The organism is Paenibacillus sp. MMO-177, assembly GCF_037147795.1.
Classification (GTDB): domain Bacteria; phylum Bacillota; class Bacilli; order Paenibacillales; family Paenibacillaceae; genus Pristimantibacillus.
The window spans coordinates 230686-288356 of the sequence record NZ_JBBCUR010000001.1 but is presented as its reverse complement, the minus strand read 5'-3'; the positions used below and the strand labels follow the sequence as shown (position 1 = coordinate 288356).

At 46.0% G+C, this 57671-nt stretch carries 48 protein-coding genes and 2 pseudogenes (1 of these 50 running past the window's edge); 34 read left to right on the top strand and 16 right to left on the bottom strand.

Going from position 1 to position 57671, the window contains the following annotated elements:
• The 4 genes in view from sufD to sufB are tightly spaced (at most 33 nt apart) and all read left to right on the top strand, a layout consistent with a single transcriptional unit that may run on beyond the window.
• Positions 1–1124 carry the 3' portion of a Fe-S cluster assembly protein SufD gene (gene sufD / locus WFK81_RS01310; RefSeq protein WP_336784656.1) on the top strand. It extends 184 nt beyond the left edge of the window, so 1124 of the gene's 1308 nt are visible here — the last part of the coding sequence; its start codon lies off the left edge, out of view; its stop codon occupies positions 1122–1124.
• Positions 1121–2347: a cysteine desulfurase gene (locus WFK81_RS01305; protein ID WP_336784655.1), complete on the top strand. Its 1227-nt coding sequence runs from the start codon at positions 1121–1123 to the stop codon at positions 2345–2347. The genes sufD and WFK81_RS01305 overlap by 4 nt, the downstream gene beginning before the upstream one ends.
• Positions 2334–2759 carry a Fe-S cluster assembly sulfur transfer protein SufU gene (gene sufU / locus WFK81_RS01300; protein WP_336784654.1) on the top strand — a complete coding sequence of 142 codons (426 nt, stop codon included), beginning with the start codon at positions 2334–2336 and terminating at the stop codon, positions 2757–2759. The genes WFK81_RS01305 and sufU overlap by 14 nt, the downstream gene beginning before the upstream one ends.
• 33 nt (positions 2760–2792) lie before the next feature.
• The gene (gene sufB, locus WFK81_RS01295; protein WP_132307553.1) at positions 2793–4190 is read left to right on the top strand and encodes a Fe-S cluster assembly protein SufB; all 1398 of its coding nucleotides are present in this window, start codon (positions 2793–2795) and stop codon (positions 4188–4190) included.
• Between the two features lie 134 nt (positions 4191–4324).
• Here the strand turns inward: sufB and WFK81_RS01290 are convergent, their stop codons facing one another.
• Both WFK81_RS01290 and WFK81_RS01285 read right to left on the bottom strand, forming a co-directional pair.
• Entirely contained in the window at positions 4325–5389 is a 1065-nt protein-coding gene (locus WFK81_RS01290; RefSeq protein ID WP_336784653.1) for an HD-GYP domain-containing protein, read from the bottom strand.
• A gap of 137 nt (positions 5390–5526) precedes the next feature.
• Positions 5527–6276 carry a molybdenum cofactor biosynthesis protein gene (locus WFK81_RS01285; protein WP_336784652.1) on the bottom strand — a complete coding sequence of 250 codons (750 nt, stop codon included), beginning with the start codon at positions 6274–6276 and terminating at the stop codon, positions 5527–5529.
• Between the two features lie 99 nt (positions 6277–6375).
• Here WFK81_RS01285 and moaA point away from each other — a divergent pair, with 99 nt between their 5' ends.
• The 5 genes from moaA (at position 6376) to ytvI (ending at position 12511) form a co-directional block, all read left to right on the top strand.
• Entirely contained in the window at positions 6376–7377 is a 1002-nt protein-coding gene (gene moaA / locus WFK81_RS01280; RefSeq protein ID WP_336784651.1) for a GTP 3',8-cyclase MoaA, read from the top strand.
• A 19-nt stretch (positions 7378–7396) separates the two neighbouring features.
• A complete protein-coding gene (locus tag WFK81_RS01275) occupies positions 7397–8836 on the top strand; it encodes a bifunctional metallophosphatase/5'-nucleotidase (protein WP_336784650.1) in 1440 nt (479 codons plus the stop codon).
• 120 nt (positions 8837–8956) lie between these two features.
• Positions 8957–10075, top strand: a complete 1119-nt coding sequence (locus WFK81_RS01270) for an HD-GYP domain-containing protein (RefSeq protein WP_336784649.1) — start codon at positions 8957–8959, stop codon at positions 10073–10075.
• Positions 10076–10207: 132 nt separating this feature from the next.
• Positions 10208–11344 (top strand): radical SAM/CxCxxxxC motif protein YfkAB, encoded by a 1137-nt coding sequence (gene yfkAB / locus WFK81_RS01265; RefSeq protein ID WP_336784648.1) that lies wholly within the window; start codon positions 10208–10210, stop codon positions 11342–11344.
• 135 nt (positions 11345–11479) lie between these two features.
• Positions 11480–12511, top strand: a complete 1032-nt coding sequence (ytvI, locus tag WFK81_RS01260) for a sporulation integral membrane protein YtvI (RefSeq protein ID WP_336784647.1) — start codon at positions 11480–11482, stop codon at positions 12509–12511.
• Between the two features lie 141 nt (positions 12512–12652).
• Here ytvI and WFK81_RS01255 read toward each other — a convergent pair whose 3' ends face one another.
• Complete coding sequence (locus WFK81_RS01255; protein WP_336784646.1) at positions 12653–12874, bottom strand: glycine zipper 2TM domain-containing protein; 222 nt, start codon at positions 12872–12874, stop codon at positions 12653–12655.
• Between the two features lie 124 nt (positions 12875–12998).
• On the bottom strand, positions 12999–13700 hold the full coding sequence (locus WFK81_RS01250) for an endonuclease/exonuclease/phosphatase family protein (protein WP_336784645.1): 702 nt from the start codon (positions 13698–13700) through the stop codon (positions 12999–13001).
• Positions 13701–14240: 540 nt separating this feature from the next.
• Here WFK81_RS01250 and WFK81_RS30930 point away from each other — a divergent pair.
• The 6 genes and pseudogenes from WFK81_RS30930 to WFK81_RS01220 all read left to right on the top strand — a co-directional run.
• Complete coding sequence (locus tag WFK81_RS30930; RefSeq protein ID WP_442956024.1) at positions 14241–14390, top strand: spore coat associated protein CotJA; 150 nt, start codon at positions 14241–14243, stop codon at positions 14388–14390.
• A 208-nt stretch (positions 14391–14598) separates the two neighbouring features.
• The gene (locus tag WFK81_RS01240) at positions 14599–14862 is read left to right on the top strand and encodes a spore coat protein CotJB (RefSeq protein ID WP_336774263.1); all 264 of its coding nucleotides are present in this window, start codon (positions 14599–14601) and stop codon (positions 14860–14862) included.
• A 50-nt stretch (positions 14863–14912) separates the two neighbouring features.
• Entirely contained in the window at positions 14913–15488 is a 576-nt protein-coding gene (locus WFK81_RS01235) for a manganese catalase family protein (RefSeq protein ID WP_336784644.1), read from the top strand.
• Positions 15489–15767: 279 nt separating this feature from the next.
• On the top strand, positions 15768–21521 hold the full coding sequence (locus WFK81_RS01230; protein WP_336784643.1) for a S8 family serine peptidase: 5754 nt from the start codon (positions 15768–15770) through the stop codon (positions 21519–21521).
• 85 nt (positions 21522–21606) lie between these two features.
• A complete protein-coding gene (locus tag WFK81_RS01225) occupies positions 21607–22404 on the top strand; it encodes an imm11 family protein (RefSeq protein ID WP_336784642.1) in 798 nt (265 codons plus the stop codon).
• 204 nt (positions 22405–22608) lie between these two features.
• A pseudogene (locus tag WFK81_RS01220) lies at positions 22609–23001 on the top strand (manganese catalase family protein); the annotation flags it as partial.
• A gap of 269 nt (positions 23002–23270) precedes the next feature.
• Here the strand turns inward: WFK81_RS01220 and WFK81_RS01215 are convergent.
• On the bottom strand, positions 23271–23672 hold the full coding sequence (locus WFK81_RS01215) for a cupredoxin domain-containing protein (protein WP_336784641.1): 402 nt from the start codon (positions 23670–23672) through the stop codon (positions 23271–23273).
• Positions 23673–23884: 212 nt separating this feature from the next.
• On the opposite strand from WFK81_RS01215, the gene WFK81_RS01210 reads away from it, so the two are divergent.
• The 3 genes from WFK81_RS01210 (at position 23885) to WFK81_RS01200 (ending at position 27233) form a co-directional block, all read left to right on the top strand.
• Positions 23885–24142, top strand: a complete 258-nt coding sequence (locus tag WFK81_RS01210; RefSeq protein WP_336784640.1) for a hypothetical protein — start codon at positions 23885–23887, stop codon at positions 24140–24142.
• A gap of 197 nt (positions 24143–24339) precedes the next feature.
• Entirely contained in the window at positions 24340–26043 is a 1704-nt protein-coding gene (locus WFK81_RS01205; RefSeq protein WP_336785457.1) for a pyrroloquinoline quinone-dependent dehydrogenase, read from the top strand.
• A 77-nt stretch (positions 26044–26120) separates the two neighbouring features.
• Complete coding sequence (locus WFK81_RS01200) at positions 26121–27233, top strand: carboxypeptidase-like regulatory domain-containing protein (protein WP_336784639.1); 1113 nt, start codon at positions 26121–26123, stop codon at positions 27231–27233.
• A gap of 8 nt (positions 27234–27241) precedes the next feature.
• Here WFK81_RS01200 and WFK81_RS01195 read toward each other — a convergent pair whose 3' ends face one another.
• The 7 genes from WFK81_RS01195 to WFK81_RS01170 form a co-directional block, all read right to left on the bottom strand.
• Entirely contained in the window at positions 27242–28180 is a 939-nt protein-coding gene (locus tag WFK81_RS01195) for a dipeptidase (protein ID WP_336784638.1), read from the bottom strand.
• 7 nt (positions 28181–28187) lie between these two features.
• Complete coding sequence (gene pqqE / locus WFK81_RS01190) at positions 28188–29270, bottom strand: pyrroloquinoline quinone biosynthesis protein PqqE (protein ID WP_336784637.1); 1083 nt, start codon at positions 29268–29270, stop codon at positions 28188–28190.
• Complete coding sequence (gene pqqD / locus WFK81_RS01185; protein ID WP_336784636.1) at positions 29261–29539, bottom strand: pyrroloquinoline quinone biosynthesis peptide chaperone PqqD; 279 nt, start codon at positions 29537–29539, stop codon at positions 29261–29263. Before pqqD ends, pqqE begins: the two co-directional genes overlap by 10 nt.
• Positions 29536–30246 (bottom strand): pyrroloquinoline-quinone synthase PqqC, encoded by a 711-nt coding sequence (gene pqqC, locus WFK81_RS01180; RefSeq protein ID WP_336784635.1) that lies wholly within the window; start codon positions 30244–30246, stop codon positions 29536–29538. Before pqqC ends, pqqD begins: the two co-directional genes overlap by 4 nt.
• A 2-nt stretch (positions 30247–30248) precedes the next feature.
• On the bottom strand, positions 30249–31172 hold the full coding sequence (gene pqqB, locus WFK81_RS01175; RefSeq protein WP_336784634.1) for a pyrroloquinoline quinone biosynthesis protein PqqB: 924 nt from the start codon (positions 31170–31172) through the stop codon (positions 30249–30251).
• Positions 31173–31223: 51 nt separating this feature from the next.
• Complete coding sequence (gene pqqA / locus WFK81_RS30925) at positions 31224–31295, bottom strand: pyrroloquinoline quinone precursor peptide PqqA (protein ID WP_442956023.1); 72 nt, start codon at positions 31293–31295, stop codon at positions 31224–31226.
• A 169-nt stretch (positions 31296–31464) separates the two neighbouring features.
• A complete protein-coding gene (locus tag WFK81_RS01170; RefSeq protein ID WP_336784633.1) occupies positions 31465–31905 on the bottom strand; it encodes a WGxxGxxG family protein in 441 nt (146 codons plus the stop codon).
• A 143-nt stretch (positions 31906–32048) separates the two neighbouring features.
• Between WFK81_RS01170 and WFK81_RS01165 the strand changes: the two genes are divergently transcribed.
• The 5 genes and pseudogenes from WFK81_RS01165 (at position 32049) to WFK81_RS01145 (ending at position 36675) form a co-directional block, all read left to right on the top strand.
• Complete coding sequence (locus tag WFK81_RS01165; protein ID WP_336784632.1) at positions 32049–32621, top strand: manganese efflux pump MntP; 573 nt, start codon at positions 32049–32051, stop codon at positions 32619–32621.
• Between the two features lie 78 nt (positions 32622–32699).
• Positions 32700–33104, top strand: a pseudogene (locus tag WFK81_RS01160) (manganese catalase family protein); the annotation flags it as partial.
• A 99-nt stretch (positions 33105–33203) separates the two neighbouring features.
• Complete coding sequence (locus tag WFK81_RS01155; RefSeq protein ID WP_336784631.1) at positions 33204–34121, top strand: ABC transporter permease; 918 nt, start codon at positions 33204–33206, stop codon at positions 34119–34121.
• A gap of 12 nt (positions 34122–34133) precedes the next feature.
• Positions 34134–35048, top strand: coding sequence for a carbohydrate ABC transporter permease (locus WFK81_RS01150; protein ID WP_336784630.1), 915 nt, complete (start codon positions 34134–34136; stop codon positions 35046–35048).
• Positions 35049–35121: 73 nt separating this feature from the next.
• Positions 35122–36675: an ABC transporter substrate-binding protein gene (locus WFK81_RS01145; RefSeq protein ID WP_336784629.1), complete on the top strand. Its 1554-nt coding sequence runs from the start codon at positions 35122–35124 to the stop codon at positions 36673–36675.
• A gap of 54 nt (positions 36676–36729) precedes the next feature.
• On the opposite strand, the gene WFK81_RS01140 is transcribed toward WFK81_RS01145, so the two are convergent.
• Positions 36730–38340 (bottom strand): helix-turn-helix domain-containing protein, encoded by a 1611-nt coding sequence (locus WFK81_RS01140; RefSeq protein WP_336784628.1) that lies wholly within the window; start codon positions 38338–38340, stop codon positions 36730–36732.
• A gap of 97 nt (positions 38341–38437) precedes the next feature.
• Positions 38438–40213: a sensor histidine kinase gene (locus WFK81_RS01135; protein ID WP_336784627.1), complete on the bottom strand. Its 1776-nt coding sequence runs from the start codon at positions 40211–40213 to the stop codon at positions 38438–38440.
• A gap of 277 nt (positions 40214–40490) precedes the next feature.
• Between WFK81_RS01135 and WFK81_RS01130 the strand changes: the two genes are divergently transcribed.
• The 7 genes from WFK81_RS01130 to WFK81_RS01100 all read left to right on the top strand — a co-directional run bounded on the left by WFK81_RS01130 (position 40491) and on the right by WFK81_RS01100 (position 52788).
• Positions 40491–45401 (top strand): sugar-binding protein, encoded by a 4911-nt coding sequence (locus WFK81_RS01130; RefSeq protein ID WP_336784626.1) that lies wholly within the window; start codon positions 40491–40493, stop codon positions 45399–45401.
• A gap of 234 nt (positions 45402–45635) precedes the next feature.
• On the top strand, positions 45636–47390 hold the full coding sequence (locus tag WFK81_RS01125) for a right-handed parallel beta-helix repeat-containing protein (protein ID WP_336784625.1): 1755 nt from the start codon (positions 45636–45638) through the stop codon (positions 47388–47390).
• A 150-nt stretch (positions 47391–47540) separates the two neighbouring features.
• Positions 47541–48578 carry a Gfo/Idh/MocA family protein gene (locus WFK81_RS01120; RefSeq protein ID WP_336784624.1) on the top strand — a complete coding sequence of 346 codons (1038 nt, stop codon included), beginning with the start codon at positions 47541–47543 and terminating at the stop codon, positions 48576–48578.
• A 281-nt stretch (positions 48579–48859) separates the two neighbouring features.
• Positions 48860–49927 carry a glycosyl hydrolase family 28 protein gene (locus WFK81_RS01115; protein ID WP_336784623.1) on the top strand — a complete coding sequence of 356 codons (1068 nt, stop codon included), beginning with the start codon at positions 48860–48862 and terminating at the stop codon, positions 49925–49927.
• Between the two features lie 13 nt (positions 49928–49940).
• Entirely contained in the window at positions 49941–50960 is a 1020-nt protein-coding gene (locus WFK81_RS01110; protein WP_336784622.1) for a zinc-dependent alcohol dehydrogenase, read from the top strand.
• The gene (locus WFK81_RS01105) at positions 50957–51985 is read left to right on the top strand and encodes a GDSL-type esterase/lipase family protein (protein ID WP_336784621.1); all 1029 of its coding nucleotides are present in this window, start codon (positions 50957–50959) and stop codon (positions 51983–51985) included. The genes WFK81_RS01110 and WFK81_RS01105 overlap by 4 nt, the downstream gene beginning before the upstream one ends.
• Before the next feature lie 17 nt (positions 51986–52002).
• Positions 52003–52788, top strand: coding sequence for a ChbG/HpnK family deacetylase (locus WFK81_RS01100; protein WP_336784620.1), 786 nt, complete (start codon positions 52003–52005; stop codon positions 52786–52788).
• A 68-nt stretch (positions 52789–52856) separates the two neighbouring features.
• Here WFK81_RS01100 and WFK81_RS01095 read toward each other — a convergent pair whose 3' ends face one another.
• Positions 52857–53423: a TetR/AcrR family transcriptional regulator gene (locus tag WFK81_RS01095; RefSeq protein WP_336784619.1), complete on the bottom strand. Its 567-nt coding sequence runs from the start codon at positions 53421–53423 to the stop codon at positions 52857–52859.
• A 99-nt stretch (positions 53424–53522) separates the two neighbouring features.
• Between WFK81_RS01095 and WFK81_RS01090 the strand changes: the two genes are divergently transcribed.
• A complete protein-coding gene (locus tag WFK81_RS01090) occupies positions 53523–54446 on the top strand; it encodes an ABC transporter ATP-binding protein (protein ID WP_336784618.1) in 924 nt (307 codons plus the stop codon).
• A 16-nt stretch (positions 54447–54462) separates the two neighbouring features.
• Positions 54463–55245 (top strand): ABC-2 transporter permease, encoded by a 783-nt coding sequence (locus WFK81_RS01085; RefSeq protein ID WP_336784617.1) that lies wholly within the window; start codon positions 54463–54465, stop codon positions 55243–55245.
• 174 nt (positions 55246–55419) lie between these two features.
• Here the strand turns inward: WFK81_RS01085 and WFK81_RS01080 are convergent, their stop codons facing one another.
• Positions 55420–55899 (bottom strand): NmrA family NAD(P)-binding protein, encoded by a 480-nt coding sequence (locus tag WFK81_RS01080; protein WP_336785456.1) that lies wholly within the window; start codon positions 55897–55899, stop codon positions 55420–55422.
• A gap of 483 nt (positions 55900–56382) precedes the next feature.
• On the opposite strand from WFK81_RS01080, the gene WFK81_RS01075 reads away from it, so the two are divergent.
• Both WFK81_RS01075 and WFK81_RS01070 read left to right on the top strand, forming a co-directional pair.
• Positions 56383–56859, top strand: a complete 477-nt coding sequence (locus WFK81_RS01075; protein ID WP_336784616.1) for a DUF2231 domain-containing protein — start codon at positions 56383–56385, stop codon at positions 56857–56859.
• 52 nt (positions 56860–56911) lie between these two features.
• Positions 56912–57616, top strand: a complete 705-nt coding sequence (locus tag WFK81_RS01070) for a VIT1/CCC1 transporter family protein (protein ID WP_336784615.1) — start codon at positions 56912–56914, stop codon at positions 57614–57616.
• The last annotated feature ends 55 nt before the right edge of the window (positions 57617–57671 follow it).

Below are 57671 nucleotides of genomic sequence, written 5' to 3'. Positions count from 1 at the left end.
ATGAGCAGGGGAAAGCGGTAGGTTCGGTTGCCGAGCTGCCGGAAGTAGTCCGCGAGCTGGTCGCTGAAGGTACGGAGAATATCGTCGTTCAGCACAACTCGAGCGCGGTTCTGAAGCAATTGTCCGCAGAGCTTGCCGCTAAAGGCGTTATCTTCACAGATCTCGAGACGGCATGCAAAGAGCATGCGGATCTCGTTAAACCATATTTGTTCCAAGCGGTATCCGCTGGCGAGAACAAGCTGACCGCCATGCACGCAGCACTATGGAACGGCGGCGTATTCGTATACGTGCCTAAGAATGTCGAAGTTGAGCTTCCGCTCCAAGCGGTGCTGTTCAACAACAAAGCGGACGCTGCATTTGCTCCGCACATTCTTATCGTTGCGGAAAGTAACAGCTCGGTTACTTACGTGGATTATGTCGTATCCGAACCAGGTTCGATTGATTCGCCATTCGTTCATCATTCGGTTGTTGAGGTATTCGTGAAGCCAGGCGCGCATGTTCGTTTCGGTTCCATTCACCATATGGCCGAGAATGGCGTTGATATGACGCTCCGCCGCTCCGTTATCGAGAATGACGGGCAAATGGAGTGGGTTGTCGGCGACTTGAACGACGGCTACACGGTATCCGATACGGTATCCTTGCTGAAAGGCAATGGCTCGAACTCCGATGCGAAAGTCATCAGCATCGGCGGCAACGAGATGAAGATGAGCCTTACGACGCAAGCGACGCACTTCGGCCGCAGCTCGGAGTCCAACATGGTAACCCGCGCGGTTATGAGAGACAACGCTACGGCTATCATCAACGGCATCACGAAGATTGAGAAGGGCGCTACGAAAGCTAACGGCGTGCAAACGGAAAAAGTTCTTATGCTCAGCCCGAAAGCGCGCGGTGACGCCAATCCGATCCTTCTGATCGATGAGGACGATGTTAAAGCGGGCCACGCGGCAAGCGTAGGCCAGGTTAACCCGGAGCAGGTCTATTACCTGATGTCCCGCGGAATCAGCAAGCAAGACGCTGAACGTTTGATTATTTACGGATTCTTGGCGCCTGTCGTATCGGAGATTCCGATTGATGCGGTACGCGAGCAGCTTCAGCGTTTGCTCGAAAGGAAGCTTGAAGGATGAATATAGAAGCGGTAAGGGAGCAATTCCCGATACTGCATCAGCAGGTAAACGGGCATCCGCTCGTTTACCTCGACAGCGCGGCGTCTTCCCAGAAGCCGCGTTCCGTCATTGATGCGGTTAGTCGTTATTACGAACTGGATCACTCCAATGTGCACCGCGGCGTCCATACGCTTGGTTCCCGGGCGACGGATGCTTATGAAGGCGCACGGGAGAAGGTAGCCAAGTTTCTCAATGCGAAGTCGGCGGAAGAAATCGTGTTCACGCGCGGTACAACGACTGCGCTTAACCTAGTCGCATCGAGCTATGCCCGCACCGTTTGCAAGGAAGGCGACGAGATCGTCATTACGCCGATGGAGCATCATGCCAACCTTATTCCGTGGCAGCAGGCAGCGAAAGCGACGGGAGCTACGCTCAAGTATATTCCTCTTCAGCCGGACGGCACGATTTCGTTGGCGGACGTGGAACAGGCGGTTACGCCAAATACTAAAGTCGTTGCGATGACTCACGTATCGAACGTGCTTGGCGTTGTTAATCCTATCAAGGAAGTTACGGCTATCGCGCACAAGAACGGTGCGGTAATGGTCGTTGACGGAGCGCAAAGCACGCCGCATATGAAGGTTGACGTACAGGATTTAGATTGCGATTTCTACGCTTTCTCTGGTCATAAAATGTGCGGGCCTACCGGTATCGGCGCGTTGTACGGCAAGAAGGAGCTCTTGTCGAACATGGAGCCGATCGAATACGGCGGCGAGATGATCGACTTTGTTGATTTGTATGAATCAACTTGGAAGGAATCCCCGTATCGCTTCGAAGGCGGTACGCCGATTATTGCGGGAGCCGTAGGACTTGGCGCCGCGATTGACTTCCTGGAGCAGATCGGACTTGACGAGATCGATAAGCATGAGAAGAAGCTGGCTGCCTACGCCTACGATAAACTGTCCACGATTGAAGACGTTACGATTTACGGGCCAAAAACGAACCGCGTTGGTCTTGTCACGTTCAATCTGGGCGACATCCATCCTCATGACGTATCGACCGTGCTTGATTCTTACGGCATTGCGATTCGCGCAGGCCATCATTGCGCCCAGCCGCTGATGCGCTGGCTGAATGTATCGGCTACGGCGAGAGCAAGCTTTTATCTATACAATAACGAGGAAGAGATCGACCGCTTGGTGGACGGCCTCATCCGGACAAAGGAGTTCTTCGGTCATGCAATTGGATGATTTATATCGCCGAGTCATCATGGATCATTATAAAAATCCACGCAACCGCGGAACATTGGATACTGATGCCGTCACCATCAACTTGAACAACCCGACTTGCGGCGACCGCATCTCGCTTCAGCTTCAAGTAGAGGACGGCAAAGTAATCGATGCGAAATTCAGCGGAGAAGGCTGCTCCATCAGCTTAAGCTCCGCGTCAATGATGACGGAAGCTGTTAAAGGGAAAACTTACGATGAAGCTCTGGAGCTTGCCGAACGGTTCTCCGGATTGATGAAAGGCGAAGATGTGGAGTTCGAAGAGAACGAAGATATCGAAGCCTTGTCCGGAGTCAACAAGTTCCCTGCACGGATCAAATGCGCAACACTGGCGTGGAACGCTTTGCGCAAAGGCATCGAGCAGAAGCACGTATAGAACGAATCGAATACTTGAAGGAGTGTGAATACCATGCCAGGAACAATGCCTGAAATGGAAGATTATAAGTATGGTTTCCGTGACGAGCATAAAGCGGTCTTCCAATCCGGTAAAGGGTTGACGGAGGAAATCGTACGCACGATTTCCGAAATGAAAGGCGAGCCGCAGTGGATGCTCGAGTTCCGCCTGAAATCGCTGGAGCAATTCAACAAAATGCCGATGCCTAACTGGGGCGGCGATATGGCTGATCTTGATTTCAGCGATATTCAATACTATGTTAAGCCATCCGAGAAGCAAGGCAAGACATGGGAAGAAGTACCGCAAGAGATCAAAGAAACCTTCGATAAGCTGGGTATTCCCGAGGCGGAGCAAAAGTTCCTTGCCGGCGTATCCGCGCAGTACGAATCCGAGGTTGTCTACCACAGCATGCAAGAAGAGCTGGAGAAGCAAGGCGTTATCTTCACCGACATGGATACCGCGCTTCGCGAATATCCGGACCTTGTAAAAGAATACTTCAGCACGATCATCCCTCGTACGGACAACAAATTTGCCGCTCTGAACAGCGCAGTATGGTCCGGCGGCAGCTTTATCTATGTTCCGAAAGGCGTAAAATGCGAAGTTCCGCTGCAAGCTTACTTCCGCATCAACTCCGAGAACATGGGTCAATTCGAGCGTACGCTTATCATTGCGGACGAAGACAGCTTCGTACACTACGTAGAAGGCTGTACGGCTCCAATCTACAGCACCAACTCGCTGCATAGCGCGGTTGTAGAGATTCTTGTTAAGAAGAACGCTCGCTGCCGTTACACAACGATCCAGAACTGGGCGCCAAACATCTACAACCTCGTTACGAAACGCGCGGTTGCGGAAGAGAATGCGACTATGGAATGGGTTGACGGCAACATCGGCTCCAAGCTGACGATGAAATACCCTGCGGTTATCCTGAAGGGCCGCGGCGCAAAAGGCATGGTACTCTCTATCGCCGTTGCGGGCAAAGGCCAGCATCAGGATGCAGGCGCGAAAATGCTTCACCTGGCTCCTGACACAACTTCGACGATCGTATCGAAGTCGATCAGTAAGCATGGCGGTAAAGTAACTTACCGCGGTCTCGCATCGTTCGGGCGCAACTCCGAAGGTTCGAAATCCAACATTAAATGCGATACGCTCATTCTCGATAACGAATCGACATCCGATACGATTCCTTACAACGAGATCATGAACGACAACATTACGCTCGAGCACGAAGCAACCGTATCGAAGGTATCCGAGGATCAGCTGTTCTACCTGATGAGCCGCGGATTGTCCGAAGCGGAAGCGACGCAAATGATCGTAATGGGCTTCATTGAGCCGTTCACGAAAGAGCTCCCGATGGAATACGCGGTTGAGATGAACCGTCTCATCAAATTCGAGATGGAAGGCTCGATCGGTTAATAAATGTTTTGGATACGTGTCCGAGAATCTCGGGCACGTATTTTTATTTTGGAGGAGAGGACTTGGGTGGAAATATGCAAAAAATGAAAACGCCCGTCCAACCTGGACGGGCGTTTCTACGGACAGTTATTCCATTAAAAAATAATTTCCTTGATCTCGTATTCACGGTCAACGGTAAGATCGATAAACCGTTCGCCCGTCTGAACAAGCGGTCGGAAAAATTCGGTTGGATGGGTCATGACGATAGTACCAACTTCACCGGATTCGAGGACGGCTTTTTTGCCGATAAAGTTAGGAATCATATGCTTGATAAACGTATGGGTCGTATGCGCATCCAGCTCGTTAAAGCTCATCTTGTACAATTCCTTTAATACATAGAACAAGTCGCGCTTTTTCTTGTAGACGCGTTCGGAGATCATCGCGCTGTAAATATCGACGACGGCAATAAGCTTGGACACCGGGTGAATCTCATCGCCCCGCAGGCCATGCGGATAACCGCTGCCGTCAATGCGTTCATGATGCTGAAGAGCGCTGAGCGCCATCATTTCCGAATTGTCCTCAAACGATTGTTGAATAATATCATAGCCGTAAAGCGTATGCTTCTTTACTTCTTCGAATTCCACGTCGGTCAATTTGGCGGGCTTGTTCAGGATGCCGGAAGGAATTCTGCTCTTGCCGATATCATGGAGATAGCCGGCTTTCGAAATTTCAAGCGCTTCCAATTCGGTATACCCAAGCCATGAAGCCAAGTAGTAAGATAACATGCCCACTTGCACGGAATGCTGATACGTATAATCATCAGCGGTATTTAACAGAAGCAGCATGGAGACAACATCGCGCTCCATTTGAAAATTTTTAAGAAGAGGCTGGAAGGCCGTTGCGACCTCGTCCTGTTTTACGAGCTCGCCCTCGGTTGCTTTCTGGAACAAATCCTGGAAGCCTTTGACGGCATTCTCGTAATCGGGCCTAACGTTGGGCAGCCATTTGGGATTTACGGTAGTCTCAAGCGTGCGATGAACAGGTGGCTCTGTAGTCCGTCGGTCCTCAATGTCAACATAGTCAACTTGATGCTGAAACAGCTTCGCAATATCCTTCTGCGCCAGGATGGTACCCTTGGACAGAACGTGAAGGCCGTATCCGTTAAAGGTGTCCTTTAGCAGGATATCCCCCTCTTTTAAATCTGAAATATGCAGCCTCATCGTTGCACCTCTATAGTAAATTATGTACGGTATATATGAAATAATAGTAACAATGAATGAATGTAATGGCAATAAGAGGGATGCGAAAACATGACTATTGTCCTATACATTTAGCACCACTCCAAAGTTGCCAACCATTAATTGGGCAGAGGTTCAATCGGATTCCACGGGCTTCCCTGTTGATGCCCTTTCCATTCGGAACCGTCTTCCCATATTTCCTTTTTCCAGATGGGAACGATCTGTTTCAATCTCTCGATGGCGTAACGGCTTGCTTCATAGCAGGCATCCCTGTGGGGGGAAGAAACCGCGATAACGACACTGGTCTCCGCGAGACCAACAACGCCGATCCGATGGGAAATCGCCGTTAGCGTGCCCGGCCAGCGCTCATCAAGCTCCGCTCCGATCTGTTCCATCGTACGTACGGCCATTGGCGCATAGGCTTCGTATTCCAGGCGTACCGTGCGCTGTCCATGGGTCCATTCGCGGGTCGTCCCCACAAAAGCCATCGCTGCGCCATGCGCGGGAACAATAACTTTAGCGATCACTTCATCCGAAGTGATCGGATGCTTCGTAATGACGTAGCGTCCGCACGCAGAGGAGCTTTCCGCTGGGTCTGCTTCATTCTCCTCCGGCTCTCCGCCGGAGACGGGAGGCAGGACCGCAAGCTCGTCGGATGCTTGAATAACGGTATCGTCGGAAGCATAGGTCTGATTACAAGCAACAAACGAAATGCGCACAAGCTCTGACTGCTCCGGAAAACGGCCGGCGAGCTCCTGCTTGAGTGCCGCTACCGTCATGAAAGGAGTGTCTGTCTCTATTTGAATGACCGGGCTGCCGAAACGGTCCGAAAGCCCGGCGAATAATTGGATTTTCCAAGTGAATGCCATGTCACATAACCTCTCATCGATTAAGGGTAAACTCCGTATTAGCATACCATAATCATGCGAAAAATGTTATTCTAGTAAAAGAGAAAAGGAGTGAGAGGCATGCCCCCATTGTTGGACCGTTTCGGGAGAGAACACGATTATTTGCGTATTTCGGTTACGGATAGATGCAATTTGCGTTGTTTGTACTGCATGCCTGAGGAAGGTATGGAATTCGCCGACGCCAGCCATCTGCTCAGCTATGATCATATCGTCGAGGTCGTTCAGACCGCAGCGGAGCTTGGCATTACCAAGCTTCGGATTACGGGCGGCGAACCGCTGGTCCGCCCGGGCCTGGATGGTCTGATCCGCAGGCTGAAGGCGATACCGGGCATCGAGGATATCGCATTAACGACTAATGGCATGCTTCTAGGCAAATATGCCGAGGCTTTAAAGGCTGCGGGATTAAACCGCGTGAACATCAGCCTGGATACGCTTGATCCAACGAGGTTCAAGTTTATTGCCCGCCGCGGCGAGCTGAAACGGGTGATTGAGGGGATTGAGGCAGCCGGCAGGGCTGGCCTAGCTCCAATTAAACTGAATTGCGTACTGCTCAAAGGGATAAACGAGGATGAAATCGCTTCGTTCCTGAAGCTGGCTTACGAGCAGCCGATGCATGTCCGATTTATTGAATATATGCCGATTGGCCATGCGGACGATAATTGGCGAAAGTCTTATTTGCCGCTGTCGCATGTGCTGGATACGGCAGAACGCGAAGGATATACGATTACAAGACGTTCCAACTTAAAAGGAAACGGCCCGTCCGACGATTGGCAGATGGAAGGCGGCAAAGGTTCGTTTGGCCTTATTCATCCGGTCAGCGATCATTTCTGCAAGAGCTGCAACCGGCTTCGCCTGACGGCGGACGGTTCGATGAAGCCATGCCTCTATTGGGTGGATGAGCTGAACGTGAAAGCGGCGCTTGGCGATCCGGAAGCGATGCGCGATATTTTCTATAAAGCGATGGATCTGAAGCCTGAAAATCATGAAATGGCGGCTAAGCTGGCAGATGAAGCGTTATCCCATACGCCAACCGACCGCCGGATGTCTCAAATTGGCGGGTAACGAACCGGAGGAGGCAGGCATGACATTCTCAAACCGATCAATCCTAATTTTACACAGCAACGATATTCATAGCCGTCTCGAGAATGCAGCAAGAATGATGACCTATATAGAGGAGCAGCGTGCTGCCTACGGCAACGACCGTGTTCTCTGCCTGGATATCGGCGATCATATGGACCGCATCCGGCTGGAAACTGAGGGCAGCGACGGCTTAGTAAATGTCGAGCTGCTGAATGCGGCCGGTTATGATGCGGTGACGCTTGGCAATAACGAAGGCCTTACGTATTCGAAGGATACTCTTGAGCGCGTATACCGCGAGGCCAAGTTTACGCTCCTTGGCGCAAATATGCGCGAGCTTGATACCGGAAAGCTGCCGGAATGGCTTCTGCCCAGCACGGTTATGGAGAAGAATGGCATCCGTATTGGTCTGATCGCCGCTACGGCCCGTTATACGGACTTTTACGAGCTGCTTGGCTGGGATCTGACCGATCCGCTTGAAGCCATTGCAGAAGAAGTGAAGAGGCTTAGAGAACAAGTAGACGTGATTGCGGTAATGTCGCATCTCGGAATTAACGTGGATAAGCAGATGGCGGAAAAAATACCCGGCATTGATCTGATCATGGGCGGGCATACGCATCATTTGCTTGAAGAGCCGCTTGTTATCGGCGGCACCTCGATCTGCGCCGCCGGGAAGTACGGCGACCAGATTGGACGCGTCGAGCTCGAGCTTGACGAGAGCGCGAAGCGCCCTTTTATTCGCGCAGCATGCGTGCCGATGGCCGCCTATGCGGAGCATCCCGCAGCCGCCGCGATAATCGGCGGCTACCGCGAGGCGGGCGAGCGGCGCCTCAGCCGGGTTATCGCCCGGCTGGATGCGCCGCTGCCCGCCCTCCCCGAGCGGGAATCGCCGCTCGGGAACCTGCTGGCCGCCGGCCTGCGCCGCCATGCCGATGCCGAGATTGGCATCGTGAACACGGGGCAGCTGCTAGGCGGCCTGCAGCAGGGCGACGTGACGGAGGGGCAGCTGCATGCCCTCTGTCCGTCGCCGATCAATCCGTGCCGCATGCTGCTTAGCGGCGCGAATATCCGGGCAGCGCTGGAAGAGGCGCTGCTGCCTTCCTTCACGGGCATGCCGATCAAGGGCTACGGCTTCCGCGGCGAGGTGCTTGGGACGCTTGCGATTGACGGCATGGAAGTCGAATATGATCCATCGCGTCCGGAGCTGCATCGAATCGTGTCGATTCATGTTAACGGCGAGCCGCTCTCCGATGAACGGGAATACGTGGTTGGCTGCATCGATATGTTTACGTTCCATATCGGCTATTTATCGCTGGGACTGGCGACGGAGGTGTCCTACTATCTGCCTGAATTTATCCGGGATCTTCTGGCAGAAGAGCTGCGGGAGGGGCATGGAATTAGGGCTTGTCACCAAGAAAGATGGAGAATATTGTCGAATTTTTAGTATAAAATGGTTGCCAAGCGTGAATTTATACCTTACATTAACAATACGGCTAGTTTTGACCGAATATAAGTGTATAAGTTCTTCAATTAGTTAGTTTTGTTAAGGGGAAGGATCAGGAACATGCGCTTGGTACCCATATCGCAATGCCAGCCTGGCATGAGACTTGCCAAAAAGATTTTCTCGGGAGACGGATTAGTCCTCTTGGGAGAAGACATGGAATTAACGAGTCGCCATATTTTCCGTTTGGAACAATATGGTATTCATTATGTATTTATTAAGGATCCGAGGACGGATGATATCTTAGTTCCGGAAATTATAAGCGAGAATACGATCAGTCTCGCATTAAAAGAGATCAAGACGAATTTCCGCGCGATGATGGAATTGCCGAAGCAAAAGAAAGGCGCTCCATACCCGTACATCGCACAGCCTTTTAAACAGATCATGAATATGATTATTGATGATTTGTCCAATCATAAGGACGCCATGATAATGCTGATGAACATGGGAATTGTCGACGAATATCTTTATCAGCATTCGCTGAATGTCTGCGTATACACGACGTTGCTTGGCTCTGCCTACGGTTATACGAGAGATGAATTAACGAAGCTCGGAATGGGAGCATTGCTTCATGACATCGGAAAGACGCAAATCCCGATTGACGTGCTGAAAAAGCCGGGCTCTTTGACCGATCATGAATTCCGGATGATGCGCAATCACGCCAAAATCGGATTCGAGCTCCTGAAGGATGAGCCTAATATGCCGCTAATTGTCGCGCATTGCGCTTTCCAGCATCATGAACGGGTTGACGGCAGCGGTTACCCCCGCGGGATCAAAGGGGATGAAATCCATGATTTCGCCAAGTGGATCGGCTTGGTTGATTCCTATGACGCGATGACAACAAACCGCGTATACCGTGCGCCTATGCTGCCGCATCAAGCGATTGAGCTGTTGTATGCCGGGACGGGTACATTGTACGAACAGCATATGGTTCAGCTTTTTAGAGACAAGGTGGCTATCTATCCGATCGGGATAACGGTCAAGATTCATACGGGAGAGACCGGCGTTGTTGTTGATTTCAATCATGCGTACCCGCATCGGCCCATTATTCGGCTGCTGTATAACGAAGCGGGGGAAGAGCTGTCTGCGCCTTACGAAATCGATTTATCGAAACAGCTGAGCACAATGATTATCAGCGTAAACGGCCAACAGTCGAATGTTGGACTGGCCTCGGGTATTTAATAGGAGAAAAGGAGGCTGATTGGCCTCTTTTTTCGTTTTTTATGCCTATTTTCATTTGCTTCATTCCCCTTCGAACATTACAATGGTATAAGCTATACCCAATTTAACCATGTAAGTCAGGTGCTGATATTGATGAACACGATAGATTATGCTTTGAAAAACAATACCCTCACGCCGTTATCCCCCCTTAATGATCCTTGGGACCCAATCCGATCCTTGCAGCAATATGGACGCCATACCTTGACCAGCGTCGAGATGACGGTATCCAACCTGTGCAATATGCGCTGCGAGCATTGCGCCGTAGGCGATACGCTTGTGATGTCGGAGCCGGCTAAGCTTCCGCTCGAGCTGATGATCAAGCGTCTGGATGAAGTAAAACATTTGGAGACCATAAGCATTACGGGCGGAGAGCCGTCTTTCTCGGACCGTACCGTGAAGGAATACATGGTTCCGCTGCTGCAATATGCGAGAAGCCGCGGCATCCGTTCGCAGATCAACTCGAATGTCACGCTGCCGTACAGCCGTTATGAGCAGCTCGCTCCTTATCTGGATGTTATGCATATTTCGTTTAACTACACGAATGCGGACGACTTCCACCAGATTGGCTTCGCAAAGGCCGGCCATGCGGTATCCCGCGAAGCGGCTGCCAAGCTGTACGACCGGATGATTGATAATGCCAAGCGTTTAAGTGATGCAGGTGTTCTTGTATCCGCCGAATCGATGATCAACTACCGCACCCATCATCAGATTGAAGAGATTCACCGGCTTATTGTCGAGATGGGCTGCCAGCGACATGAGGTGCATCCGATGTATCCTAGCTCGTTCGCGAAGGATCTCCCGGTCCTGTCGAAGGAAGATATGCAAAGGGCCGTCAGCAGACTGCTCGATGCAAGAGACAGGAACGTGTGGATGCTGTTCGGGACCCTGCCGTTCTACCAGTGCAGCGACAATCCGGAGGAACGGAAGCTCTTGTCGAGACTGGCTTCGGAGCCGAATGTGACGGTGCGCAACGATCCGGACGGCCGCAACCGGCTGAACGTGAATCTGTTTACCGGCGAGGTATTCGTAACGGACTTCTCCGACGTGCCGGCATTCGGCAACATTAACGATGAACAGCTCGATCAATTGTTTGACCGCTGGCTTGACCATAAGCTCGCGAGAAGCGTGAACTGCCATTGTCCGGCGGCGGCCTGCTGCGGTCCAAACCTGCTTGTTAAAGACATGTATTACCCTGAGGTGGACTTCCACCGGAAGAAAGCCATTCTTTAAGCTTCCGCGCGGAAAAGGGGACATTACTTTCGTAATTGGGCGTATGCTGATAGTGGACGAAGCTCATAAGAAAGTCATTGCCCCGCTTACATAACGGCTCGTAACTTTTCCAGAGGAAAGGAGGGTATCGTTAAAGTGTCGATAAAAACGTTAGTCATGGTTGCGTTTGGGCTATTCCTGTTGTATCTGCTGTTTACGGTTGGGGCGCCGTTCCTGCTTGCGCTGGTTGTCGCTATATTTCTGGAACCGCTGACCCAGTTTCTTATCCGCCGGCTTAAGACCAATCGTCTCATCGCCTCTACGATTTCAAGCAGCTTGTTTACCGTAATCTTAATCGGCTTGATGGCGCTGCTGGGGGTTAAGGTAGTCGCGGAGCTTATCGCCTTCGCGCAGAAAGTACCTAACTATGTTGAGGACGCAAGTACATACGTAACCGATCTGGTCGAGAATGCAAGATCGCTTTATGCGAACTTCTCTCCGGATACCGTAAGCCAAATCGAGAATTGGCTGACCGATATGAGCAAGTCGCTCACTGGCATGGTAGGCTCATTATCGTCCTCGGTTATTTCTTTTGCTTCAGGTATTCCGAGCATGTTCATTTTCTTTATCGTCTTCCTGGTTGCCGTCTACATGTTTGGCTTCAGCCTCAATACGATGAAAGATACGTTCTTAACCCTGTTCGAGGAGAAATCGAGGCCTCAAGTAAATGAAGTATTGGATAATTTGAAAAAGTCGATTTTTGGCTTCCTACGTTCGCAAATTATTCTAAGCGCTCTTACTTATGTCCTCTCGTTAATCGGTCTGATCATCCTGGATATCAAATATCCGCTTGCGATTGCCCTTCTTATCGTCATCGTGGATATTATGCCAATCCTGGGCACAGGCACGGTGCTTGTCCCGTGGGGAACTTACCTGGTGATCACCGGCGACTTGTATGCCGGAATTGGACTTTACATCCTATTCTTGTTCATGACGGTATTCCGCCGTATTGTAGAGCCTAAGATTCTGGGCGATTCGGTAGGTATAGGCTCCTTGTCCGCTTTGATCAGCTTGTACGTTGGGTTTAAGCTGGTGGGCGTAATCGGGGTATTCCTTGGACCGCTCGTTGTTATCATCTACATGGCAATCCGCAAAGCAGGCTTGTTCAAAATTAATATTAAGCTGTAAGGGATCCGGCAGATTTGCCGGATTTTTTTATTTGGATAGTACGCCAAAAGACAAAGGTAAAGGGTTATAACACAAGAAGAGGGCGAAGAATTTCTCTACGCCCTGCTTTTACCAATTTAATAGATGGTTCGTATGTGGAGATTATTCTCGGTGTGAAGCGTCGCCACTATCTTCAGCAGCATCACCAGCTTTATTGCCCAATGCAGCACCGACGATACCGCCTATAACCGTTCCTACAGGTCCTAAAGCAGAACCTGCAACAGCGCCAACAACACCACCGCCCACTGTTCCTGCTGCTTTTCCAACTCCAGCTGTATCGTTGTGGTCAGAATCGTGTCGATCGCGGTCATTGTGATTAGTCATCTATCACACCTCCTATGATTTTAGGAATGAAGCTACACTGTAACAACATTCTTACGTATCTTTCCCCAACCTGGTTGAAAAATTCTAAAATGTAAAACAGTCCGGAAAGATGGAACGCTTTAGACTATTTCGGATTATCTACTCTCCAGCGAAGCTCAGCAATGACCGGATAATGATCCGACGCGACGGAAGATTGGATCCTCGCTGAGACGTGTTCTGTCGGCATGTTTACAAAGATATGGTCAACCTCTCCGCCATTCTGGGCGGTAGGGAGCTTGTTTTGCAACACGATTTTTTGCCAATGAGAATTCAAACGTTCCATCAAAGGATCGTCCATCTCCATATTAAAGTCCCCGGCTATGATCGCAGGCTTTCTTAGTTTGGTTAAAGCATCCAAAAGAATCGGAATCTGCTTTAGCCGCTCCTTTGTATGCACCCCCAAATGGGTATTAAGTACGCTGACGATTTCCTCTCCTATTTGCAGTCTCGCCGTTAGGATGCTCCTTCGCTCTTTGGATCCGCCAATGTACTGAATATCTTTAGAAATAATCGGATAGCGGCTTAGAATGGCATTACCATATTGGACGATGAGGAGGTTCACACTGGGGGAGAAGCAGAAATACATCCCAAGCTGTTTAGCCAGCCAGTTCAATTGATCTTTAAAACCACTTCGAGGTAAAAACCGGTCAACACCCTGCAAGGCAACAACATCCGCACGCGCTTTCGTAATTTGATCTGCTATGCGGCGCAAACTGGTTTTCCCATCCATGCCTTTTCCGTGTCTTATATTATATGTCATCACTCTTAAATAGCTGTTGTCGTACATCAAGTTCACCTCTCTCTGCTTATTTTTGCAAAACAACCGGCTCACACGGCTAAAATTATGATACCTGTGGTCGAATTTGACGATATTAATATGTGCTCATGTTTGTTGAACTTTAAACATTAAATTATAAGATATCCGGCAGATTCTGCCGGATTTTTTATTATTGTAATAATGGGGAAAAGCCCTGTTGGCATACAGTGTTTAGGAGATGTCTAAATGTCAGGGAGGGATATCCGGATGACCACCGAGAGCAATAACCGCGTGGAGAGCAATGCCAATTTGGCTGCTCAAGCTGTAAACGCTCCTAATGCAGCGAATGCGGCAAACGCCGCAAACGCATCTAATGCAGCAATAAATGCTGCCAACGCTGAAAATGTTGCGGCTGCAGCCAATAATGCCCCTGTCGCAAACATGGCGGCTGTGGAGAACGTGGCAATGGGGATGGAGAATAAGGGATATAAGACCGCGAATAATACGAACCCGCTTAATCAGGTCCATGTGTATGAGCCTTTTATTGGTCCATGTGATCCATGTCCGCCGATGAAACTAAAAACCTACGTATTACCGCCAAACCTGTTTATCCCGTATCAGCCGCAAGGGCTGCCTCAGTTCCCTATTCATGAAGCGCTAAGACGGGGGACGCTCTGGCCGGCTTTGTACAGCTCCTATCAATCCAAGTTTTACTTGTAAGTTTATCCTTACGAAGTAAGAATTGCTTCACTTGCTTACGAAGTAAGAATTATCACAAATGGCCTTGAGAATGGCCAAATGTGTGACAATTCTTTGGTTTATCCTTACGAAGTAAGAATTGCTTCGCTTGCTTACGAAGTAAGAATTATCACAAATGGCCATGAGAATGGCCAAATGTGTGACAATTCTTTTTAGGAGGTTGATTTTCTTGAGCATTGTTCTGGACGAACAATACTACAGCAAGCTGGAAGAGCTTCAGGCGATAAGTTTTGCCTTGGTAGAATTAACCTTATATTTGGATACCCATCCACATGACGCGCAGGCGATCCAGCAGTTTAATCAGCTTGCGATGCAACAACATCAATGCAGGCAGGTGTTTGAAAGCCTCTACGGGCCTATGCTTCAATTCGGGAACAGCTTCTCGAATTATCCTTGGCAGTGGTCTCAAAGCCCATGGCCGTGGCAAGTGTAAAACCGGAGTATGCCTGTATTTCCACTTGAGAAAGGGGACGTGTCTAAAGGATGTGGTTATATGAGAAGAAGCTGCAATACCCCGTAAAGGTAAGCAAATGTGATCCTAGGATGGCCAGATACTTAATCGAGCAATACGGCGGGGCGGATGGCGAATTATCTGCGGCGCTGCGTTATTTAAATCAACGGTATTCGATTCCGGATAAAGTGATAGGATTATTAACGGATATAGGAACGGAAGAATTCGCCCATTTGGAAATGATTGCTACAATGGTCTATAAATTGACAAAAGATGCAACTCCTAGGCAATTGGATGAGGCGGGGCTAGGAGAGAACTTTGTCAACCATGATAATGGAATGATGTATGTGAATGCTTCGGGTGTTCCGTGGACTGCAGCTTATATCCAAGCTAAAGGAGATCCAATCGCTGATCTGTATGAGGATATTGCCGCTGAGGAGAAGGCACGTGCAACCTACCAATGGCTAATCGATATGACCGATGATGTGGATTTACAGGATGGGTTAAAGTTTCTTCGTGAGCGAGAAATCGTGCATTCATTGAGGTTCAGGGAAGCGGTTGAGATGATTAAGTCTGATTGGGGCACGAAAAAAGTATTTAAGGTGTAAGGTAGGAATTCATATCGCCGAGCAATAGTTAGACAGCAGCCGATTCATTATCGGCTGCTGTTTTTATTGAAACAAGAGGGAAATTTGATAATCTGTTAAACACAAAGTAGTTTTAGTATCTCATGCCAGTTGTATGTCAGCTAACTAAAGGTAGTTATTTTATATATTTGGCTTAATTGGATAAATTTAATAAAAATATCATTTACAGAAAATTACTAATAATTTACAATACGAGAGTTGAGGGGAAACTTCCAAAAAATATGAAGGAGTGTCATGACTTTGGGGAAAATTATGTTTCGAAGAGGGCTAGCAATATTACTAGCCCTGGTAATGTTTTTTAGTTTGGATTTATCAGCTTTTGCAGAAGAAAACAACTCTGCTAATCAGACAGAATCTTATCTAATCGGTTTGAAGAGCTCATCGAATCCAGAAAAGTTTGTAGCAAAGAAAAAATCTGTAGGTAAAAAAGTGAAAAAAGGGAAGAGATCAAATACACTGTCCATGAATTTGACGTCTGCGGAAGTTCAAGATCTTCAAAAAGACGCGGATGTTGCGTTTGTCGAATCTGATTCCATCGTAAATATTGAATCGATAGATCGTGCTGAAAAAAATCATGACTTCGCGAGGAAAGTTAAGAAGAACCAGGAAACAATTCCGTGGGGGATTCATGCGGTTGGTGCAGACTTAACCAAAAATAAAGCGAGTGGAAAAGGAGTTAAAGTAGCTGTACTTGATACGGGAATATCGCTACATTCCGATTTACAGATCGCAGGAGGGGTATCATTTGTTGATGGAATCTCCAGCTACTCCGATGATAATGGTCACGGAACTCATGTAGCAGGAACGATTGCTGCTCTACAGAATAAAGATGGTGTTGTAGGAGTTGCCGATAAAGCCGAGATCTACTCCGTTAAAGTACTTAACGAATCGGGATCCGGAAGTTACAGTCAAGTTATCCAAGGCATCGAGTGGGCAATAGAAAACAAGATGAACGTGATTTCGATGAGCTTCGGCGGTGCCCAATTCAGTCAAGCATTGAAAAATGCAATTCAAGCTGCCGATCAAGCAGGTATTATTATCGTCGCTGCTGCCGGAAACTCAGGAAAAGGTGAAGAGACAGAGTTGTATCCTGCACTCTTCTCCGAAGCGATTTCAGTAGGGGCTGTAACAAAATCGAATCAAATTGCGAGTTTTTCTAGCACCGGTAATGAAGTTGATATAGTAGCACCGGGGTCGGAAATTGTAAGTACGTTAAATGATGGTACATATGGAGTGATGTCTGGCACCTCTATGGCAGTTCCTCACGTGACAGGGGCGGTGGCTGCCTTATTATCTGCTAATAAGAAATGGAATAGTGTTCAGGTTAAAGATACGTTATTTAATACGGCTACGCCTTTAGGTGATCCACACGAGTATGGACATGGAATGATTAACTTAGCCAGGGCTTTGGGAATTATCAACAGTCCCATCCCACCTCTTGAGGATAGCGTCCCCAATGAACCAACGACTCCTCAGGAGCCTGAGCCAACTCCCACTCCTCCAAGCAACTTAGAAGGTTTCGATATTTTAAAAGCAGATGAATCCATTCTGCAGGCATTTAATATGCTAGCCTTTTTAAGTGATCAGGCCAATGCGAATAACAACTTGGATTTAGCTAAGAGAATTGAAAATAAAAAGAATGATTTCATCAAGATCAGTACAGAGCTGCATAGTATGCCTGCACAGATTCAAGATATTTCTAAAGACAGTGTAGGGAGTTATACGGCCTCGCAGCAATCGTTCTTCAATGATAAAAGCGTAGATTTTAATAAGTTAATTGATCAAATGAATTTAGCTATCTCCGAATTCAAAAAACAATTCCCTAATTTATCAGATGAGATAGGTGTTCAAGCGTACGATTTGGTTGGAAACAACCAACATATATATCCTGGTGGCTCAGCTACCGTCTCGCTGAAACTCTCGAGTTCAAAGCCCACAGTTACTATAGGTGTGTTTGATCCAAGCGGTACCAAAATCACCGGAACGGTTTTATCAAATGTATCAGCTAATGTACCGGTAAGTTATAATTGGACTTCTTCGTCCTCTGCCGTTACCGGAACTTATCAAATCAAATACTACTATGACACCACCAACCCTGCTGACTTATTCTATGTATACGTAGATCCTAGACCAGCACCTTCGGCTCCATCGGGGTTATCCACCTCAGCTACTAATAATAGCATCACCCTGTTTTGGTCCGCATCTTCAGGGGCAACTTCTTACTCTGTCAGTCTAAACGGTAGCACGCAGGGGAGTACGACCGGTACTTCTTATACATTTAATAATCTTACGAGCGGCGCTACTTATACAGTTGGGGTAGCAGCAGTTAATTCGAGTGGATCGAGTGCCTTTTCGACAACAAGTCGCGCTACTCTTCCGAATGCGCCGGGTGCACCTGCCGGTTTATCTGCAAGCCCGGACACTAATGCGATTACCTTAACTTGGAACGGAGTGAGTGGAGCTACTTCTTATCGTGTGTACTTAAACGGCTCTAACATTACATCTGTTAGTACGACGAACTATACATTCAGCGGACTCACCCAAGGAACTTCCTATACTTTAGGGGTAGCTGCAGTAAATACGAGTGGTACAAGTGCGATATCCACCATAAATGCTTCAACCACGATACCGGGTGCACCAGTGGCTCCGACAGGACTCGCTGCGACTTCTACGACCTCAAGTATTACATTAACTTGGAATGCCGTATCCGGTGCAACTTCATATTCTTTGAGACTAAACGGAACCAATGTTACGACCACAACACTTACATCATATACGTATACCGGATTAACGGCGAACACAACATATACGCTAGGTGTCGCTGCAACTAATGCTATTGGAACGAGTGCTTATTCCACTTACAGCAAGGCGACACAATCGGTAACGATTCCGGCATTAACTCTGAACACTCCTATAGATGTCGATTTACCATCAGGTATAAGTCAGGTTTATACATTTACACCGAGTGTTACAACTCTGTATCAAATATATACAGGCCCTTTTGGCGGTACTGGAGCAAATAACGATACCATTCTTGAGATTTATTCTGATGCGGGGCTCACGTCTCTACTATCATCCAACGACGATTCGAACGGAACTAATTTTTCTACGATTAAAGTAAATCTTAATGCGGGCACAACTTATTATGTAAAACTGAAAGGTTTCTCTTCGACCGCAGTTCATGCAAGAATAAATGCTATTATTGCACCACCGGATCCGATCGTAATAAACCTAAACAGCTCAGTAAACGTGGACGCCGTTGCTAATCTGTACAAGCTATACAAATTTACTCCGAGTACGTCTGGAAGCTATAAAATCGCTACAGGCTATTATGGTGGTTCTGCTTCTTCAGGTACAAACGATACACTATTGTACGCTTATTCGGATGCAGCATTATTGACTCAAATTGGTTATAACGACGACAGTAACGGAACAACTTTCTCGGAACTTAAACTTAATTTAACGGCTGGAGTTTCTTATTACATTAAAGTGGCAGGTTTTGGTGGTGGTGCCGTTCATGCCAATTTGACAGTCACGGCGAATACGTCCATCGAATTCACAGATATAATAAATAAAGTGAATTATGAAATGAACAATGTTGCCGGTCAAATTTCATACTTTAAATTTACAACTCCTTCTACAGTAGGAGCAGGTAACTATCGTTTCTATACATCCCCTTATCAAGGAACGGGTGCTAATAACGATACGATAATCGAAATCTATTCCAATCAAGCTTTAACAACACTCATTGCTAGTAACGATGACGTATCTGAGAATCCTTACGGGGGTAATTTCTCGAAAGTAGAGCTCTCTCTATCTGCAAATACAACATATTACATCAAAGTAAGACCTTATAGTAGCACCGGTACTGTCCTTGCCCGTTTCACGGTCGAAGACGACTTTGATTCAACTCCTTCACTTGCAGTTCCTGCTACATGGGAGCAAATTTATTCGCAAGATCTTTCTTCTCGATATGATACCGATTATTACAAAGTTGTTGTTACAGAACCTACATCCGTCCATTTAAACGTAACGGTAAATACAATTACTTTATTGGACAGCAGTAGCAATGTAGTTGGCATTTTTACCCCTGATAACGTAGATTCCTTTGATATCTCTGCAGGAACATACTATGCGAAGGTAGCTTATAACGAAGATTATACAAGCAACATATTATCTGCAGCAGATGAAGCAACAACACTTGGTCTAGGCTATGAATTATCGCATAAACAGGCTACCGTTAGCTACGGTTCAGCAGGCATTGCTTCACAAGCGCTTCAAAGTTTTATTGACCCTTCTAAAGCGGATCTCTCGGACTATGCAACTATTACTTGGGGTTACTCTAGTGACCATAATGGAACACTTGTCCAAGTCATAGACCAGCAAAATTATGTCATTTATGAGGAGACATTGGGCTTCCGAGCAGGCAGTTGTACTCCTTACGGTGCACCTGATTATGTCAAGGTATCTCCATGTAAACATTCATTTGTATGGAATGGGAAAGTAAACAAAAATGTTTCCAGAGCTATTCCTGTTTATAATGTTTACAATGGTGATTTGGAGTATTATTATGCTAAGAATGGCAAGTATAGCGTCAAAATCAAGCCAACCGACCAGTATTCTCAGCATGCATCAGTCCAAAAAGTTACCGTTATTAATCAAGCAACAACATTAACAGGACTCATTCCAGCACCACCGATTAAAACGCAAAAAAAATCTGGTTTGGTAAACGTGACGGCAAGCAACAAAGATAAGTGCCTTGAATGCCGCAATTACTTCTACAAATATATCTGGAGCAAAACATCATCAACCCCTCAAGAAACACAATATGTCGGTTGGTCAGGATCCATTTATGGTCTAAATGGGCTTGAACGTTTTTGGAAAGGTGCAGAACTATTTGTCTACGATCCGAATAAGTCCGTGCTCGATAATGTTCTTAATCTTTCATCTATTGCAGGCATGTTCGTACCGGTATTTGATGCGGCAAATTCAGTTGTATATCTGATGAAAGGAGATGAAGTCAACGCCAGTATTTCGGCCATATCCGCCATTCCTTTCTATGGGGATGGAATAGCAGGAGTTAAACTTATACGTCGACTTCACTACTTATCGGGTTGTATTAACTGTTTTACTGCCGGTACGAAAGTAACAACGCCAGACGGCGAAGTATCTATAGAGAACATTAAAGTCGGGGATCTTGTACTTTCCAAGGATCCAATCACAGAAGTTACAGCGTATAAATCAGTTGAACAAGTGTTCCAGAAGGATATCGATGAGTCCTGGAAAATTACTGTCGGTGGAGAAATCATCACGACAACGTCAGAGCATCCATTCTGGATAGTAGACAAAGGTTGGGTATTAGCCAAGGATCTGACCATAGGAGATCAGTTCGAAACTTATGACGGCAGCAAAATATTCGTAGAAAAGATTGAAAATATACAAGAACACAATGTTGTTTATAACTTTGCCGTTCAAGACTTCCACACCTACTATGTCACCAATCTTAAAATTCTGACTCATAATGCTGCTTGCTTAACGGCTGCAGACTATATTGCCAAAAATGTTTCCCAATACACTTCCCGATTAACGTCGGGTACATCCGGAAATATTTTGGCTAAGGAGCTGGAGGCTGCAAGTATTTCCGCACCGAGCATCCCTGGAGTCGATAAGTGGGCGGCGCATCATATTATTGCAAAAACAGTTAACAACAATCCAAACATACAGAAAGCTCAAACTATATTGTCAAACCACGGTATTGATATCAACTCCGCAGCTAATGGCGTTTGGTTACCGATGCGTAAAGGGGAGTCGGCAATTGACATTGACGGGACTTTCGTTTCTACCCATAATGGCTATCACGTAGGCGACTATTTCAAATATGTGGCAGATACGCTTGAACCTGTCAAGAACAACAAGCAGGATGTTCTACATGCAATTGAATCAATCAGACAAGATCTTCTGACTGGTAAAATTCGATTAGGTAACATTGAGTAATAAAATTTATAATTTATAACACATCCTCTCTGTGCGATAATAGTTTTATCATGCAGAGAGTCTATAATTAGTGAGGGATGAGACTATGAAAGTATGGGAGCTTGACAGTGGAAGTAAAGTTCAAATTACAACTAAAGATTTCGAGGCCGATTTCAATGTTTTTTTTGATTCGCAGTTTTTGGGAAGCCCGGTTGAGAAGTGGAAAGAAATTGAGATGCATATTTACAAAGGTAAGGGTGTAGCATGCGATTCTTTATCCTTTGTCTCGGGTAAATTGATATGGAGCAAGAAAGCTATTGATCTCCTTCAGCCGGCTATTTACGGACGCGCAGAAGTTTTGCCCTTGCAGCTCGAGGACTTCCCTGTCGCTGCGGTTAATGTCACTAATATTGTGGATGCAATTAACCACGAGCAATCAGTTGAAAAGACATTATCCAGCGGAACGTTCATTGGCTATGAATCTTATGCTTTCCACCCGGAGCGCCTGCAAGGTGAGTTTATTTTTAAAATTCCGCAGCAGCTCAGCACGAAAGTTTTCGTCACGGATGCATTTAAATCGCTCGTAGAAAGCCATCGCTTAAAAGGTTTTGTATTCCATGAAGTATTTTCATCCGAGCACATGAACACGCCACAACAACCAGCTGTATCTGAATCTACGCCTCAGTCAGGCGAGTACACTTATGAAGAAGCAATGAAGATTGTGGAAGAAGGCGAGTGGGCAGTTGTTAGCGGAGATTATAAATGGCAGAAAAACGCTAACGGAAAGATTGTATTAGGGGATAAGCTTCCGGATGGATCATATGCTTGGTCCGTGCCAGTTTATACTCCTATTCCGATGTTAGAGATGAAATGGAAGCTGTCGTCTCGATCCATCCAACAATAATATATATAAGGACATATTGCCGAGCGTTTGACCTTTCTTTGGTCGGACGCTTTTTTAATGGAAATCCTCATATCAGGCATATTTTCTCACTAAATTCATTTTTAGGTAACCATTCCAGTGTTATGGAAGCATAAGCTTGGCATGATAGTTCTGAACATAATTTTTAAAGTAAAGGGAAGTATTTATCACCTACAACTATAGTGTACGGAAGAATTCGCTCATTTGGAAATGATTTCTACAATGGTCTATAAATTAACAAAAGATGCAACTCCTAGGCAGTTGGATGAGGCGGGGCTAGGAGAGAACTTTGTCAACCATGATAATGGTATGATGTATGTGAATGCTTCGGGTGTTCCGTGGACTGCAGCTTATATCCAAGCTAAAGGAGATCCAATAGCTGATCTGTATGAGGATATTGCCGCTGAGGAGAAGGCACGTGCAACCTACCAATGGTTAATCGATATGACCGATGATGTTGATTTACAGGATGGCTTAAAGTTCCTACGTGAACGTGAGATTATCCATTCCCTGCGGTTTAGGGAAGCGGTGGAGATGATCAAGTCCGACTGGGGCACTAAGAAAGTTTTTAAGGTTTAAGGTTGGAATTAACTGAGAAATAGCTTGAAAGCAGCCGATATCGGCTGCTTTTTTGTTACGAACGGGCATGATGGTTCAATACAACACGACAGTAGCCATCAATAAGTACAACTTACCAGAGGTCTGTATTTTAGCTGTTTAGCTGTCTAGATTAGAAGGCTAAGCTTTTGACAAATACACATATACAAAGATACAGTCAAATGGCTATTTTATTCAGTAAAAGGAAAGGGCAGTTGATGAGAAATCAACTGCCCATTATTAAGAGCAAACTATTGGACAATAATCGTCCCAACCATATTGTCGTGTCCTTGTCCGCACTGGATACTACAATGAAATTCATAGGTCCCAGCTTTATCTAACTTAATTGTTGCTGTTTCGCCGTCCTTAATACTAACTCCAAGATCATCACTCTGAAACCCATGTACACCTTTTTCGTTATGTAAGGTGACTTTTAATGTATCGCCTACATTAGCTTTGATTTCGGGTTCGCTGAACGACCAGTCTACTGCATTCACAGTGATTTCCTTCGTAGCTCCTCCGCTAGTCGCCGGTGCTTGAGATGATTCAGGGGAGTTCTGATTATTGGTGTTGTTGTTCGACTTGGAGCATGCGCTAAGGGCGATTATGGTAATTAGCACAAAAATCCATAGCGTTACAGATTTTAATTTCACGAGCACGATTCCTCCTAGAAGTTATTCGTCACAATTATGTCCGTTATTTCTCAGAAATATTCTAGATCATTTTGTCGCTTAGGAACTGCAATTTACCGCATAATCGCTCTTGTCCTCTACATAAGATCCAAGTAAAGGAATTAATATGCCTGCTCTACGTTAGCTCTTGTTCAGGGTCCGCTTCATAAAGCATCTCAAGAGGAGGGTATACGATGGCTAAAATGAAATCGCAAGTAAAAGGCGTATTGATGGGGATCTCGGTGACCGGAGGCTGGCTACTGGCAGATCTTATGCTTCCAGAGCCATGGGGAGACTTTGTATTATATGCGGCGATGGCAGTAGTGAATGTTGGGATCGGCTGGAGGCTAGGGAAGTTCTATAACACACAGAATGAAAAGGAAAAGGTTGTCGAATTAGATACCAAGAACGCACCAACCTACGAATTACGATCTGAGAAGGGCAGCAGCTAATTCTCCTAACACCTCAAAAGTAGTTATTACAAAAGAAGGTCTCTCCATATTTGGAGGGACCTTCTTTCTGTTGGTTCCTTTACATAATTTACGTCAATTAGGAAATACCATATTTAAAGAAGATTGCGTGAAACTGGATATTCCTAAGAATCACGAAATCACACATTCACAACTTGGAGGTTACAACCGTGAAAAATATGAATGCCATGAGCGGAGCGGCGTTGGCATTATTGCTTGTTCTAACCGCTTGTTCCGGAAACAACAACAATAACAATAACAACACTACTCCCTCGGAATCACCTTCCGAAACCAGCGCGCACGGTAAATCCTTTGAAAATTGGGGGTCCTATGGCTATACACTTGCCAACAACCGCCATGTTCCGTTCAAGGAAATCACCGCCGACAATGTCAAGGATCTTGGCGTCATCTGGTCTGCTGACCTGAAGACGCTTGACCCAGATGTCAAAAACGGAAATCAATCGTATCCGGTCGTAATCGATGGTGTTATCTACATAACAACAGCAGGTAACCAGGTGTTCGCGTTAGATGCATTGACAGGGAATACCATTTGGCATTGGAAACCGTCAGCTGAGCAAGCAGCAGGTTTCTCGAAAGCAGGAATCATCGCAAATCGCGGTGTAGCCGTAGGCGAGGGTAAAGTATTTATGCTTGCGGTTGATAATTCTCTCGTCTCTTTGGATCAGAAGACCGGTAAGCTGGTGAAAATGACCAAGCTTTCAGATTATATTGACGGGGTTACTATCGAGAACGGGTACTATGAGACAACAGCTCCCCAATACTACAAGGGCAATATCTATATCGGCAGCAGCGGTAGCGATAACGGCATTCGAGGTTTCGTAGCTGCATTCAAGGCAAGCGATTTGACGCCGGCATGGGATTCGCCATTTTGGACTGTACCGCCGAAGGGCCAGGATTGGCTAGCGAACAGCAAGTTTCAAGGAGGAGGAGCGGTGTGGAATCCCGTTGCGATCGATGAAGAAACCGATATGATGTACTTCGCGACGGGAAATCCGGCTCCGGATTTCTATGGTGCTAACCGCCCAGGAGATAATCCGAACACCGACTCGGTCGTGGCAGTTAATGCGTTAACCGGAAAGCTTATCTGGGCCAAACAGGAAGTAAGTCATGACATGTGGGATTACGACGCTGCTGCTTCTCCGATGATTATCAACGCCACGGTAAAGGGTGCGAAGAAGAAACTGGTTGTACAAGGGGGCAAATCCGGCTTATGGTTCGCCTGGGATGCCGCTACGGGAGATCCGATTTGGAATGGTATTCCTTTTGCCAAGATCGATAAAAAAGAAGTAACGCCAGAAGGCACGATCAGTTATCCTGGTGTGCTCGGCGGGGAAAATTATGCACCTGAATCCTACGATCCAGCGACGAATTACGTCTTGATACCGGGCATTGAAGAGCCCTCACTATACAAATCAGCGAAGTCCGAAGCAGAAGCCGGGACTCCGGATTTTCCTGGTGCGGCGGCGTTCGGCACCACATATGAAGCCGTACCTAACGTTAAAGGATATGGAACGGTTACAGCTATCAACGTGGATACCGGCAAGCAAGCTTATCAAATTAAAACAACGGATCAACAGCGTGGAGGCTTAACGAGCACAGATTCGGGAATTGCATTCTTCGGCGAGCTGGACGGTAAGATCAATGCACTCGATATTAAGGCGGGTAAAGTGATTTGGACGTTCCAAACTTCCGGGGATAACGTGCAGGCTGCTCCATCTATCTTCACAGTTGATAACAAAGAATATATTGCCTTTACCACCGGCGGAACGAAGCCGAAAGTTCATGTATTTGGGCTTGGAGGCGATAAGACGCAAGGTCAGGCTGGCAAAGCCGAAACAGGCGGGGGGCATTCCGCTCAATAACCGAGATTAAACTTTGGCGGTCAAGTCAGGAAGCGTAGCTCCTTGGCTTGACCGCCTCCTCATAGGAGACTACATATATGAAAAAAGTTACCAAAGCATTTTTGTGCATGCTCATGGCCGCCGTAACGTTGAGCTTGATAGATTCACGTCCGGAAGCGTACGCGAATGCAAATGACCGTCAAGCTCGAATTGAGCTTGATCAGAATGCATTTGTCGTCAAGGCATGGAGGAGCGACGGCTCACACTTAACCGCAGTCAAGGGAAAGCTGACTTTGGGTGAGCGTCCAGTCGTGAATGCCCTCCTGCAAACCGGTACCCGAGGAAGAAACATACGTACCAGCCAGGACGGCTCTTTCGAGCTGCTATTGGACCTTAGCCTGATCGCCAACACGCTCATTCGTATTACTTCACTTCAGGGGGCAACGGTCGATGACAAGCCTATCGGGAGCAAAGAAGAGGAATCCATCTTGTCAGCGTCTACCGTGATCAATGTTTACCATCCGATTGAAGTAATGAATGTGGAACCATCGGATAATGAACCAAACAAGGTCAAAGTATACGCTCGGATCTTGAGCGAGACCGGGGACAAGATTTCATTCTTCCAGGCAGACAAGTATCGGATTTCGGGTCAAGTGGGGGATGCCGACGGCAATCCAATTAAGGATGCAGTCGTATGGATTGATCGGGAGAGAGGTGAAGGCTTTGCCAAATCTACTCCTACTAATACGCAAGGGAAATACGAGATGTATTACTGGCCAGAGGACGAGGGAACCAACCTTACCGTAATGCTCGGCACCCGGCGATATGTACTGCCTGATGGCAAGGTGTTTATCCTTCCTCGGAATACAAGTGTGGATATTAGCATTCGTCTCCCTAGGGAAGGCTCGGTGATTGATGACAAGCCACCTATGCTTGTCTGCACGACCACGAAGGGAGCGACGTATTCCGGCCTGCTTGCCGGAATTGACGTGCCCCCCGGGACTCCTTATTCCTTGACGATACCCGACCAGCAAGGACGGTTCGTTTTGACGGTGCCTAAGGATGTATGGGATAAGCATCCGTACTTTTTCGAGACTAGACTGACAAAATTCGTTGGGCAGGAGAAGATCCTAAAGGCCGGGGACGAGCTGCCAATCGATTTCGTACATCCGAACCAAACAGACCCGAGAGTGAATGCCACAGTATCCTGAGTGAATAGTTAATCGTCCGGCAAATGTTCCATATAGAATCGGTACCAGTTGCCGTATACGAAGAGCTCTACATCTTCCTCCCGATAATGTTTCAATAGTAGATTAACTAGCTGTTCGTAGTGTCCCGCGTGCTCTAATCCGACGATCCATTCCTGAATTCCGTCAAAATCGGAACCGAAGCCGATATTGTGCTTCCCGCCCAACGCGCATACGTGGTCGATGTGAAGCAGGATTTGATCTATCGAAACCGTTTGTTCTGAGCTCACGAATGGGGGAACAAATGTGATTCCCATAACGCCTCCTGTTAGTACGAGAGAGCCAATCTGATCATCCGACAGATTCCTAAGACGAGGGCTAATCGCACATGCATTAGAGTGGGAAGCGATAACGGGAGCGCGGGATGCTTCGATAAGTTCCCAAAAGCCTTTCTCCGAAAGATGAGAGACATCCATTATCAACCCTAAACGGTTGCATTCTTTAATCAACTCCATCCCCGCCGCAGTAAATCCGCCTTTTCTTGGTTCCAGCACGCCGTCCGCTGCCCAGTTGGCACGGTTCCAGGTTATGCCGACAGTCCTTACGCCGAGATGGTAAAGAATACGGAGATAAGCGAAGTTCCCATGAAGTGCATCTACTCCTTCGAGAGACAGTAGCGCTCCGACTCGATCTCCACTCAAGCAGTGTTGCAGCTCTGACTTCGTACGTATAAACTGCATTTGCGGAAGGGTTAGAATACGTTCGTGGAACAAGTCGATGCTTTCCAAGACATACTTAAATTCTCCAGACCATCGCTGGGGCAAATACACGGCAAAATTTTGAACACCGATGCCTGATGAGAGCATTCTTTCAAGTGTAACGTCCAGACCTGCCTGGCCACTGACAAAATCAAGCTCAGGATTCTCTAGCAGTTTGCTGAGAACGTCACAGTGCGCATCAAATATTTTCAACTATCGATCACCTGCCGCGGTAAGCATAGTTAGGAATGTCATATTCGCCGTTTTCGATTGATTCGACTCGATCCATAATCACTCTACGATGAGGAGACAGGATACATACAGGATCCGTTGCCTGCGCGTCGCCAGTTAACAAAAAGGCCTGGCATCGGCACCCTCCGTAATCCAGTTCACGTCGATCGCAGCTCCTGCAAGGTTCCGCCATCCAATCATAGCCTCGATAAGCGTTAAAAGAGGGCGATTCCTTCCATATCCAAGCCAATTCCCGTTCCTTCACATTCTCGAAAGTTAAGCTTTGAATCTCCGATGCGACCGTGCAGGGCAGAACCCGTCCGTTCGGAGCAACCGTTAAAGAAAGTTTAGCCCATCCGCCCATACAGGGCTTTGGGAAATCCTCGTAATAATCGGGTAAGATCCATAAAAGTTCTATTTGTTGACCATATCGTTCGTTTGCCTGAATATAAACTCTTTCAGCTTTCTTGAGCTGCTCGCTTCGCGGTAGCAATTGATGAATATTTCGCAAAGCCCAGCCGTAATATTGGGCATTTGCTAATTCAAGCCGCTGTGCACCCCATGCCACACAAAGCTCAATAATCTCTTCGATCTGATGAAGATTACTACTATGAAGGACAACGTTCATATTTAGGGTAAGACCGCTTTCTCGAATCCACTGTGCAGCCTGACGTTTCAGTTCGTAAGCCTTGAAACCGGCGATCGAATCGGCAAGCTCCTCCGTTGCAGCCTGCAGACTTAACTGGATGCTGTCGATTCCAGCCTCCGATAGCTCCCGGATTCGCTCTTTCGTCAATCCAACACCACTTGTGATGAGATTTACAAATAGACCTAAATCCCTGGCGTGGCGGATGAGCAGTTCCAAATCCGAGCGCAACAGCGGTTCACCGCCCGTGAAATGAACCTGTACGACCCCAAGCTCGCTAGCCTGATCCAATACGCTTAGCCATTCGTTAGTGGACAGCTCGCTTTCTCTCTTCTGAAGTTCAACGGGATTAGAGCAGTAGGGGCAGTGAAGGGGGCAGCGATGTGTGAGTTCCGCGGTCAAGGCATAAGGAAAGCTCACCGACATAGCTCTAACCATCCTTTCTCGTCAGCCACGGCGAAAAATTCGACTATATCATCCTGAAGACCCGATTGACCATACTTCGCTTCAAGTTCCTCGATGATTTGCTCGATTGTGCGCTGCCCATCGCAGAGCCGGAGAATCGCTCCCGCCGCCTCGTTAAGCTCGACGATCCTCTCCGGCTGCAGCAATAGCTCCATTTGACGGACTTTATCGTATTTTAGGCGACCGGGACTACGCAGCCGTGGACGATCCGACAGCGCCCATATGCTCATAGACGGTTATCTCCGTCAGGATATGCCAAGCTTAACGCGTCAAGAAGCGCCCAGAGGACATTACATTTAAAGCGCAAAGCGCTAATCGCTTGTTCTTGCTCACTGCGATCCCTGCATTCACGCAAAACGATCTTGAGTCCATGATCCGCATCACGTGGAGCTTGGTGAAGCCTTGCCTGAAAATAAGCTAGCCCCTCAGATCGAATCCAGGGATACAACTGCTCAAAAACACCAATACGCTTAGAGACGAGAGTTGGAGCGAACAGTTCTGTCAAAGAGGATGCAACCGCTATGGGCCATGGTTCCAGCCGGCAAAAGTTCACATATGCGTCGACTGCAAACCGGACAGCAGGCAGCACATGGCGCTCATTCAGCATTTCTTCTCGGGGTATACCCGCGGCTTCACCTAGACGAATCCAAGCCTCAATACCACCTTCACCGTTTTCCCGACCGTCATGGTCGATAATCCGCTGAATCCATTCGCGGCGGTCTTCTCTGGAGGGCAGCTTGGACAGGATCAGCGCATCTTTAATCGGAATATTTTTCTGATAGTAAAACCGATTGGCAATCCAAGCCCGGAGTTGAATGGGGGATAGCTTTCCTTCATGCATAGCTACATGGTAGGGGTGCTTATCATGATAGTGTTCCTCTCCAATCTGGCGCAAACGCGCCACAAATTGTTCGTCCGACAACAAATACGATTCCAACATCAAACCTCCATCTCCATTCCATCAAACCCGACTTCAATACCAAGCGCTGTTAACCTTCGTCGTTCTGGCGAAGCTTCGACCAGCATCGGATTCGTGTTATTAATGTGAATATAGATCTTGTGACGCGCGGATAAAAGTGCAAGCTGCTTAGAGCTTCCGTTAGTTCCGGCAACTGGCAGATGCCCCATATCGGATGCATCCAGTTCTGATATCCCTAATGTGCGAAGTTCGTCACCCTGCCAGAAGGTACCGTCTAGAAAAAGACAATCGGCATCTTCCAAATGGTGCTCCAGCGTTTGTGACCATGTCTCGATTCCTGGCGCGTATACGGCGACGCCTCCAGTCGCATGATCCGTTATACGATAGCCGATCACCCAAGCTTCACGTTCTTGATGTTCCGGATGGGGAGAACGTTTAGCACCGATGAATCGAGGGGGCTTGTCGCTCAAAAAAAACGGACATACGGTTAATTTTCCCCCAAAAAGTGGGAAAGATTCCTCCGGTATTGTTTCTACCCATTGATAGCTTGCGAACGGCTCAACTATTCGACGGACCGGAAAGTCCTCTTCAAGTGCGAAGAGTACAGGGCGGGGAGCATATACCTTAATAGAAGCCCCTTGTCTGAGCTGGAGCAACCCGGTCGTATGATCCAGTTCCGAATCGGTAAGAAGAACTGCTTGGATCGGGGAATCACGTAAGGAAGGGCCAGGGTGAAGGCAGGCGTGTGCTTCCAGTTGATTACAAATATCCGGGCTTGCGTTCAGCAGTACCCAATGAATACCATCTGGGCTTATAGCCAATGAATCATTTCTTCGTGCTTTTACGTATGGATCGCCGGATCTTACTCTTATGCAGTTTGGACATGCGCAATTCCATTGCGGATATCCTCCTCCTGCAGCGGAACCTAGTACTTTAATGATCATAACTATTCTCCTCTCTATAGAAGAGATGCCGGATTTCTCCGGCATAACAAGTTATTTCCGCAAAGCATAAGCCGTCACTTCAGCACAAATCTCAATAATTTTAAATTCGGGCTTAACCCACATGTTCGTACCTCCTTTCGATGGATAGCGGCAGGCAAGGCAACATGATTCATTGTATGTAAACATCGGGATGTCCAAGAATCAAAAAAATAACGATACAAATTTCCCCCTGCGGTTGCCAGAGCGAAATCTGTATCGTTATTTCACTTATTTCACTTATTTCACTACCTTATTATTTGTTGCGCTCTGGATTTCGGCTTCGAATTCCGAAAAGCCCTAACAGTCCCAGTAATCCGAGCCAACCCCAACCTGTATTTTTCCTGGTCGTAGTTACTGCGGTTGCATGATATCTGTCGCCTGATTGTGTATTTATTTGATTTGGTGAGCCGATAGCGTTCGCATTAATATACCTGAACTGGCTGCCAGTGCCTGTTCCGTAGACGCTGACATCATGATTGGACCTTGCATTCGTTCTTAAAGGATCCGAATGTCCAGGCTCGTAGCTCTTTGCGGACATTTCATCATGTGTGCCGTGCGACTCGATTCCCATTCCACTTCCCAGCCCGCCGTTTCCTCCGTTTGCAGTCCTCGAATAGGCATCAGCAGTCACAGGAGAGGCAAGTAACAGAGTGATTAGCGCCATACTTATTCCGGATAAGGTTTTATTTATCATTGTACAACACCAGCCTTTATAGGACGTTTTTTAGTAACTTTTTGTTAGATTCTCACGACGATGGCGATTTTATTCAATGCTTGTACTACAAGGTTACTGATATGTATATATTGGCTAAAAAGAAAGCAAGAAGGAGCATGATCATGGAATCGTTTTTCGCTTGGGTCATAACATTCTCGCTTGGCTTCGATGCTTTAATCATTTCCTCGTCATTGGGACTTAGAAATAAGCCAACTAACAAGATGAAAATCGCGCTTTTTTTCGCTATGGCTGAATCCCTTATGCCGATTGCCGGTATGATTATAGGAGAAGCCTTCGGACAATATTTTAAGGGCACACTATCTGCAATAGGTGCGTTAATCTTGATTGTATTGGCGATCTATTTTCTTATGTTCGACAAAGACGAGGATCAAAGTCAAAGTAAGGCATTCGACCAGCCGCTAGCCAACTGGACCTTAATAGCGGTGGCAATCGGCATCGGTCTAGATGAATTAACTGTTGGTTTTACCGCCGGATTGATACAATTACCGATTGTGCTCACTATAATAATGATTGCTATCCAATCCTTTGCATTTACCATAATTGGCGTTACTTTCGGAGCCAGACTAAAGCGCTACCTTGGTGAATGGGCAGAAAAGGCACCGGGCGTTTTACTGGGACTCGTAGGCGTTTGGATGTTAATCGATAACATTGTAGGCATGGCGCGGGATCTCTGAATTACTATTAAGAAAGTGATTATACTCTTACCTCCTTGTTTCAAACAACAAGATTTTAATTAACTACATCTATAGTGTACCGAAGAATTCGCTCATCTCGAGATGATAGCGACGATGGTCTATAAGCTGATGAAGGACGCAACGCCGAGGCAGCTGGAAGAAGCGGGGCTTGGACAGCATTATGTCAATCACGACAGCGCCTTGTATTATGCTAATGCATCCGGGGTTCCTTGGACGGCATCCTATATTACAGCAAAAGGGGATCCAATCGCAGACCTGTATGAGGATATTGCCGCCGAAGAGAAGGCACGTGCAACTTACCAATGGCTCATCGATATGACGGATGATGTGGATTTGCAGGATAGCTTGAAGTTCCTACGTGAACGTGAGATCATCCGTTCCGTAAGTAAGTTTAGCGTGATAGAGGATATAAACAATTGTATAAAGGACAATGCAAACCTTGCATTGTCCTTTTTGGCATGAGTCATCAAACTGCTATACGTAGTAACCTGAACGTTAGAGGGCATTGAGAGAGATTCTTATAATAAAGTCAAAAGATAAAGAAACAGGTGACTAGAGACTATGCTAAAAAAACTGAAACGTTATTCAAGTTATTGGCAGCTTTACGTTATGGTGCTTCCTGCCGCTATTATTCTACTAATGAATAATTATGTACCGATGTTTGGTTTGCTAATTGCTTTCAAAAATGTGAATTACACGGACGGCATATTCGGCAGTCCTTGGGCTGGGTTAGATAATTTCAAATTTTTGTTTGCAACAAATGACTCCTGGATTATCACTCGCAACACGATATTGTATAACGCCGTTTTTATTCTATTGAACATTACATTACCAGTAATTCTTGCCATCCTGCTAAATGAGTTAAGGAGTAAACTCTTGCCGAAACTTTATCAAAGCGCAATGTTCTTCCCATTCTTTCTATCTATGGTCGTTGTCAGTTATCTCGTATTCGCGTTTCTGAGTCCAAAGAATGGTTTTATGAACAGTACGGTTCTTCCTGCCTTGGGTATAGATTCAAAAGATTGGTACTCCGATTCCCAATATTGGCCGATTATCTTGCCGATCGTCAATGTATGGAAAAATATCGGTTATTATACGATATTTTTTGCCGCTGCTATGGTTGGATTTAATCAAGAATATTATGAAGCGGCCGTCATTGACGGCGCAGGCAAATGGCAGCAAGCTTTTCGAATTACGCTCCCTCAGCTGTACCCGTTAATTATTGTGCTCACGCTTCTTCAAATTGGCCGTATATTTTATGCGGATTTTGGCTTATTCTATCAAGTTCCGCTTGATGCAGGTGCTCTTTACAATACGACAAACGTCATTGATACCTATGTGTATCGTACTTTCATAAAAATGGGGGATACGGGTATGTCTTCGGCAGCCGGGCTTTATCAATCTATTATCGGTTTTGTAGTCGTATTTGCTTCCAATTATATCGTTCGGAAGACTAACAAGGAAAATGCGCTGTTCTAGGAGGAGTTATACATGCTGTTTCGTAGCAAAAGAAGTTTCAACGACATTGGTCTAACTGCCGATTTAATCATTAATCTCATTTTTATAGGCATTGCCGTGTTGTGTATCATACCGTTATTACTTGTCATATCTGTATCGTTTACGGATGAGAATACATTGATCAACGAAGGCTATCATTTCTTTCCGACACAGTGGAGCACGGCTGCCTATGATTATTTGTTTCAAGATATGAGCCAAATTTTGCGATCCTACGGTAACTCCTTTCTAGTAACAGGAGTGGGAACGCTAATAGGCCTTGTTATCATGGCACTTTATGCTTACCCCATCGCAAGAACGGATTTTCCGCATCAGAAATTCTTCTCCTTATTCATGTTTCTGACGATGCTGTTTAATGGAGGCCTCGTTCCGTGGTATATGGTATACGTGAAGTTTCTGCATCTTAAAGACAGCTATTGGGCGCTTATTTTGCCCATGCTGGTAGGGCCGTTTTTTGTCCTTATTTTAAGAACCTTCTTTAAGGGTTTGCCTATAGAATTAATTGAATCGGCCAAGATTGACGGGGCAAGCGAATTTAGAATTTTTAGATCCGTTATTCTTCCCCTATCCACGCCGGTACTTGCTACCGTTGCTTTGTTCTCAACCTTGGGGTACTGGAATGATTGGTTTATGAGTCTTGTTTTCATTACAGATGATAGCAAAGTCTCGCTTCAATACCTAATGTACAAAACGATGCTAAACATTCAGTATTTAAGCGCAAATACTCAAGCTGCTCAAGGGATTGCCTCAGGGGGCACTCATATCGAGCTGCCGAGCGAGTCTGCCCGCATGGCGATGTGTATTGTCGGTATCGGACCCATTATATTCGCTTATCCTTTTTTTCAGCGTTATTTTGTAAAAGGCCTTACGGTTGGTGCCGTTAAAGGTTAGGCATAGCTATACCCGGAAAACCGGATAGCATAGAGGAATAAAAAGTCTTACACTTAAAAGGGAGGCAAAAGCAATGAAAAAGTTATCATTCGCATTACTATCGGTTACGGTTTGCATGTCGCTGGCGCTTGGCGCTTGCGGTAACAACGAAGACAAAAAGACTGAAGAAGGAAACAAACCGACGGGAACTTCCGACACGGCGACTGCCACAAACAGCGGGGGAGACGACCAAGCAAGCCATTTGAAGCCGTATAAATTGACGCTGTTCTACCCAGGCAGCCCGCAACCGGATGAAGCAAAAGTAGAAGAGAAGATGAATGAGATCCTGACGAAAAAAATCAACGCAACCATCGATATTCAAACGATTGACTGGGGTGCTTGGAATGACAAAATGAATCTCATGTTTGCTACGGGAGAGCCGGCAGATGTTATCTTCACGGCCAGTTGGAACGGTCATGCCCAAAATGCCAAGAAAGGCGCATTTCTCGAGTTGGATGAATTATTGAACAAATATGGCAAAGACATTCTAGCCACTGAGAATCCGAAGTTTCTGGAAGGCGCGCGAATTGACGGCAAGCTTTATGCCATACCAACCAATAAAGAAATCGGAACAAGCCGCGGCGTGGTCGTACGCAAAGACATTGCAGAGAAATACAACATGGATTTCTCCAATGTAAAAACCATTTCGGATTTGGAACCATTCCTGAAAACGGTGCAAGAAAAAGAGGTAGGCATGACTCCGTTGTTTGAGTCTCAAACCGCTACCCTTCCTACTTTCTCTAGCGTGCGTGACTCTCTTGGCGATGCGACTATCCCTGGTGTCATCTCGGCAATTGGCACAAGCACCAAAATCTACAATTATTACGAGACACCTGAAGCCCTGGATGCCTATAAAGTAATGAGGTCCTTCTTTACTAAAGGGTTTATTAACAAAGACGCTGCAACCAGCAAACAAACGGCATCCGATGTGGCTAAAGCAGGAAAAGTATTTATGTGGCCAGAAGCACTCAAGCCGGGTAAAGACAAAGAACTGGAAGCTACAGTCGGTTACCCACTCCAACAGATCGAGCTGACCCCGGCCTATATTACTACGGGAGAAACGACCAATTCCATGCTGGGTATTTCTAAAACTTCCAAAGATCCTGAGCGTGCCATGATGTTTATTAATCTTCTTCATTCTGATAAAGAGCTTCTAAATTTATTAGACTTCGGCATTGAAGGCGTACATTACGAAAAAGTAAGCGACAACGTCATCAAGCTGCCTGCAGGTGTTGATCCAAGTAAACGTACGTACAATCCTGGTTCGGCATGGATGTTTGGCGACCAATTCCTAAATTATCTGTGGGATAATGAGGACCCGACAAAATGGGATAAGTTTAAGGAATTTAACAGCAACGCCATTGCATCTCCTGGACTTGGCTTTGTTTTTGACTTTGAACCGGTCAAATCAGAGGTAGCGGTACAGAATAACATCGGTCCGGAATTCCTCTCCGCACTTGAGGTTGGAGCGGTAGATCCGGAGGAAGTGCTTCCGAAATTCATTGCGAAGATGAAAGCCGGCGGTCTCGACAAGATCATTGCGGAAAAGCAAAAACAATTCGATGCATTTCTTGCAGCGAAAAAATAACACATCAAAACAAGAGCTGTACAGGTGATCCTGTACAGCTTCTTTGTGTAGTAACTACTTTTTTAAATAACCATTCCGATATTCCTGTGGAGTTTGTCCAATCACCTTTTTAAACATCTTCGCGAAATGGGAGAAGTGGGTATAGCCAACGGAGGAAGCGGCATTGCTTATCTTTATTTCAGGCTCTTGAAGAAGTTGCTTCGCCTTTTCCATTCGAACTTTGACAATAAAGTCGCTAAGCGAGATTCCTTTTTCTTTCTTAAATAGTCTTGAAAGGTAAGCAGGGTTTAAATGAACATGCTCGGCAATCTGTTCTCGCGATAATTCATTGTCAAGATGTTCATAAATATAGTCGGAGGCCGCTTCAATCACGCTGGATTGGTAATTGGGCTGTTCTTCGTTCCACTCAAAAAAACGTTCCGCTACTTGAATCGCCCATTCACGGGCATGCGGAATCGAGCGCAAGGCTGACTGTAAATTACAATCAAGGTCAAATGGAAGACTAGATATGCCTTTATTTATCCCGACTTGGTAAAATAAATTCAAATAACTTCCGTAAAAGGCTTGCAAGGATTGTGGAGTTGCAGATTCTTCCAACATGCCGTCAAACCATAAATGAATACGTTCAATTAAGTCATTCTTTTTGCGGGTTTCCACTAGGGTTTGCCATTCCGTATAAGGCGGGAGCGTGAGTCGGCTTTCCGAATGATTTTCCTTGTGATCTCTGTAATAAAGAACCGTTTGGTGTTTAGTTAAATTATTTTTCTCCATAAGTATCAATTCGCGGAACATGGCAGATACGGAAGGGATGGGGACTGCTTCTCCGATATAGCAAGAGAGATTGACCCTGAAATACGTTCTGCATTGCTGAATATATTTGGTACATCTCTCCGTCATCTCACTTGTAAAGAGAGAGGAACAGTCCTCGAGGCGCTCGAAAAATAGAAGAGCGACATTAGAACCATGACGCTCTTGTAAAATTTGACCCGGATAAGTTCCCAATAATAGCTCATCGGCAGCGTTTCGCAAAGCATATTCCAAAATCTCTTCATCGCGAGTCGTCAAAGCTGCCTGCCATTGTTCAACGCTAATAAGAATGGGAAGCACATGCATATCCTCCGTAACCGGGATATGATAAAGCTCCGCAGCAGCCTGGAGCTTATCTTGGGCGACAGAAGAGCGCTCATTGATTAAATCCTGCCAGAATCGCTCTCGTAATATCGGCAGCTGTTGGTTCCATTGTTTCTGGTAAGTATCGTAATCGGCTGTGTATTGCTTTACTTTTTTCATTTCGTTAATTTTCATTAAAGCGTTTGTAACTAAACCTTTTAATTCGCTGAAGTCGAGAGGTTTCAAGAGGTAATGCAGACTGCCATGTTTAATGGCTTTCTGGGCGTAATCAAAATTGGCATGACCTGTAGTAATAATGGTAGCGAGATCGGGGTAATGTTGATGAACGAATTCAAGCAGATGCAATCCGCTTTTTCCGGGCATTTCAATATCCGTGATGAGAATATCAATAGAATGATTAGTCAGCAGTTCAACGGCTTCATCGTAATCGTAGGCTTCATAAATAGAGGATATCGGCAAGCCGCTCCAATCAATTCCGGAGGCAATAGCTTTTACGGCAATCATCTCATCGTCGACGATCAACAAGGTGTACATAAGGAAGCCTCCCGTTCAAATAAATTTATCTCGAGAAAAGATGTTCTACTACTATAAAGAACATCTTTGTTCATGTATAGCAGTTAGATGACTACTTCTAGCAGTCTGGTGATTCGGTACTGAAAGGGATGGTCACAATAATGTTTAGCCCGCCATTCTCGGCGTGCTGAAAATTACAAAAGACTTGATCCTCACCATAATAAAGTTTCAAACGCCGCAGCGCATTCCAGATGCCAAGATGTTTGTTATCCGATTGGGATTGCTGGGCGACAAGCTGAAGATTCTTTAATTGCTCCTCGCTTACCCCGGCTCCATTATCTTCGATTACTAATTTAACTTGGTTAATTTCTTCATTGGCAAGTGGATTCATCCTTTCGGCATGCAATCGTATAGTAAACGGATTAATCTTTCTGCGGAAGCCATGAATAATAGCATTTTCAATAAATGGTTGCACCGTTAGCGGAGGAATATGAAGCAGTTCCAATTCTTGTGCAAGTTGGACGTCAAAAAGCAGAGCTGAAGGATATCGGTATTTCTGTATCGCAAGATAATTGCGGATATGTTCAATTTCCTCCCTCAAAGTAATGACCTGTCTAGAACTTGTTGTTACAAATCGAAAATAAGCAGCAAGAAGGCGGGTCATTTCCTGAACAGAATGAAAATCGTGCAACTGGGCCATGCCGTTTATGATGTTCAGGCTGTTGGCGTAAAAGTGTGGGTTGATTTGCATTTGCAGCTGCTTCATTTCTGCCTGCTGCACGCGCAATTTTTCCTCATAAATAAATAGTTTAAGACTTTTAATTTCTTCTGCCATATTGTTGAAAGTGGACGTCATGTATTGAAATTCGGTGGAAGCGGGGAGCTCAAGACGCAAATCAAAATTTCCATGAGACAATCGTCTCATTCCGCCGATAATTTGTTGCATGGGCCGGATAAGAATCCGCTGCATAAAGACGAGATACAGAATAATGATAACCACGATTGCGGCTGGAATGAGCAAAATGACCTCTTGAAAAAAAGACAGCTTTTGCACGATATCGCTGGACGGAATAAGAATGACGTATCGCAGATCCATAGAAGCAGATGATTTCATGATAAACAGATGCTGCTCATGATCTATTGTCACGGTACGTTCGATGGGGCTTGTATCAATTGGATTTGAATTTATGGTTTGTCTAATCCACTCCAATTGCTCATCCGTTAAGCCTTCGTTTACAAGCGGAGTCCCATTCTTATCTAAAATAACCGAATTTCTTATATTAAGAGATTCAAGCAGATTGTTCAAATTAAACCATGCGCCAAGCTGCAGGGTAGAGCTTGCATTATAAATGCGGATAAGATAGTGGCTTCCATTAAGCGTGTAATAAGTTGTATCGAGAAGCCCGCGCTGCAATACCGGCTGAAGCTTGCTTCTCTCCGCCATCAGCTGGTTGGCAGCTTCGAGTTTTGCCTGGTAATCCGATTGATTGGAGGAAATAACGGCTTCTTTGTTTTTCAAAGAGTAAAGCATAAGGGTATCGATACCGGTCATATTGCTCTGGTTGGCATTAAACTTATTGCTGACTCTCACTTTTGTCAGCGTATAGTTTGTTTGGTCAGCCAAAGAAAGATCCATGCTGTTCACGTCAAGCTCTTGCTGCTGAACATTAATTAAATATCTTTCAGCCGCCGTCATTATATCGTCCGTTTGTTTGACGAAATTGGCCAATGTGGTTTCATGGGCTTGAATGGCCTGCTTTTCAACGATGTTTTTCGCGTAGTTGTTATTATAAAAAAGTAAAAAAACAAGCGGCATGATCACCAGCAAAAACAATAGAATAAATTTTATGCGGATAGACCTAAACCATTCATTATTTTGTAATAGTATTTTCATGTGTAAGCCCTTTCTTTGGATAAGTAACCCCATTATGAAATTGATTATGACTGTTGTCCAGCAATTTGTGAGAGAAGCGGAACATACGCAAATTTCGGTCATGAGAATGTTATAGTTGGTTATTTTACTGATAGAGCAAGTGGGATCGGGACGATATACTCTTCGTAAATCTGATACAGAAGAGAGGATGATTCAGAGAACCAGATCACGGGATAGATAGCAAGAATACTTTTGAAAGCGGTTCCTAAATTCGGAATGAATTCATGGAGGGTTAAAAATGTTGAAACATGCTAAAATTCTAGCTCAGCGATGCAAGCCAGCCCTAATGGCATTTCTATGTCTGATCGTCTGCTTGTCCATGTTCCCTGTCGAGGCTCCGCCGATCGCTGCAGCGGCATCAAGTAATGTTCTGGCAAACGGCGATTTTGAGGAGGGGACCGCCAACTGGGCGGCTTCGGGCGGCAATAACTTTCAGGTAGTTGATGACGCAAGTATTGCGCATGGCGGTTCCAAAGCATTAAAAATTGATGGTGCCATAGGCGCTTACGAGAGATATGAGCAGCAAGTTCCTGTCGAAGATAACGTTGATTATATTTTGTCCGGCTATATTAAATCAAACGCGGGTGATGGAGCGGTTGAGATCTTTTTCCCCTGGGATAACAGCAGCGCAAAATGGATTCAGGTTACTCAAACGGACTCATGGGAAGCATTCTCCGTTACGATTAGTCCAAAGACGAACAAATATTTATCTATAAAGCATGTTTCAGATAGCGTAGTATATCTCGATGATCTTTCGCTCGTGAAGAAAGAGGCGGGTCCTGTCAAAACGATTGTATCGTTCACGGATGCCTCTGTAACAACGCAAAAGGACATTGTTCCTCAGCTGCCGTCAACCATTAACGTTACTTATAGCGATCAATCCACAGGTTTAGAGACGGTTGTATGGGATTCGATCGACCCAGACCAATACGCCAATACGGGAACCTTCCAGGTTGAAGGACATGTAGCAGGCACTGCGTTGACCGTGAAATGCACGGTAACCGTATCGCTGCCTTCCGAAGGTAAGGAATATTTTATGTCATCAACAGGCAGCGATCAGAATGATGGCAGCTTGAACAGTCCGTTTGCGACCGTTGCCCATTTTGTGTCCCTTGCAAAGCCGGGTGACACCTTGTACATCCGTGGCGGTTTCTATGAGCAAAGCACGGATATTACTTGTTCGGGAACGGAAAACGCCTGGATTACGATTCGAAATTATCCGAATGAAGTTCCGATTTTTGACGGTTCGGATTATTGGCATACGGGAAGCAGTTCCAAGACAAGAATAGCCGCTTTCTTTGGAAATGCCGGCTCCAACTATATAGTCATTCAAGGCTTGGTTATGCAAAATTACATCATGTCAGCCGTTACAATCGGTTACCGCGAGAAAGATTCCAATGGACAGTATATCGGAGCTCCGGCGACGCATTATAAAATCCGTTATAACCTTGTAGACCGCATTGGCCAGAATGGTATTTCTTCCGGATCCGGCGCTTCGGACATCACGTATGAGAATAATATTGTAGGCCGAACAGGTTACGATACGACCTTTGGCTCATGGTCAAGCGGATTAAATTTCCTTGATCTGAACGGGAGCGAGAACTATGTTCGCAATAATGTCTCTTATCAAAATATTGATGTTTCCGCAAGGCATACCGACGGTAACGGAATGATTCTGGATACTAGCGGTCCTCATACGTCGGTTGTCGTCGAGAATAATCTATTCTTTATGAATGGCGGTGTGGGTCTTGCATGGACGGATGCCAGCAATGCGATAATCCGTAATAACACGCTTTATGAGAATGGCCAAGACCCGGATTATGTCAATGGCCCCACAGGCATGGCGTTTTGGGAGGCACATCACAACATTGACCTATCAAACAATATTGTTTATCAGAGAAATAAAAACGGATTAAAGACAAATATTCCTTTTGATGAGGACAGCGAAATCATCGCAAACAATATTTCCGGCCAGCCTGGCGCGCATAATCCGAAGTTTAAAGACCCGGCAAACGCAGATTTTACACTAGCAGACGATTCACCAGACATAGATCGAGGCTACAGCAGCAAGGGACCTCAGGATACTGTTGTGTTTGACCATAGAGCTTTAAAAAAACAAACGACTGGCCAACCGGTAGATTGGTTTACATTCGCACCGGATATGGATTATATCATCGGCAAAGGTGGGCTTGAGCACATTTTTACGCCGGCAGAGCGCGAAGCTGAAAACGGAAGGGTTGACTTGGGAGCCTTCTCAACTTCATATACCAATTCCAATCCGGATGCCGTTATCCCGGATGAGGAGCTTCCTCCAGAACCTCCGAAGGCTGTTGAACTGTTGTCCAATCAGGGATTCGAGACCGGAATTGCCGGTTGGAGCGCTCTGGAAAGCAGCATTAGCAGCATAAACAGTATTCAAGCCTGCCAAAGCGGCTATCAGTGTCTTCAAATTTCGGGTCGTACCGCATTCTGGAACGGCATATACCAGTCAATTACATCTAAAGTGAAAAACGATAAGACCTATAATGTAAGCGGGTACGTTAAATTGCCTGATCAAGCAGCCGCAACGGGCAAGCAAATTGCGCTCTATGTCAAGATTGTCATGGACAGCGATCCGGTAAACGGGCAAGGCACGAAAGACGGCAATACGTACATGATAGGGAAAGTAACGCCGTCAGCAACCGGATGGCAGCAAATTGCAGGTACGATTTCCACGCCGTCTTCGGGAAAAATTGAAGAATTTCAGCTCCTTGTGCAAGGCGCGCCTGACTGGAACGGCGACCCTGATGCATACAACGATACAACGCCTATTCTTGTCGATAACTTGTCCATTAAGGAACAGTTGGGCAAGACGAATCTATTAACGAATGCGGCAAAGGGAAAACCGGATGCTATTGACGCGAAGGCCGATCGCGCGTGGGATTTTCTTAATGAGACAAAGTTATCCGATTCCGCCAGTTTTAAGACGCTATGGGACGAAGGAAATCTTTATCTGTTGATGTATGTAAAAGACTCGACAATCGATAGCCGCGATCATGTAGATATCTTTATTAATGGAGATTACGACAAGCAGTCTTCTTATGAAGGCGATAATGACCGTATGCTTCGTGTATCAAGATCCGGTGTGACCAGTGGGGGCAGCTTTAATGCCGTTGTGAAGGAAATACCTGGAGGGTATATCGTAGAAAGCAAAATTCCGTTTCCGGCCAAGACGTTGTCCAAATCGCAATTGATAGGGTTCGATATAAAATTGACGAACAATGATCAAGAAGTCGCATGGAACAATACCGACCTTAATCAAGCCGATGATAAGCAGACCCTGGGTAAGCTCCAATTGGTTGAGCAGAATGAGAATAAGGCTTATGTACCGAAAGGCACGCCAAAGCTTGAACTTCAAAGCGGCATTGATCCTTTGTGGAGCAAAGGGGCCGAACTGAGAACAGAGATCAAGACAGGAGAAAGCCAGAAAAAAGGAACATTCCGTTTGTTATGGGATGATCAATACTTGTATGTCCTTGCTCATGTCACCGGCAGTACGTCCCTTAATAAGGATAATGTTAATGTTTACGAACAAGACTCCATTGAATTTTTCAAGGACGAGAATAATCAGAAGACGCCGTTGTATCAAAATGATGATGGCCAATTCAGAATCAATTATGCCAATGAACAAAGTATTAACAGCAAAAAGGCAGAAGAATTAGTCTCCTATGCAAAGGCCGACGGAACCGAGTATTGGATTTCAGCGAAGATGAAATGGACGCTTGGCCATTCGGTGGACGACGTGCTAGGACTAGACTTGCAAATCAATGATACAAATGGCACTTCCGGAAGAACCGGAACGCTAAATTGGTCTGACGGAACAGGTCAAGGCTGGCAGAGTACGGAAGGATACGGTTCTATTAAACTAGCAGCAGCTCCAGATCCTACAGATAATCCTCCTGATACTCCTGCAACCGGAAATACGGTTATTGATTATACTCCGCGGATTACCGTAAAGGCAGGCACCGTCAGCATAATTCCTGAAGAGTCCGTTTCATCGCCGGACATTACATTAAGCGATACGGTCCTTCAAACCGCCATTCAGACAGCTTTAACTAACAACAATTCTTTAGTCATTAAGCTCGAAGCGATTGGAGCACTCAATCAGGTTCGGTTCCACTTGCCGGCAGTATCCATGTTAGAAGCACAGAAGAAGGGGATACAGTCCATTATATTCCAAACTCCATTCTTGACCATGACGATGAAAACAGACGCTATAAAGGAATTGGAAGCAAACAAGGAAAGTTTTCTTGTAGAACTGCATAATGGAAAGACCGAAACGGTCAATGGACCAAACAGACAGCAACCGGTCATGGTCTATGATGTTTCTCTATTTGTAGACGGTCAGCCGATTCATACGTTCAAGACCGATAAGTCCGTCAGCCTTCAGATTCCTTATGTCTTAAAGGCTGGAGAAAAAGCTTATGGAGTCGTGGCTGCTTACGTTAGTGACAACCACGGTTTAGATATTATAAGCAGCTCGTCGTATGAAACATCGACAGGCATGGTTTATTTCATTCCGGCTCATTTCAGCCGATTTACGATCTTATCGTCAAAGGATAAATTCAATGATCTTGCAACCGTTCCTTGGGCTGCTGAAAGCATTGAAGGGTTGGCTGCTCGCGGCATGCTAGCCGGTACGGGCAATAAGCAATTTTCACCTGGGTTGGCGGTTACTCGAGCGGAATTTGTGTCCATGCTTGCCGCATTTTTTTCGGAAACCGCTCCTGCATCGAATAGTTTTACAGATGTGACACCAGGTGCCTGGTACTCCCGTTCGATTTCCGCCGCAGCAGGTTTAGGCTTGGTCGAAGGATATAAGGACGGCAGTTTTGGTCCAAACCGCTTTATTACGAGACAAGAAATGGCTGTTATGACACGGCGCGCGATTCAAATTCTTCAGCTGAATCTTCCGGAAAGACCGGTTAGTTCTTTCAAGGATGACAAGAAGATTGCTGAATATGCAAAAGACAGCGTAATTCAATTGCGGGCCGCAGGTTTGCTGAATGGCGACCAAGCCGGAAAGTTTAATCCGTCTCAAAAGGCTACTAGGGCTGAATCCGCAGTTCTATTGTATAAATTGTTCATGCAGCTTCAAAAGCAATCCTGATTGATACACGGCCTGCCATTTGAGCAGGCCGCTTTTTATGCATATGAAAAACGTATAAGTTGCAGTCATGAAAGTGCTTACAATGGTAACCGCAGTGTTAGAAGTACAAAGATCTCCCGTCTATTATAAAGGTAGAAGCGTCCACCGGTAGATAAGGGCGTTAGAGGGGAGGAAGAGAAACGATAACGACTTACAAAAGGCTACCTTTACTTAAATAACAGGAGGATGATTGGTTTGAAGCATTTAAGAAAAACAATGACGGTTCTTGCAGCATTGTTATTCGCGGTAAGCATGGCTGTTCCGTTACCCAAGGCACATGCAGCATCAAACTATTATGTTGCCCCAAATGGCAACTATTCAAATGACGGTTCGATCAATTCGCCATGGCCGACAATTGCCAAAGCAATGGAAGCGGTGCAGCCTGGCGATACGATCTATGTGCGAGGGGGGACATACACGGGTGAAACTTACTTAACGAAGTCCGGAAGTGCCAATGCGTATATTACGATTCGAAATTATCCCGGCGAGATACCGATCCTTGATGGCAATGGAACCTCTGGTGTTGCCTTTTATTACGGTGAAGGGCAGCAAGGAACGGGAAATGGCAGTTATATTAATATTGAAGGTTTTATTATTAGAAACTATTGGCGATCTGCGATCAATATAGGAGCAGCGAGCCAGATTATTTACCAGGAGGATGGCAGAGACATCTCGCCTTACCAAACGGTATCTCACCTGAATATTCGTAATAATGTCATTGACCGATGCGGTCAAAACGGTATTTCTATTTTTAATGCAAGCGACGTCCTCGTTGAGAATAACCTTGTCGGACGTACAGGGTGGGACCCGAATACGGGTTCCTGGTCAAGCGGCATTAATTTCTGGGGAATGTACGGTACCAATAATGTGATACGAAACAATGTTTCCTATCATAATGTAGACGTCTCGAACTACCATACGGACGGAAACGGCATTATTGTGGATCTTTCATTCCATAAAGGCGGAGCTAAAATCGAAAACAATCTGCTTTTCGAAAATGGCGGTCTCGGCATAGCGATTACAGACAGCGCTTATTCCCGTATTTTTAATAATACCCTTTCCAACAATGGCAAAGAGCCTACTTATATCCAAGTAAACTCGGGACTTGTTTTTGCCGGGCAGGATTCAACGGACCAGGTAAACGTACGTAACAACATTGTCCATCAAAGCACCATTGGAGCAAACGGAGCCATGTTCTATACCTTTTCCAGTGGATATACGAATAGCGTTTTCTCCAATAATAATGTTTCCGGTCAGGCGGGTTCGAGCGGTCCTCAATTCGTTAATACGAACAACGCGGATTACACTCTCGGACCATCCTCCAGCAGTATAGATGCTGGAACGTCAACGGATACACCGGGTGATGCGCTCGTTTTCGACCAAGAAGCGCTCATGCAGACAACGGCTAACCAACCAATCTCCTGGTACCGCTGGGCACCGGACTGGAACTACATTGCAAGCAAAGGTGAAATTAAAAATTTGTTCGGGTCCGCTGCAAGGCCGCAAGGTTCCGCCAAAGATTTAGGTGCTTTTGAACGCGCTGGCGGGACAACGCCAAACTCTGGGACCATAACTTTAAAGGCGAAGGCAAACGGTTTATATGTACGTGCGCATGTAGATCAGAATTTCGCGCCGTTATTAGCCGTTGCCTCTAACGCCCAAGCTTGGGAGACCTTTGATCGAATAGACAACGGGGATGGAACCGTATCTTTCAAGGCAACAAACGGAAAATACGTGCAAGCCAATGCGAGCTGGACAGATGCTCCGCTGCAAGCCATTTCGGATCAAATACAACAATGGGAGAAATTCCAGGAGGTTGTGAATTCGGATGGTTCCAAATCTTATAAGGCATTAGCCACAAATCTATACGTTTCATGTAATCCGAATGCCAATAACGCTGGACTGTACGCTAATCAGTCCTCCATTGGCACGTGGGAAAAATTTGATTAACGAAAAGTTCGAAGCCGTCACCCATGTGGCGGCTTTTTGATTTGCAGAATTAGTCATTAGACTGTTATGGAAGGTTTTCAAACTGTTAGAGGCTGTTTATGGAGGCGGATATACTTAATCATACAGAAATTAAGAAATGAAGGAGTGGAGATGTTGTCAATCCGAGTAGGCATCATCGGATGCGGATCTATTGCGCAATTTCGCCATGCGCCTGAATATGCCGGACATGAAGACGTGCAGCTTGCGGCTGTCTACGATCGTAATCCTGAACGCTCCGCAAGAATGGCTGAAAAATACGGAAGTAACATAAAAGAATCAGCGGAGGACCTGCTCCAAGATCCCTGCATTGATGCCGTGAGCATTTGCACGTCCAATGAAACGCATCATGACCTTTCTATTGCAGCACTCCGCGCAGGCAAGCACGTTCTCTGCGAGAAGCCCATAAGCGTGACGATAGAAGAGGCGGAAGCGATGAAAGAAGCCGCATTGCAAGCAAATCGTATTTTAATGATCGCGCATAATCAACGTTTTAACGAGTCGCACCAAATGGCGAGGACGCTGCTCCGGAAAGGGGCCATTGGGAGAGTGTTATCCATTCGCGTGACATTTGGACATAGCGGTCCGGAAAACTGGGCTTATGTTAAAAGCACAAAATCCTGGTTCTTCGACAAGACAAGGTCCGTATTTGGCGCCGCAGGTGACCTAGGCATACATAAATTCGATCTTGTACGATTTTTGCTTGATGACGACTTGTCTGAAATTGCTGCACTTGATGGGACGCTTCATAAATCCGATGAGAATGGTTCGCCGGTAGCCGTAAACGACAATATGGTCTGCGTCTTTCGGACGAGGAGAGGCGTGCTGGGTACGATGGCCTTAAGCTGGACCTATTACGGCGAAGAAGATAATAGCACTATCATCTACGGAGAAAATGGAATTATGAAAATTCTGGAAGATCCTCTTCATCCGCTTATTGTTGTCCATGCGGATGGCAGCGTGGAAAGGTATCAATCTGCCGGCATGCAAACCAATGATAGTCAGTCCGACAGCGGAGTTATCCGGAAATTTGTTGCGGCAATCCTGCAGAACGAATCTTCACCCGTGGACTGTAATGACGGAATAGCTTCCCTGCGCATGCTGCAAGCGGCAGCCCAATCCGCCAGAGAAGGACGTTTGATTCATATATAAAGGGAGGAACGCGCATGTTAATGAATTCTTCAGGCATCTCTGCCTATAACTATTCTGGATATTGCCCGTCAGCAACAGGCTTGCGTCTATTTGTTAATGGAAACCGGGAGTTTTTGTTCCATGCTACCGTGGCTTGCTTTGCATCGTTTTCCATGGAGGGCAGAGCGGAGATCGAAATCGAGACGGATTTTCCGATTGAGAGGATATCTATCAGACCGTTAAGCCGGGAAATAGACTATCAACAGAAAGAAAGGTCCGTATCTTTTGTAATTGAAGAGCCAATGAACTTATTCGTGGAAATTAACGATCAAAAATATCCCTTGTTTATATTTGCTAATCCGATTATGAAAAGTGCGCCCTCCGAGAATGATCAGGATGTGATTTATTTCAAGGCGGGGCTGATTCATGAAGTAGGCACGCTGAGACTGAAGAGCAATCAGACTCTTTATATAGAGGGAGGAGCCGTTGTTCGCGGGGTCATTCGGGCTACGGATGCCGAGAACATCCGAATTTGCGGTTATGGAATACTGGATGGGTCGCTTGAGCCGGCCGATGGTCCGGACCGCCGTCATTTCGTTGTGCTGGAGGGCTGCAGGAATGTAACCATTGAAGGAATTATATTAATAGAGCCTCCCAACTGGATGATTGTCCTGGGCGATTGCGAGGATGTTCAAATTCGTAACATTAAGGAGATTGGTCATTGCGTATCCTCTGACGGCATCGATATTGTGGGTTCCAGAAAAGTTCTTGTGGAAGGCGTGTTTCTGCGCAATAATGACGATTGCATTGCGGTAAAAGCCTTGAATAACCCCGAGCCAAGAAACGCGAAACGAACCTGGGCCAATGATGTACGGGACGTGATCATCAGAAACAGCGTTATGTATTCAGCCGAAGAGAACGGCGGGAATTGTCTAGAGATCGGATTTGAGTTGAGAACCGGCCTTGTGGAAAATATCGTGTTTGAGAATATTGATGTCATTGCCGTACATGGATTTGGCTCTGTATTCAGCATCCATAACGGGGACCGCGCCTTAGTTAGAAATGTTCGCTATGAGAATATCAGAATCGAGCATTTTTACGATAAACTGATCGATATTAGAGTGGTTGATTCGCCTAAGTGGAATGAGGATAAGGTTAAAGGAAGTATTCAGGACATCCATTTTAAAAATATTCAGGCTATCGAGCAGCCGTTCAACAGCGGTTACACCTGCTCACTCATCGGCGGAACAGCCTCTTCGACGGTCGATCATATTTTAATAGAGGATTTCTACTTGAACGATAAAAAAATCAACAATGAAGACGATTTATGGCTGCACACCAAGCATGCCAATCATATTCGATTCAAATAAAGGAGTATGGAGAATGGTTACCTATATCGAATTTCCGGAATGCAACCGCGTAACGATTGGTCAAGAGACGTTCAATGATTCACCGTTAGGCGCAAAGGAAGTCATCATCCGCAATGAAGCATCCATCATCAGTGCCGGCACGGAATTAGCAAGGCTAAAAGGCATTGAGCCGGGAACCGAGTTTCCGGTGCGGCCAGGTTACGGTTCGATTGGAATCATTGAAGCAAAAGGCAGCGAAGTCACGGATTTCGAAATTGGTGACCGGGTATTTTACGCCGGCAAGCATGCCTCGAGAGAAAGATTCGTTCACGATCAGGGGCATCAATGGGGGCATCTTTTCAAAGTGCCATCTGAACTGGATCCCGTTGAAGCGGCTCTTGGTTGCATGGTGGAGATTGCCATGACAGCCCCCAACATGACCAACCTGCGCCTTGGAGATACCGTTGTAGTATATGGACTTGGCATTGTAGGCGTGCTTGCCGCGCTCATGTATCAGTTGAAGGGAGCCAGAGTCATTGGCGTAGATCCTCTTCAAGAAAGATGCGAATGGGCTAGATCGCTTGGAATTAAGGAAGTCGTGGATGTCAATCCTTCTTCGCAAGTGGAGAAAGTTCTTCAATTAACCGGCGGAGAAGGGGCTCCATTTACGGTTGATGCCGTAGGACATGTTCGCGTCATTGAGAATTGCGTAAAAACGACGTCGCCAATGGGAGAAATCATTCTGCTAGGCTCTCCTCGCGTGCATGTAGAGGGAGATTTGAATGCGATCATGTGGGACGTGCATCTTCATGGAAAGTCGATTCGCGGTGCGCATATGTATCGTTATCCGGTTCGGCCTCAACGTGGCGTCAGCATGGATGTGGAATGGGTGTTTTCGACCGCCTTCCAGCTTATTCTCGAAAAAAAGCTGGATGCATCGCGTTTCATCAGCCATGTCATCAGCCCGGATCAGGCACCCGAGATTTATCATGATCTTCTGTTACACCCTAACGAATATAAAGCGGTTGTGATGGATTGGAGATCTTGCGAATGAAACTGGAACTTCATAATTTCGCCGAACAAATAGAGCATGAAGGAAAAAGGGTATGGAGCAGAGTCCCGAATGCCGTGCGTTTGGAGCTGAATGCTTTGGCGCAGCAAACCTCCTTTTGCATGAGTGGCTCCGAAATTAGGTTTCGCATGCAAAGTGACGAGGTTATGATAAGAGTTAAGCTGGCGTACGAGCTGCAACCCGGGGCAGCTCTTGCGGAAGTCTTTCACGGCTCTTTCCCCGAGCCGGAGCCTTACGTGTTCATTGGGGTTAGTCCCGAGCTGCGTATCCGAAAGCCGGAAAAGCTATCATTAATGAGAGCTATAGCCGAACAAGAAGGCGCATGCTTTAATCCGGAACTGGTTCGAATTCTGCTACCGATAAACGCCAATATTGCCGATATAGAGCTTGTTGAAGGCGCAATTGCAGCCCCTCTGCCGGAGGACAAGCCTTCGTTGCGCTGGCTTGCTTACGGCTCATCTATCACGCATGGAGCATCGGCCGGCCTTCCAAGTTCCACCTATGTCATGAAAACGGCCAACAGCTTGGGAGCCGATTTGATTAATTTAGGGTTCCCGGGCAGCGCGCTCTTAGATGCTACAGCTGCCGCTTATATAGCTGGCCGGACTGATTGGGATTTTGCAACGTTGGAACTTGGAATCAATGTAAAATGGGATGTTGCTCTTAACAAGCCGGTTCCTGTTTCCGTGTTTGAGGACAAACTGAAACGATTTCTGCCGCAGATTGCCAGTACACACAAGGACAAATGGATTTTCTGTATAGACATGTTTGCCATGCAAGGAGATTTCGACGGAGATCCGTTAGTTAATCCCTATCGGGAAGCAGTTAAAAAACAAGTCAAGCTGTTAAATTTGCCAAGGCTTATCCACTTAAATGGGTTAGAGCTGTTATCGCAAGGAGCAGGTCTGACTTCCGATCTTATCCATCCATCCAATTTTGGCATGGAGAAAATATCTCTGAGACTCGCTGAGGTTATGCAGACTCATATGAGTCAGTCGGCAGGTTAGTATATGGCGGTGTCAGCATGATCAAGGTAATACTGCGTGGGGATGATTTCGGAGGCAGCCGCTCAGCAAATGAAGCAATTGCCGAGGTATGCAAAGCAGGGATGGTCAAAAATGTAAGCGTTATGGCTCCGGGACTGTATGTTGAGGAAGGAGCTGAATTACTTGCTAGTCATAAAGAGATTTGTTTTGGCATGCATATTACGATGAATGCTGAATGGGATAAGGTGAAATGGAGGCCTGTTCTTCCCTTGAGTCAGGTGCCCAGTCTTATAGACCAACATGGGTACTTTCTGCCGCATCCTTCTTTAATGAGCCAGGTGAATCTTGACGAAGCTATAGCAGAGACGATTATGCAATATGAGCGGCTATGCCGGCTAGGATTTCGCATCTCCTATGTAGATGAGCACATGTTTTTTGGACAATTCATTGATGGTTATCATGCATGGCTAGATGTTTGGTGCAAGGAAAGGGAATTAATGAATACGATCCACTATCACCAGCCACTTCCTAATAATTATATACCTTATGAAGACAATGATGATTGTGTAAAATTGCATACCCAATATTTAGATAACCATATAATGGGGCTTCAATCAAATTCAGCAGGATCGTATACAGTTATATTACATCCAGGTCATAATAATGAAGAGATGCGCCAATTCGGCAACGCAGAAACTGATGGAATTAGAATAGCAGAAGAACGGGATGCCGAAAGACGAATGCTGCTTGATCCCATTTTGATGGATTTTTACAAAAGACACAATATTGCTTCTGTTCGGTATGATGAGCTTGGGCTTGAGTAGAGGAGATGAATAAGGCAACATTCTTCAAAAGTAGAAGAATGTTGCCTTATTTCGATGATGGTTCTTGTTTATATTTGTGTTCGAATCGTCTGTAATAGGCCATCTTGAGTTATGCGTTGTAGAAGTTTAACTAATTGATCAAGTGGAATTTTTTCTCCTTGCTGAAGCCAACTGCCTGTTACTCCTATCATGGCTGAGAGCGCATATTCAAGCACAATCTCTAATTCCATATTCAATTTAATACCGGTATTAGCCAGCTGTTGTACGATCATGTTGCGGTAGCTGGTTTTTATTTTACTTTGAAACGAGGGGTCCCCGTGGTCCCCTAGAAGAACAGCTAAATATTTGCGATGTGTGACGAGTTTATTCATCATGTGATCGAGCGGGATTGGAGCGTCGGTAAGTAAACTGACAGGTGTAAATTGCTGCATATCCGCTATCAGTTCATCCTCTATTTGCGATAGAAGGTCGTATACGTCCTTAAAATACTCATAGAAAGTACCGCGGTTGTACCCGGCACGTGAGGTTATTTCTCTAATCGTAATCTTTTCTATTCGTTTAATGGTGTACAGCTCCCAGAACGCTTCCATTAAATTCTGTCTTGTTTGTACCATTGTGTTAGAAGAAGTTGGCATAGTTATTACCTCTATTCTGTAAACGAATAATTCCGACATATGTGACGAAGTTGTCGGTTGAACATGTTGCCGGAAGATCTTAGACTAAAATCATACGACATGTTGTTGGAATTTTCAATTGAGGAGTGTGTTTGTGAAGTGTTCATTGTATCCGTTAATAATATAACTAAGAAATACGCAGCGAACAAAGGCGTTTTTGATTTATCTTTTACTATTGGGGAAGGGGAGGTTTTTGGTTTTCTAGGTCCTAATGGGGCGGGCAAGACGACAACAATTCGCCATCTGCTAGGCTTTATTCGACCGGATAGCGGGAGCGCTACTATACTGGGCCAAGATTGCTGGCGTGAAACCAAGAGCATTCAGCGGCAACTCGGCTATTTGCCAGCAGAAATTGCACTTCCCAGCCATATGACCGGCACCGAGCTAATCCAGCATGCTTCGCGCATGCGCGGCTTATCAAGCAGCGGTAAAGCTCAGGCGCTAATAGATCGATTCGAACTCGACCCGTCTATCCCGGTGAAGCGTATGTCAAAGGGGATGAAGCAGAAGGTCAGCATCATTTGCGCTTTCATGCATGATCCTCAGGTCATTGTGCTTGATGAACCGACAACTGGACTCGATCCGCTTATGCAGGCCGCTTTCGTCTCGTTAATTAAGGAGGAGAAGGCGCAGGGCAAGAGCATTCTGATGTCTTCCCATCTATTTGAGGAAGTTGAAGGTACGTGCGATCGCATTGGCATTATCAAGCAGGGACGCCTCGTCTCGATTGCTCATGCTAACGAGTTCATTCGCATGAACCGGACAGTCTACGTCCTGACTTTTGGTAATGCCAGTGATTATGAATCGTTCCAACAAGGACCGTTTGCAATAACTTCTTCCGACGATAACCGGCTGCAGCTAACCATAGAAATGGAAGAAGGTCGTATTAACAGTCTGATTCAAGCGCTAGCTTCCCATGAATTAGTTTCTCTGCGTGAATCACAAGCCTCGCTAGAATCGCATTTTATGGCATTTTATCATTAAAGGAGGCTCATTCTTAATGTTTAACCTAGAGCTGTTCAAATATCTTGCGAAGTCCCATTTCAAGTCATTCGCAATCATTACCGTTTCTCTTCTCGTTCTCATATCCATCATTATGACGGTCTTTGATCCGTCAACCATTGCGGATATTGCGGCTGCCAGCAAGGATGCTCCCGTCAATCCACTAGGAGATATCACGACATTAATCGCATTTGTCGCAAATCAATATTTCGGAAACTTTGTTATTATCTTAGGTATTATCTATTCTGTCATAACGGCGAACAAGCTTGTGGCCGAACAAGTGGACAAAGGCAGCATGGCTTATCACCTGTCCATGCCGGTTACCCGGGTAGAAATGACGGCAACAAGCGCATTGTATTTGTTTTCATCGTTGGCTGCCATGTTCCTTCTAATATTCGGGGTTGGATGGAGCGTTGCGGAATTCGTACAGCCTGGAGAGCTGCCAGTTGGTATTTTCTTTACCCTCACATGGGGGGCGTTTCTGCTGCATGCAGCCATCGCAAGCGTTGTATTCCTTGCTTCCTGCTTGTTTAATCGCTCTAGTCGAGCACTAGCGCTTGGGGCAGGGTTAGCTGTTTTTTTCTTTGCAGCCGATCTTCTTTCGAGTTTGAGCAGCAGTCTGGAATGGATGCATAATCTGACGATTATTACGCTGCTGGACATAGATGCCATTATTTCCGGGGGAAGTTATGGAATTCAATTGTTCGTTCTGGCCGCTGTATCGTGCAGCCTTACCTTGATTGGAATCACCATTTTTAAACGTAAGGACTTGCCGATCTAATGCCGTAATAGTTAAACATGATAGGGAATTGGATGGATTTAAGCAGATTTTGGTCCCTCCTCTTTTACAGAATAAGGATGAGGTATAAAGTCAAAAACAACAATACAAACGGCGCCGAAGATATTGCGGCGCTGTTTGTTATTGCACATATGCAGATTCGCATCATCCTTGCTGTCAATGAATAAATTCATTCCTGTTATCGTGAATATATTGCCTAATGGTTATTGGTTTACGGCCGATCAACCTTTCCAAATCAGTAGTAACTTTTTTCGCAAAACCGATTTTTGCGGTAAAATAAATCCCTGTCATTACATTGATTTGATCGGAGGGCAGCCCTTGGTTACGCCAATAATTCTTAAACTCAGCAGAAGTAGGATTATCATAACGTATAGGAGTTCCCCAGATTTCAGTCATAAGCGCGGCAACTTGTTCATAGGACAAAGCTTCGCTTCCGGTGAGATCATATGCCTTGTTCTCGTGTCCTTGGCCAGTTAGAGCTTGAACGGCAACCGCTGCAATATCCCGTATATCTATAAAACTGGTCTTGCCATTGCCGGCAGGCACAAAGATCCTGCACTCATCACGAATTTCTTTCAAGTGCGTGGTGTTCAAATTCTGCATAAAAAAGCTTGGCCTTAGAAAGGTATAGGGAATCGCGGCTTTTAAGCACGACGGCAGCTTATCATGATATGATGAGCTGCCGTTTTCTCAACTAATGGAACCGATAATCGCCTCATCGGAAAGGAACTAATCGGGGAAGACTGATCCGGGGTTATTAGTCTAGAGAACCTCATTATTGGATGTTCAGCTGTAAAAGAGATAGATTTAACAGCGAGAGACGATAGTCACACAAAAACGCAGCCGGCGTATTGCGCCGGCTGCATTTTTGTGTGACTAAAGGGATAGCGTCGAAAGTGAGCTGAACCTTGAAAAGGAAAAAAGCGCGTCTAACCGGGGACAGTGTAATAAAAGAGAAGTTCACCGCAATTATATGCAGGACTGGATAAATTAGGTAGTGGTTGTGGATACTACAATTAATCTGCTCTCAAAATAAAACTTCGACTCCGGGTTTTAAGAATTTTTCAATAATCTTTTGCTACGATTCGCTTTGAATACCACTATCAAGGAGGAATTCCATTGTTGAATGAAATGATGAATCACGCGCATCCTATTCTTGTCCATTTTCCAATTGTTTTGATTACGATCGGTGTTCTATATGATTTCATTGTGTCTATTCGGCGAGGTTCTCTTCCTTTAAAACAAGGGCTTTGGCTTTGGATTGCGGCTGCTTTATCCGCATGGCTTTCCGTGGCGACGGGTCCTGAAGAGGACGCCAGAGGCAACACGATCTTCTTGGAAACTCACAGTACGTTAGCTGATATCACCGCGTGGATCGTTAGTATCATGGTGTTAGGCAGATTGATATGGCTGTTTCGCGGGAAACAATCCTTCGTTAAGCAGACGCTCGTTATTTATCTTACGGTTGCAATCATCTCATGCGGTTTAGTTTTAGGTACGGGTTATTACGGCGGAAAAATGGTTTACGATGACGGCATTGGCGTAAAAGTAAATGGTGAAATGGTAAATCCTCCAAATGGGAATCGTAATAAATAAACAATAACTTTACGGCGTCGGGATCATAGGAAAAGCGCAAGGAGGCATTCAATTGAACCAACCGGACCAAAACAAGCATATCGAAAAACACTTTACTGCAACAGCTTTAATAAGGGACATCGTAATTGGCATGTCGGATGGACTGACGGTTCCTTTTGCACTTGCGGCCGGTCTTTCCGGATCCGTGACGGGTACGAAAATTGTTGTTATTGCGGGCCTAGCAGAGATAGCGGCCGGGTCTATAGCAATGGGGTTGGGCGGGTATCTAGCCGCGCGTACGGAACAGGAGCATTATGAGAACGAACTAGAGCGGGAGCGTCGGGAAATCGTCGAACTTCCGGAGTTTGAAAAAGAAGAAGTAGCCGAGGTATTGCGGGAATGGGGGCTGCAGGAAGATACCGTTAAATCGGCTGTCGATCAAATCAGCAACGATCCGAATCGATGGGTTTCCTTCATGATGAAGCACGAGCTGGGACTTGAAGAACCTGAGCCAAAAAGAGCCCGCAATAGTTCGATAACCATCGGATTATCCTATATCGTAGGCGGTTTCATTCCTTTATTTCCGTATATGTTGATTCATCGAGATGCCGCGGCATTAATGGTTTCCGTGGCAGCGACTTTAACTGCATTGTTTGTGTTTGGATACGTGAAGGGGAAATTTACGGGTTCTAAACCGTTAAAAAGCGCTACCCAAACCATGTTAGTCGGAGGCATGGCTGCGGCCACTGCCTTTGCGATAGCAAAGATCATTTCCTGACGATTATTTGCCGGATGCGGCTGCATGAATATTCGCCTATCGATATATCAGTCTA

What these genes read in the sequence shown, in the direction of transcription:
- WFK81_RS01250 (WP_336784645.1), bottom strand. Translation starts at nt 13,700, where the DNA reads ATGTACGACAACAGCTATTTAAGAGTGATGACATATAATATAAGACAC.
- WFK81_RS01105 (WP_336784621.1), top strand. Translation starts at nt 50,957, where the DNA reads ATGAAACTGGAACTTCATAATTTCGCCGAACAAATAGAGCATGAAGGA.
- sufU (WP_336784654.1), top strand. Translation starts at nt 2,334, where the DNA reads ATGCAATTGGATGATTTATATCGCCGAGTCATCATGGATCATTATAAA.
- yfkAB (WP_336784648.1), top strand. Translation starts at nt 10,208, where the DNA reads ATGAACACGATAGATTATGCTTTGAAAAACAATACCCTCACGCCGTTA.
- WFK81_RS01115 (WP_336784623.1), top strand. Translation starts at nt 48,860, where the DNA reads ATGAACTTATTCGTGGAAATTAACGATCAAAAATATCCCTTGTTTATA.
- WFK81_RS01305 (WP_336784655.1), top strand. Translation starts at nt 1,121, where the DNA reads ATGAATATAGAAGCGGTAAGGGAGCAATTCCCGATACTGCATCAGCAG.
- WFK81_RS01140 (WP_336784628.1), bottom strand. Translation starts at nt 38,340, where the DNA reads ATGTACACCTTGTTGATCGTCGACGATGAGATGATTGCCGTAAAAGCT.
- WFK81_RS01110 (WP_336784622.1), top strand. Translation starts at nt 49,941, where the DNA reads ATGGTTACCTATATCGAATTTCCGGAATGCAACCGCGTAACGATTGGT.
- WFK81_RS01100 (WP_336784620.1), top strand. Translation starts at nt 52,003, where the DNA reads ATGATCAAGGTAATACTGCGTGGGGATGATTTCGGAGGCAGCCGCTCA.
- pqqB (WP_336784634.1), bottom strand. Translation starts at nt 31,172, where the DNA reads ATGATCATTAAAGTACTAGGTTCCGCTGCAGGAGGAGGATATCCGCAA.
- WFK81_RS01130 (WP_336784626.1), top strand. Translation starts at nt 40,491, where the DNA reads ATGTTGAAACATGCTAAAATTCTAGCTCAGCGATGCAAGCCAGCCCTA.
- WFK81_RS01090 (WP_336784618.1), top strand. Translation starts at nt 53,523, where the DNA reads ATGTTGTTGGAATTTTCAATTGAGGAGTGTGTTTGTGAAGTGTTCATT.
- WFK81_RS01205 (WP_336785457.1), top strand. Translation starts at nt 24,340, where the DNA reads ATGAATGCCATGAGCGGAGCGGCGTTGGCATTATTGCTTGTTCTAACC.
- pqqD (WP_336784636.1), bottom strand. Translation starts at nt 29,539, where the DNA reads ATGAGCATATGGGCGCTGTCGGATCGTCCACGGCTGCGTAGTCCCGGT.
- WFK81_RS01255 (WP_336784646.1), bottom strand. Translation starts at nt 12,874, where the DNA reads ATGACTAATCACAATGACCGCGATCGACACGATTCTGACCACAACGAT.
- WFK81_RS01235 (WP_336784644.1), top strand. Translation starts at nt 14,913, where the DNA reads ATGTGGTTATATGAGAAGAAGCTGCAATACCCCGTAAAGGTAAGCAAA.
- WFK81_RS01275 (WP_336784650.1), top strand. Translation starts at nt 7,397, where the DNA reads ATGACATTCTCAAACCGATCAATCCTAATTTTACACAGCAACGATATT.
- WFK81_RS01145 (WP_336784629.1), top strand. Translation starts at nt 35,122, where the DNA reads ATGAAAAAGTTATCATTCGCATTACTATCGGTTACGGTTTGCATGTCG.
- WFK81_RS01200 (WP_336784639.1), top strand. Translation starts at nt 26,121, where the DNA reads ATGAAAAAAGTTACCAAAGCATTTTTGTGCATGCTCATGGCCGCCGTA.
- WFK81_RS01135 (WP_336784627.1), bottom strand. Translation starts at nt 40,213, where the DNA reads ATGAAAATACTATTACAAAATAATGAATGGTTTAGGTCTATCCGCATA.
- WFK81_RS01120 (WP_336784624.1), top strand. Translation starts at nt 47,541, where the DNA reads ATGTTGTCAATCCGAGTAGGCATCATCGGATGCGGATCTATTGCGCAA.
- sufB (WP_132307553.1), top strand. Translation starts at nt 2,793, where the DNA reads ATGCCAGGAACAATGCCTGAAATGGAAGATTATAAGTATGGTTTCCGT.
- WFK81_RS01150 (WP_336784630.1), top strand. Translation starts at nt 34,134, where the DNA reads ATGCTGTTTCGTAGCAAAAGAAGTTTCAACGACATTGGTCTAACTGCC.
- WFK81_RS01085 (WP_336784617.1), top strand. Translation starts at nt 54,463, where the DNA reads ATGTTTAACCTAGAGCTGTTCAAATATCTTGCGAAGTCCCATTTCAAG.
- WFK81_RS01095 (WP_336784619.1), bottom strand. Translation starts at nt 53,423, where the DNA reads ATGCCAACTTCTTCTAACACAATGGTACAAACAAGACAGAATTTAATG.
- moaA (WP_336784651.1), top strand. Translation starts at nt 6,376, where the DNA reads ATGCCCCCATTGTTGGACCGTTTCGGGAGAGAACACGATTATTTGCGT.
- pqqE (WP_336784637.1), bottom strand. Translation starts at nt 29,270, where the DNA reads ATGTCGGTGAGCTTTCCTTATGCCTTGACCGCGGAACTCACACATCGC.
- WFK81_RS01285 (WP_336784652.1), bottom strand. Translation starts at nt 6,276, where the DNA reads ATGGCATTCACTTGGAAAATCCAATTATTCGCCGGGCTTTCGGACCGT.
- WFK81_RS01210 (WP_336784640.1), top strand. Translation starts at nt 23,885, where the DNA reads ATGGCTAAAATGAAATCGCAAGTAAAAGGCGTATTGATGGGGATCTCG.
- WFK81_RS01170 (WP_336784633.1), bottom strand. Translation starts at nt 31,905, where the DNA reads ATGATAAATAAAACCTTATCCGGAATAAGTATGGCGCTAATCACTCTG.
- WFK81_RS01290 (WP_336784653.1), bottom strand. Translation starts at nt 5,389, where the DNA reads ATGAGGCTGCATATTTCAGATTTAAAAGAGGGGGATATCCTGCTAAAG.
- WFK81_RS01155 (WP_336784631.1), top strand. Translation starts at nt 33,204, where the DNA reads ATGCTAAAAAAACTGAAACGTTATTCAAGTTATTGGCAGCTTTACGTT.
- WFK81_RS30930 (WP_442956024.1), top strand. Translation starts at nt 14,241, where the DNA reads ATGAAACTAAAAACCTACGTATTACCGCCAAACCTGTTTATCCCGTAT.
- WFK81_RS01225 (WP_336784642.1), top strand. Translation starts at nt 21,607, where the DNA reads ATGAAAGTATGGGAGCTTGACAGTGGAAGTAAAGTTCAAATTACAACT.
- WFK81_RS01165 (WP_336784632.1), top strand. Translation starts at nt 32,049, where the DNA reads ATGGAATCGTTTTTCGCTTGGGTCATAACATTCTCGCTTGGCTTCGAT.
- WFK81_RS01270 (WP_336784649.1), top strand. Translation starts at nt 8,957, where the DNA reads ATGCGCTTGGTACCCATATCGCAATGCCAGCCTGGCATGAGACTTGCC.